The 57,671-nt window shown below is 64.8% G+C and carries 46 protein-coding genes and 1 tRNA gene (1 of these 47 running past the window's edge); 30 read left to right on the top strand and 17 right to left on the bottom strand.

Annotated elements, in window-relative coordinates; all coding sequences use genetic code 11:
• The 3 genes from OPIT5_03200 to OPIT5_03190 form a co-directional block, all read right to left on the bottom strand.
• Positions 1–592, bottom strand: partial view of a lysophospholipase gene (locus OPIT5_03200; GenBank protein AHF89421.1) — the start only. It extends 1,214 nt beyond the left edge of the window; 592 of the gene's 1,806 nt are visible here — the first part of the coding sequence; it begins with the start codon at positions 590–592; its stop codon lies off the left edge, out of view.
• A 72-nt stretch (positions 593–664) separates the two neighbouring features.
• Entirely contained in the window at positions 665–2,071 is a 1,407-nt protein-coding gene (locus OPIT5_03195; GenBank protein ID AHF89420.1) for a histidine kinase, read from the bottom strand.
• On the bottom strand, positions 2,068–2,787 hold the full coding sequence (locus tag OPIT5_03190; protein AHF89419.1) for a chemotaxis protein CheY: 720 nt from the start codon (positions 2,785–2,787) through the stop codon (positions 2,068–2,070). The genes OPIT5_03195 and OPIT5_03190 overlap by 4 nt, the downstream gene beginning before the upstream one ends.
• 240 nt (positions 2,788–3,027) lie before the next feature.
• On the opposite strand from OPIT5_03190, the gene OPIT5_03185 reads away from it, so the two are divergent.
• From OPIT5_03185 to OPIT5_03175, 3 genes are read left to right on the top strand one after another with little or no spacing between them, the layout of a single operon-like run.
• Complete coding sequence (locus OPIT5_03185; GenBank protein AHF89418.1) at positions 3,028–6,186, top strand: multidrug transporter; 3,159 nt, start codon at positions 3,028–3,030, stop codon at positions 6,184–6,186.
• Positions 6,186–6,377 (top strand): hypothetical protein, encoded by a 192-nt coding sequence (locus OPIT5_03180; protein AHF94002.1) that lies wholly within the window; start codon positions 6,186–6,188, stop codon positions 6,375–6,377. The genes OPIT5_03185 and OPIT5_03180 overlap by 1 nt, the downstream gene beginning before the upstream one ends.
• Complete coding sequence (locus OPIT5_03175) at positions 6,374–7,459, top strand: RND transporter (GenBank protein ID AHF89417.1); 1,086 nt, start codon at positions 6,374–6,376, stop codon at positions 7,457–7,459. Before OPIT5_03180 ends, OPIT5_03175 begins: the two co-directional genes overlap by 4 nt.
• A 49-nt stretch (positions 7,460–7,508) precedes the next feature.
• Here OPIT5_03175 and OPIT5_03170 read toward each other — a convergent pair whose 3' ends face one another.
• From OPIT5_03170 to OPIT5_03145, 4 genes are all read right to left on the bottom strand, one after another.
• The gene (locus OPIT5_03170; protein ID AHF89416.1) at positions 7,509–8,228 is read right to left on the bottom strand and encodes a membrane protein; all 720 of its coding nucleotides are present in this window, start codon (positions 8,226–8,228) and stop codon (positions 7,509–7,511) included.
• 98 nt (positions 8,229–8,326) lie between these two features.
• Positions 8,327–9,439, bottom strand: a complete 1,113-nt coding sequence (locus OPIT5_03165) for a ferrochelatase (protein ID AHF89415.1) — start codon at positions 9,437–9,439, stop codon at positions 8,327–8,329.
• Between the two features lie 1,209 nt (positions 9,440–10,648).
• Positions 10,649–13,102 (bottom strand): hypothetical protein, encoded by a 2,454-nt coding sequence (locus OPIT5_03150; protein ID AHF89414.1) that lies wholly within the window; start codon positions 13,100–13,102, stop codon positions 10,649–10,651.
• Positions 13,103–13,178: 76 nt separating this feature from the next.
• Entirely contained in the window at positions 13,179–14,408 is a 1,230-nt protein-coding gene (locus OPIT5_03145; protein ID AHF89413.1) for a dolichol-P-glucose synthetase, read from the bottom strand.
• 216 nt (positions 14,409–14,624) lie between these two features.
• Here OPIT5_03145 and OPIT5_03140 point away from each other — a divergent pair, with 216 nt between their 5' ends.
• From OPIT5_03140 to OPIT5_03130, 3 genes are all read left to right on the top strand, one after another.
• Positions 14,625–15,398: a hypothetical protein gene (locus tag OPIT5_03140; GenBank protein ID AHF89412.1), complete on the top strand. Its 774-nt coding sequence runs from the start codon at positions 14,625–14,627 to the stop codon at positions 15,396–15,398.
• A 130-nt stretch (positions 15,399–15,528) separates the two neighbouring features.
• Positions 15,529–16,068, top strand: a complete 540-nt coding sequence (locus OPIT5_03135; protein AHF89411.1) for a hypothetical protein — start codon at positions 15,529–15,531, stop codon at positions 16,066–16,068.
• Between the two features lie 231 nt (positions 16,069–16,299).
• On the top strand, positions 16,300–18,954 hold the full coding sequence (locus tag OPIT5_03130) for a helicase (GenBank protein ID AHF89410.1): 2,655 nt from the start codon (positions 16,300–16,302) through the stop codon (positions 18,952–18,954).
• Here the strand turns inward: OPIT5_03130 and OPIT5_03125 are convergent.
• Together OPIT5_03125 and OPIT5_03120 are read right to left on the bottom strand one after the other, a co-directional pair.
• A complete protein-coding gene (locus OPIT5_03125) occupies positions 18,902–19,381 on the bottom strand; it encodes a hypothetical protein (protein AHF89409.1) in 480 nt (159 codons plus the stop codon). The two genes, OPIT5_03130 and OPIT5_03125, sit on opposite strands and share 53 nt — an antisense overlap.
• Before the next feature lie 152 nt (positions 19,382–19,533).
• The gene (locus tag OPIT5_03120) at positions 19,534–20,523 is read right to left on the bottom strand and encodes a farnesyl-diphosphate synthase (protein AHF89408.1); all 990 of its coding nucleotides are present in this window, start codon (positions 20,521–20,523) and stop codon (positions 19,534–19,536) included.
• Between the two features lie 45 nt (positions 20,524–20,568).
• Between OPIT5_03120 and OPIT5_03115 the strand changes: the two genes are divergently transcribed.
• The 9 genes from OPIT5_03115 to OPIT5_03075 all read left to right on the top strand — a co-directional run bounded on the left by OPIT5_03115 (position 20,569) and on the right by OPIT5_03075 (position 29,473).
• Positions 20,569–21,225: a hypothetical protein gene (locus OPIT5_03115; protein ID AHF89407.1), complete on the top strand. Its 657-nt coding sequence runs from the start codon at positions 20,569–20,571 to the stop codon at positions 21,223–21,225.
• Between the two features lie 70 nt (positions 21,226–21,295).
• The gene (locus OPIT5_03110) at positions 21,296–22,099 is read left to right on the top strand and encodes a hypothetical protein (protein AHF89406.1); all 804 of its coding nucleotides are present in this window, start codon (positions 21,296–21,298) and stop codon (positions 22,097–22,099) included.
• Between the two features lie 13 nt (positions 22,100–22,112).
• On the top strand, positions 22,113–23,447 hold the full coding sequence (locus OPIT5_03105; protein AHF89405.1) for a hypothetical protein: 1,335 nt from the start codon (positions 22,113–22,115) through the stop codon (positions 23,445–23,447).
• 28 nt (positions 23,448–23,475) lie between these two features.
• On the top strand, positions 23,476–24,318 hold the full coding sequence (locus tag OPIT5_03100) for a hypothetical protein (GenBank protein AHF89404.1): 843 nt from the start codon (positions 23,476–23,478) through the stop codon (positions 24,316–24,318).
• A 138-nt stretch (positions 24,319–24,456) separates the two neighbouring features.
• Complete coding sequence (locus OPIT5_03095) at positions 24,457–25,032, top strand: hypothetical protein (GenBank protein ID AHF89403.1); 576 nt, start codon at positions 24,457–24,459, stop codon at positions 25,030–25,032.
• Between the two features lie 97 nt (positions 25,033–25,129).
• Positions 25,130–26,206 carry a dihydrouridine synthase gene (locus tag OPIT5_03090; protein ID AHF89402.1) on the top strand — a complete coding sequence of 359 codons (1,077 nt, stop codon included), beginning with the start codon at positions 25,130–25,132 and terminating at the stop codon, positions 26,204–26,206.
• A gap of 125 nt (positions 26,207–26,331) precedes the next feature.
• A complete protein-coding gene (locus tag OPIT5_03085; GenBank protein AHF89401.1) occupies positions 26,332–27,372 on the top strand; it encodes an ATPase in 1,041 nt (346 codons plus the stop codon).
• The gene (locus OPIT5_03080) at positions 27,372–28,022 is read left to right on the top strand and encodes a hypothetical protein (protein AHF89400.1); all 651 of its coding nucleotides are present in this window, start codon (positions 27,372–27,374) and stop codon (positions 28,020–28,022) included. Before OPIT5_03085 ends, OPIT5_03080 begins: the two co-directional genes overlap by 1 nt.
• Before the next feature lie 26 nt (positions 28,023–28,048).
• Positions 28,049–29,473 (top strand): hypothetical protein, encoded by a 1,425-nt coding sequence (locus OPIT5_03075; GenBank protein AHF89399.1) that lies wholly within the window; start codon positions 28,049–28,051, stop codon positions 29,471–29,473.
• A 167-nt stretch (positions 29,474–29,640) separates the two neighbouring features.
• Here OPIT5_03075 and OPIT5_03070 read toward each other — a convergent pair whose 3' ends face one another.
• Positions 29,641–30,879, bottom strand: a complete 1,239-nt coding sequence (locus OPIT5_03070) for a pyrophosphate--fructose-6-phosphate 1-phosphotransferase (protein ID AHF89398.1) — start codon at positions 30,877–30,879, stop codon at positions 29,641–29,643.
• A gap of 225 nt (positions 30,880–31,104) precedes the next feature.
• Between OPIT5_03070 and OPIT5_03065 the strand changes: the two genes are divergently transcribed.
• Positions 31,105–31,181 (top strand) — tRNA-Glu (locus OPIT5_03065).
• 1,226 nt (positions 31,182–32,407) lie between these two features.
• The gene (locus OPIT5_03050; protein ID AHF89397.1) at positions 32,408–33,310 is read left to right on the top strand and encodes an ATPase; all 903 of its coding nucleotides are present in this window, start codon (positions 32,408–32,410) and stop codon (positions 33,308–33,310) included.
• Between the two features lie 215 nt (positions 33,311–33,525).
• Here OPIT5_03050 and OPIT5_03045 read toward each other — a convergent pair whose 3' ends face one another.
• Complete coding sequence (locus OPIT5_03045; GenBank protein ID AHF89396.1) at positions 33,526–35,172, bottom strand: hypothetical protein; 1,647 nt, start codon at positions 35,170–35,172, stop codon at positions 33,526–33,528.
• Positions 35,173–35,372: 200 nt separating this feature from the next.
• Between OPIT5_03045 and OPIT5_03040 the strand changes: the two genes are divergently transcribed.
• From OPIT5_03040 to OPIT5_03025, 4 genes are all read left to right on the top strand, one after another.
• Positions 35,373–36,041, top strand: coding sequence for a hypothetical protein (locus tag OPIT5_03040; GenBank protein AHF89395.1), 669 nt, complete (start codon positions 35,373–35,375; stop codon positions 36,039–36,041).
• Between the two features lie 47 nt (positions 36,042–36,088).
• Complete coding sequence (locus OPIT5_03035; GenBank protein ID AHF89394.1) at positions 36,089–37,222, top strand: hypothetical protein; 1,134 nt, start codon at positions 36,089–36,091, stop codon at positions 37,220–37,222.
• 95 nt (positions 37,223–37,317) lie between these two features.
• On the top strand, positions 37,318–37,926 hold the full coding sequence (locus tag OPIT5_03030; protein ID AHF89393.1) for a sugar transporter: 609 nt from the start codon (positions 37,318–37,320) through the stop codon (positions 37,924–37,926).
• 7 nt (positions 37,927–37,933) lie between these two features.
• Positions 37,934–40,186 (top strand): sugar tyrosine-protein kinase, encoded by a 2,253-nt coding sequence (locus OPIT5_03025; GenBank protein ID AHF89392.1) that lies wholly within the window; start codon positions 37,934–37,936, stop codon positions 40,184–40,186.
• A 1-nt stretch (position 40,187) separates the two neighbouring features.
• On the opposite strand, the gene OPIT5_03020 is transcribed toward OPIT5_03025, so the two are convergent.
• Together OPIT5_03020 and OPIT5_03015 are read right to left on the bottom strand one after the other, a co-directional pair.
• Positions 40,188–41,348 carry a translation factor Sua5 gene (locus OPIT5_03020; protein ID AHF89391.1) on the bottom strand — a complete coding sequence of 387 codons (1,161 nt, stop codon included), beginning with the start codon at positions 41,346–41,348 and terminating at the stop codon, positions 40,188–40,190.
• A gap of 85 nt (positions 41,349–41,433) precedes the next feature.
• On the bottom strand, positions 41,434–41,562 hold the full coding sequence (locus tag OPIT5_03015) for a 30S ribosomal protein S18 (GenBank protein AHF89390.1): 129 nt from the start codon (positions 41,560–41,562) through the stop codon (positions 41,434–41,436).
• A 262-nt stretch (positions 41,563–41,824) separates the two neighbouring features.
• On the opposite strand from OPIT5_03015, the gene OPIT5_03010 reads away from it, so the two are divergent.
• From OPIT5_03010 to OPIT5_03000, 3 genes are read left to right on the top strand one after another with little or no spacing between them, the layout of a single operon-like run.
• A complete protein-coding gene (locus OPIT5_03010) occupies positions 41,825–43,171 on the top strand; it encodes a hypothetical protein (GenBank protein AHF89389.1) in 1,347 nt (448 codons plus the stop codon).
• Positions 43,172–43,226: 55 nt separating this feature from the next.
• Entirely contained in the window at positions 43,227–43,853 is a 627-nt protein-coding gene (locus OPIT5_03005) for a hypothetical protein (protein AHF89388.1), read from the top strand.
• A gap of 34 nt (positions 43,854–43,887) precedes the next feature.
• Positions 43,888–44,658 (top strand): endonuclease, encoded by a 771-nt coding sequence (locus tag OPIT5_03000; protein ID AHF89387.1) that lies wholly within the window; start codon positions 43,888–43,890, stop codon positions 44,656–44,658.
• Between the two features lie 163 nt (positions 44,659–44,821).
• On the opposite strand, the gene OPIT5_02995 is transcribed toward OPIT5_03000, so the two are convergent.
• Both OPIT5_02995 and OPIT5_02990 read right to left on the bottom strand, forming a co-directional pair.
• Positions 44,822–46,300 (bottom strand): sensor histidine kinase, encoded by a 1,479-nt coding sequence (locus OPIT5_02995; protein AHF89386.1) that lies wholly within the window; start codon positions 46,298–46,300, stop codon positions 44,822–44,824.
• Positions 46,301–46,344: 44 nt separating this feature from the next.
• On the bottom strand, positions 46,345–47,460 hold the full coding sequence (locus OPIT5_02990) for a LacI family transcriptional regulator (GenBank protein ID AHF89385.1): 1,116 nt from the start codon (positions 47,458–47,460) through the stop codon (positions 46,345–46,347).
• 82 nt (positions 47,461–47,542) lie between these two features.
• On the opposite strand from OPIT5_02990, the gene OPIT5_02985 reads away from it, so the two are divergent.
• The 5 genes from OPIT5_02985 to OPIT5_02965 all read left to right on the top strand — a co-directional run bounded on the left by OPIT5_02985 (position 47,543) and on the right by OPIT5_02965 (position 53,444).
• Positions 47,543–47,797, top strand: coding sequence for a hypothetical protein (locus tag OPIT5_02985; protein AHF94001.1), 255 nt, complete (start codon positions 47,543–47,545; stop codon positions 47,795–47,797).
• A 49-nt stretch (positions 47,798–47,846) separates the two neighbouring features.
• Entirely contained in the window at positions 47,847–48,662 is an 816-nt protein-coding gene (locus OPIT5_02980) for a hypothetical protein (GenBank protein AHF89384.1), read from the top strand.
• A 20-nt stretch (positions 48,663–48,682) separates the two neighbouring features.
• Positions 48,683–50,044 (top strand): glycosyl hydrolase family 2, encoded by a 1,362-nt coding sequence (locus OPIT5_02975; GenBank protein AHF89383.1) that lies wholly within the window; start codon positions 48,683–48,685, stop codon positions 50,042–50,044.
• 6 nt (positions 50,045–50,050) lie between these two features.
• Positions 50,051–50,809: an N-terminal cleavage protein gene (locus OPIT5_02970; protein ID AHF89382.1), complete on the top strand. Its 759-nt coding sequence runs from the start codon at positions 50,051–50,053 to the stop codon at positions 50,807–50,809.
• Between the two features lie 211 nt (positions 50,810–51,020).
• Positions 51,021–53,444, top strand: a complete 2,424-nt coding sequence (locus OPIT5_02965; protein ID AHF89381.1) for an alpha-mannosidase — start codon at positions 51,021–51,023, stop codon at positions 53,442–53,444.
• On the opposite strand, the gene OPIT5_02960 is transcribed toward OPIT5_02965, so the two are convergent.
• Positions 53,429–54,415, bottom strand: a complete 987-nt coding sequence (locus OPIT5_02960; GenBank protein ID AHF89380.1) for a hypothetical protein — start codon at positions 54,413–54,415, stop codon at positions 53,429–53,431. The two genes, OPIT5_02965 and OPIT5_02960, sit on opposite strands and share 16 nt — an antisense overlap.
• A 74-nt stretch (positions 54,416–54,489) precedes the next feature.
• Positions 54,490–55,236: a transcriptional regulator gene (locus OPIT5_02955; GenBank protein AHF89379.1), complete on the bottom strand. Its 747-nt coding sequence runs from the start codon at positions 55,234–55,236 to the stop codon at positions 54,490–54,492.
• A 232-nt stretch (positions 55,237–55,468) separates the two neighbouring features.
• On the opposite strand from OPIT5_02955, the gene OPIT5_02950 reads away from it, so the two are divergent.
• Positions 55,469–57,301 carry a phosphoenolpyruvate carboxykinase gene (locus OPIT5_02950; protein ID AHF89378.1) on the top strand — a complete coding sequence of 611 codons (1,833 nt, stop codon included), beginning with the start codon at positions 55,469–55,471 and terminating at the stop codon, positions 57,299–57,301.
• The last annotated feature ends 370 nt before the right edge of the window (positions 57,302–57,671 follow it).

Here is a 57,671-nt window from a genome sequence, read left to right as displayed (position 1 = left end):
TGCGGGGGGCGTCGGGGAAAAGATGCGTATCGACCGCGGCCTGCATGTCGATGTGGGCGAGGCCGTAGTGGCGGGCGACCTTGCGGTGGCGCTCGGCGTTGATGCCGTGTCGCGTGGCCGCTTCCACAATGACGATGGCGGGGGGGCGGGGGAGGGATTTGAGACGGACGATCAGCGTCTCCATGTAGCGCACGGCCTGCTCGTCGACGAGGCCGCCGTCGTTGACGCAGTATTCGATGGCCACGAGGTCGGGCTGGTGGGCAATGATGTCGCGTTCGGCCCGGAAAATCCCGAGCGAGCTGCCGGTGGCGCTCATGCCGGAGTTGATGATGGTCACGCGGCTTTCGGGAAACTGTTCGCGCAGCCACGGGCCGATCCAGCCTTCGCCGCTTGCCTGGGTGATGGAACCGCCGATGGCGACGTAGCGGAGCGGTTCGCCACGCGCCGCCCGGGTGAAGGCGGCGATGACATCACGGCCCGGAGCGGATGCCGGCGTGTCGCCGGAAGCGGGGACGAGGAGGAGCAGGATGCTCGCGACGAATAACGAAAACGGACGGAGGCAACGGCCGCCGGGCAGGGTGGAATGGCTCATGGGAAAGGGAAGCGCGAGCCTGACAATCCCCGACCGCTGATCGCAAGTCCCGTCTGCGCCGGCACCGCCCGCTCACTTCGCCACCGGCAGGCGGATCGTCACGCAGAGGCCGCCTTCGGGGCGGTTGGCGAGCACGATGTCGCCACCGTGGGCGCGGACGATGGAGCGTGCGATCGCGAGGCCGAGGCCGACGCCGCCCGTGGCGCGGTTGCGCGAGCTTTCGAGCCGGAAAAAGGGTGCGAACACGCGCTCGAACTCCTCCTCGGCGATGCCCGGTCCGTCGTCTTCGATGACGATGCCGAGGCATTCGGGCGCGAGGTCCAGGCGCACACGGGCGCGGTGGCCGTAGCGGACGGCGTTCTCGATGACGTTGGTGAGGGCGCGCTTGAGCCCGTCGGGGCGGCAACGGAAGGGGATGCGGTGGCCGTCGGCAAATTGCACCTCCTGGCCGATCCCGGCGAGGTCGTCGCAAAGGCTTTCGATGAGCGCGTCGATATCGACGGTGCGGGTGGTTTCCTCGGTCGCTTCCTCGCGGGCGAAGGCGAGCACGGCCTGGGTCATCGCCTGCATCCCGTCGAGCGTGGCGATCATTTTTTCCCGCATCTCGGCGTCCTCGACATACTCGGCGCGCAGGCGGAGCGAGGTGATGGGCGTGCGCAGGTCGTGGCTGATGGCGGCGATCATCTGCGTGCGGTCTTCCACGAACCGCCGGAGGCGCACCTGCATGCGGTTGAATGTGGCGACGGTGGCGCGGATGTCGTCGGGCCCGTTTTCGGGCAACAGCTCGGGATTTTCGCCGCGCCCCAGTTTTTCCGCCGAGCGGGTGAGCGTGTGCAACGGACCCGAGATGCGCCGCGCGATCAGCCAGGCGGCGAAGGCGAAGAGCAGCGCCGTGACGATGAGCGCCGCATAGTATTCGGTGGTGAGTCGGGTTTTGACGAGGTAGTCGGGCTTGGCGAAAACGGTGTTGAGCCAGTCGCCGTTGCCGAGCCGGAGCGCGAAGCCGAAACCGTTCCACGGAGCGAGGTCGAGCTGGCGGACGGGCAGGCCGACCAGCCAGGTGTCGGCCGGGAGTTCCTCCCACCCGGCGACGGAACGCCGGTCGAGCATCGGATCGAGCCGGAACAGGCTGGGCACCGGCTGCCCGTGATCGGCGGAGAGCGTGTCGCGCAGGAGCTGTTCGCGCGCGGTTTCCTGCCAGGCGGCGGAGGAACCGGGCGGGCCGGACGTGAGCCAGTAGCGCGTGAGCGGGGTGCTCACGGCGGCGAGCGTGGCGGCGCGCTGGTCCGGAGGCGTCACCTGGGCCAGGCGTATGGCGGAGGCGATACGGCCCAGGCACTCGTCGCGCAGGACGCCGCGCACGCTGCGCTCGTGTTCGCGATGAAACACACACAGCGACACGCCCTGCGAGAGCGCGATCGCGAGCAACATCACGCCGATGAGCTGGCTGCTGAGGGTGCGCAACCGGAAGCGTTTCATGCGGACTCCACTTCGGCGGTGAACTGGTATCCGTCGCCCCAGCACGTCTTGATGAGTGCAGGCCGGGCGGGATCGGCCTCGATCTTGCGGCGCAGGCGGCTCACCTGGTTGTCTACGCTGCGATCCCAGACGTCGGCGGTGCGGCCGAGCGTGAGGTCGAGGAGCTGGTCGCGGCTGAGGACCACGCCCGGATGTTCGAGAAACACGCCGAGGAGCCGGAACTCCGCCGTGCTCAGCGGCACGGCCACGCCGTCCGGCCCGAGCACCTCGCGGCGGCCGATGTCGAGCACCTTGTCGCCGAAACGGAGCTTGCCGACGCGCACGGCGCCGCGGTGGACGGGCAGACCGTGCGCGCGGCGGAGCACGGCCTTGATCCGGGCGAGCAGCTCGCGCGGATTGAAGGGCTTGGTGAGATAATCGTCGGCGCCCATTTCGAGGCCGACGATCCGGTCGGTATCCTCGGCCATCGCGGTGAGAAAGATGATCGGCACGGGGCTGGCGGCGCGCAGGTCGCGGCACAGGCCGAGGCCGTCCGTCCCGGGCATCATGATGTCGAGCACGACGAGATCGGGCGGGCTGTTTTCCTGCAACCGGCGAAACGCGGCCGCGTTTTCCGCCGCGCTCACCCGGTAACCATGCTCGCCGAGGTAACGCACCACCAGTTCGCGGATTTCCCTGTTATCGTCGACGACGGCGATGTGCGGCGCGGTTTCCATGTGGCATATTCAGGCGTGCAGTGAGTCCGCGCCACGGTAGCACAACTTTTCCGGAGCGCGGCCCGAAAAGTGTAACAAAGTGTGTCGCCCGTCCCGGCGTCGGCATGATTCGTTACAAAACAGGCGTCCGCCGGCATACATTCGGGGCGCGGTTTCTGCTAGAATGGGGACGCATCGTTCCGCCGGCCTGTCGCCGGTCGCACGACCCGGCCACGCCGCCTTTTCACTACCACCGCCACCATGTGGATCGTTCTCTTCGCGCTTCGTTACAAGTACACCATCGCCGTCCTCGCCATCCTGATCCTGCTTTTTGGCGTGATGTCGGGGCGGCGCATGTCCACCGACATCCTGCCGCGCGTGGACAGCCCGGAGATCATGGTCGTGTGGACCTACAACGGTCTCAATGCCGCCGAGATGGCGTCGAAGCTCACCTCGTTTTCCGAGATCGCCATCCTCAACAACGTGGACGATCTGCTCGAGGTCCGCTCCGAGTCCTCCAACGGCACCGCGCTCATCAAGCTGCGCTTCCAGCCCTACGTGGACATCAACACCGCGATGACGCAGACCACCGGCGTCTCGCAGACGATTCTCCGGCGCATGCCCACCGGCACCACGCCGCCGCTCGTCGTGCGCACGAGCCCCTCGAGCGTGCCGATCATCCAGCTCGTGATGTCGTCGGACACGATGTCGAGCGGACAGCTTTTCGACTACGCGCGCCTCGCCCTCCGCGCCCAGCTCCAGAGCGTGCCCGGCATGCGCATCTCGCTGCCCTACGGCGGCGCCTCGCGCCAGGTCATGGTCGATCTCGATCCCGATGCGCTCATTGCCTTCGGTCTCTCCGCCGCCGACGTCAGCGCCGCCATCGGCCGGCAAAACCTCACGCTTCCCTCCGGCTCCCTGCGCGAGGGCGAACGCGAACTGCCCGTGGAAATCAACGCCAGCCCGGAAAACGTGCAGGGATTTCTCGACCTGCCGCTGCGCTCCGTTGACGGGAAAATGATTCTCCTGCGCGACGTCGCCAACGTGCGCGACGGCGAGGCCGTCTCCACCAACATCGCCCGCCTCAACGGCCAGAACGCCGTCATGGTCTCCATCCTCAAGCTCGGCAACGCCTCCACGGTGGACATCATCGACGGCATCCTCGCGCGCCTCCCCGAAATCCGCGCCTCCGCGCCGGCGGGGATGAACATCGAGCCGATCTTCGACCAGTCCGTCTTCGTGCGGGCGGCGGTGGACGGGGTGCGGCACGAAATCCTGCTCGTCGGCGGCCTCGTCGCCGCCGTGGTGCTGCTCTTCCTCGGCTCGTGGCGCTCGACGCTGATCGTGCTCACCTCGATCCCGCTCGCGCTGCTTTGCTCCATCGTCGGGCTCAACCTCGTCGGCGCCACGTTCAACCTGATGACGCTCGGCGGCCTCGCGCTCGCCATCGGCATCCTCGTGGACAACTCGCTGGTCGAGATCGAGAACATCAAACGGCAAATCTCGCTCGGCAAGGACGTGCGCCAGGCGATCGTGGACGGCGCGAAGCAGGTGGCGTTTCCCGAATTCGTTTCGACGCTCTCTATCTGCATCGTCTTCCTGCCGATCTTCCTGCTCACGGGCACGGCGTCCTACGTCTTCCGTCCGCTCGCGCTCGCCGTCGTTTTCGCGATGCTCGCCAGCTACCTGCTCGCCCGCACGCTCGTCCCCACGCTGGCGTCGATCATCCTGCCCTCCGAGCTGCGCGCCGAAAAGCGCCGCGAGGGCCGGCCGCCGCGCGGCCTCGGCCGCATCCATCACGGCATCGAGCACGGCGTGGACCGCGCCGCCGGAGTCCAGGGCCGGTTCCTGCGCGCGATTCTCGGGCGGAAATACCTCGTGCTCATCCCGGTGGCGGTGGCCGTCTCGCTCGGCGTGTTTGCCGCGCTCAAGTCCGGCCGCGAGTTTTTCCCGAAAACCGACGCCGGCCTCATCCGGCTCTTCGTCCGGGTGCCGAGTGGTATCCGTGTCGAGGATACGGCGCGCATCATGGCCGACATGCAGCGCGAGATCCGCAGCCTGATCCCGCGGGATGAATTGCAGTTTGTCGTGGAAAACATCGGCACGCCCAGCGCCGTCAACCAGGCCTGGGTCGAGACGACCGCCATCAGCTCCGCCGACGGCGAGATCCTCGTGCAGCTCGCCGACAAGCACGGGCCGAGCGATGGCTACATCGAAAAAATCCGCGCCATGCTGGCGGAGAAGTTTCCCGATGCGCAGTCGTTTTTCCGTCCCGCCGACGCCACCAGCCAGACGCTGGCCTCGGGCGCGCCGACGACGTTCGAGGTGCGCTTCACCGGCCGCGATATCGCCGGCAACCTCGCTCTGGCGAAGGAGCTCCGGGAGCGTTTCGTCAAGGTGCCCGGGGCCGTTGACGTGACCCTGCGCGAGGTGCTCGACCAGCCGGGCTACGCGATCCGCGTGGACCGCGCCCGCGCCGCCACCTTCGGCATCACGCAGCAGGATGCGTCGAACGCGCTGCTCGCGGCGCTCGGCAGCGGCGGCTCGGTGGCGCCCAGTTTCTGGTCCGATCCCGGCACGGGAGCCGCCTACGACGTGCAGGTCATCGCGCCGCCGGCGATTCTCGACTCGGTCGAGCAACTGCTCAACCTGCCCATCCGTCCCTCGACCGGCGGCGGTGCGCCCGTGCCGTTGCGGGCCTTCGCCACGGTCAGCGAGAAACGGGCGCCCGCCAGCGTCTCGCGCACCACCATGCAGCCGACGTGGACCGTGGTGGCCAACGCGGCCGGCCGCGACCTCGGCAGCCTCACCGCCGACCTCGAAAAAATTATCGACGAACTTCGCCCGCGGCTGAAACCGGCCAACCGGATCGAGCTCGCCGGCCAGGCCGCGCTCATGCGTTCGGCCTACTCCGAACTGATCGGCGGACTCGGCCTGGCGGCGGTGCTCGTGTTCCTCGTCATGGTGGTGAATTTCCAGTCGTGGACGCTGCCTTTCGTGGCGATCAGCGGTCTGCCGGTGGCGGTGTCCGGCGCGCTCTTTTCGCTCTGGCTCACCGGCACTCCGCTAAGCGTGCCGGCGCTCATGGGCATCATCATGGTCGTGGGTGTATCCACGGCCAACAGCGTGCTCGTGAGCAGCTTTGCCCGCGACCTGACCAACGAGGGCATCGCGCCGTTCGAGGCCGCGATCAACGCCGCGACCACGCGCCTGCGTCCGGTCACGATGACGGCGCTGGCGATGATCCTCGGGGTCATCCCGATGGCGATCGGCCACGCGGAGGGCGGCGAGCAGAATGCGCCGCTCGGCCGCGCCGTCATCGGCGGCCTCGTCTTCGGCACCTGCGCCTCGCTGTTTCTGGTGCCGGTGGTCTTCGCCGCCGTGCGCGGGCGGTTCGGCGCGAAAAAAACCGCCTCCTGATGAAGACCCGATCCATTTTGAACAGAAGCGTGGAAACGAAGGCGCTCCAGCACCCGCCACCCGTCCCGCATCCGGAACTCTTTTTCTTCAAAACAAAGAACGTCTCTTTCGCCCGATCATCCTCCATCCACCAGCGAGCCTTCGTTTCCACGCTTCTGTGCAAATTTTCCGGACTTTTTTACGACTTATGAACTCTGCCACATCACTCCGTCTCCCTGTTGTCCTGTCGCTGCTCGCCGTCGTTCCGGCGCTGGTCGCGCAGGAAAACCGGACCCCTGTCCGCACGGTCGCGCCCTCCCTGGCGACGACTTCCCGCCTGTACGAAATCCCCGGTCGCACCGAGCCGTACGAGGCCGTCAGCGTCTACACGCGCGCCACCGGCATCGTGCGCGAGCGCAAGTTCGATATCGGCGACATGGTCAAGGCCGGCGACGTGCTCGCGGTCGTGGATGCGCCGGAAATCGACCGCGCCGTGGATTCCGCGCGCGCCGCCGTGGACCAGGCCATCGCCCGCGCGGAAAACGCCCGCGTGCTCGCCAAACGCTCCACCAGCCTGCTCGGCTCCAACGCGATCTCGCTGGAGGAATCCGAACAGCGCACGACGACCGCCACCGAAGCCGACGCCGCGGTCCGGGCCTCGAAGGCCGCGCTCGCCCGGCTGGAGGAGTTGCAACGGTTCGCGATCGTCCGCGCTCCGTTCGACGCCGTGATCTCCGCGCGCAATTTCGACCGCGGCGACCACGTGCGCGGCGATTCCGCGGCGACCGACGGCTGGCTCTACCGGATCGCGCGGATCGACAAGCTGCGCTTCGCGATCAACGCCACGCCCGATATCGCCCTGCGGCTCTCGATCGGCACGGAGGCCACGGTGCGTTTCAACGAATTGCCCGGACGCACCTTCCCCGCGCAGGTGGCGCGCTTCAGCCGTGTTTTCGACACGGCCTCCGGCACGATGCGCGCCGAGTTGCTGCTGGATAATCCGGATTTCATCCTGCCCGCCGGCCTGACGGGCACGGCGGCTTTCGAGCTGCCGCCGTCGCCGGGCACGTTTGTCGTGCCGACCAACACGTTGCTGGTCGAGAGCGGCAAGACCACGGTTGCGGTCGTGAGCGAGGGCAAGGTGGCCTTTCAGGAAGTCCGGCCGGGACGCAATTTCGGCCCGAGCGTCGAGGTGACCTCCGGCTCGCTGGCGGCGGACACGCCGGTGATCGTCAATCCCAATGCCATGCTGCGAGCCGGCGACGCGGTCGAGGCGCTGCCGATGGGGAAATAGAAGGCGGACGGGATGTGACGCGAGCGTCCCGCCCGCGCCCCTTTCATTTCTACGCCTTGCCGCGTTTCGACTGCCGGCGTTCGGCGATGAGTTTGCGTCGCGCCGCCCAGCGTTTCTTCTTTTCGCGGTCGAGGTGTTTTTTGAGCATGTAGAGTCCGCCGCAGGCGCCGCAGATGGCGGCGGGGACGAGCAGCGCGTTGTAGTGGACCAGCCGGTACAACAGCGCTCCGGCGATGCCGCCGAAGGTGAAGCCGGCGAGGAGCGAGGCCAGCAGGCGCACGCGGATCCACTCGACCGGCAGCCCGCGCAGGAACTGGCCGAGGGCGACGCCGAGATCGGTGACGATGCCCGTCATGTGCGAGGTGCGTACGATCGCGCCGCTGTAGGTGGTGGCCATGCCGTTCTGCATGCCGCAGGCGGTGGAGGCGAGGTAGTCGCCGACGATGCTGCCGCGGTTGAGAAACCAGACGGCGACAAAGAGCAGGCATGATTCGCCGGCGAGGATGAAGCCATAGCGGCGGCCGAGCTTCACGGTGCGGCCGCGGATGGTGAAACCGCTGATCGTGCAGCCGACGAAAAAGAAAAAGATCACGCACAGCGCGTTGAGCGCGCCGGGCATGTTGTCGTAGGCGAAGTTCGTGCCGAGAATCGTGATCGTGCCGGTGAGGTGGGTGATCGCCTGGTGCCCGAGCCCGAGAAGGCCGACGGCGTTGATGCAACCCGCGACCAGCGTGAGCAGGAAACCCCCGAGCGCGACCCAGGGCGGCAGATGCTTCGTGGTCGCGGCCGGGCGAGGCTCAGCGGAGGGAGGCGGCGGGGGCGGGGTGGCGGCGGATGGAGAGGAAAGGGCCTCGGCAGACATGGCTGTCAGGCAGAGACATCTTCCTGGGCGGACACGAGCTGGCGGGCGGCTTCCTTGACATGGGTTGCGGTGGGGGATTCGTGCGCGAGCCAGGCGCGCACGCGACCGGCGAGGAACCGGATGTAAGCGGGGGAATCGTTGAGGCAGGGCACGTGGAGGAACGCTTCGCCGCCGGCCTCGAGAAAGGTTTTCTCGCCGGTCATGGCGATTTCCTCGAGCGTCTCGAGGCAGTCGGCCACGAAGGCGGGGGTGAAGATGACGAGGCGTTTTTTGCCTTCGGCCGGCAGGCGTTCGAGCTCCTTGTCGGTGTACGGCGTGAGCCAGGGTTCGCCGGCGAGGCGTGACTGGAACGAGATCGACCACTTGCCGTCCGGGATGCCGGCGCGGCGCACGAAGGCTTGGGTGGTTTTGGTGATCTGGGCGCGGTAACAGGTTTCGTGGAGTGCGCTGCACGTGTTGCAGCAGTCGTTGACCGTCAGGCAATGGGCTTTTGAGGAATCGGCCTTGCGCAGGTGGCGCTCGGGGATGCCGTGATAGGAAAACAGCACATGGTCGTACGGGTCCTGCAAATACGGCTGCGAGACTGCGTTGAGCGCCTCGATGTAGTCGTGATCCTGGTAAAAGGGGCGCACGCATTCGATGCGCAGGCCGGGGGCGAGCCGGGCGGCTTCCTCGTAAACTTTTACGACCACGGTCTCCCACGAAGACATGGCGTAGTGCGGGTATTGGGGGAAGAGGAGCAGTTCATCGATGCCGGCCAGCGCGATGGTCTCGATGACCGAGGCGATGGACGGTTTGCCGTAGCGCATGGCGAGGAACACGAGCTGTTCGTCGCCGAAGTCGGCCTGGAGCTCCTTGACGAGTTTGCGCTGCACGCTTTCGGAGGTGACGACGAGCGGCGAGCCGGCCTTGGTCCAGACCTGGCGGTAGGCGTGGGCGGACTTGGGCGCGCGGAAGGGCGTGATGATGCCGTTGACGAGCAGCCAGCGGAAGGGTTTTGAGGGTTTGTCGATGACGCGTTCGTCACCGAGAAATTCACGCAGGTAACGGCGTACATCGCCGACCCGGGTGGAGTCGGGCGAACCAAGGTTGACGAGAAGAACAGCACGCCTGGACATAGAGCAAGGAATGAGCAGGCCGGACAATGCCCGGTCTGTCAACCGGGGGCGTGAGGTTTGGGGGCGGGAGGGTGTAACTCAAACGGATGCCATGACGTGGCACGGGCTTTTTCTGCCAAACGCCCGTGATTCCGGGGAGGGGGGAGACGCTTGCGGCGCGGAGCGCCGTCCACGGCCAGGATGGCCGTGCCACCCGGAGGCTCCCGGTTATTCCTTGTTGCCGGCGTCGCGGATCATTTCGGCAGCGGCGGCCTGGACCTTGGGCATGGCCTTCATCATGCGGGGCATCATGACTTCCTGCATGCGGGCGCCGAGTTCGGGCTGCTTGTCGATAAACGCCTGGCCGGTGGGCGTGGAATAAAACACGGAAAGGCCCTGCAACTGGTCTTTCGTGAAGAGATCCGAGTAGGCGGTGGCGATGTCGCCTTTCATGCCCTTGATGTCCATCTCGTCGAAGAGGATATTGACGAGCTTCATCTGCATGTCGGCCATCTTCTGCGCCTCGGCGTCTTTCATGCCCTGCTGTTGCAGCATCTGGAGGAACATTTTCCCGAGGACGGCGCGTTGCTGTTCGAGCGATTTGGCGATCATTTCCTCGAAGCGCATCTGGTCCATGAGCGCGGTGGCTTCGGCGAGGGTGGCCTTTTCACCGGAGCTGGCGGCGACCGTGGCGGATTCGAGCGAGACTTTTTTAGTGGCGCCGTCTTTGGTCAGCGTGAGCGTGCCGGAGGTGGCGTCCCAGGAGTCGAGCTTCCAGCCGTTGAAGGTCTTGCCGACGGCCACCCATTTGCTTTCGCCGTCGGTATCGGAAAGGGAGAAGAGCGGTTCGCCTCCGGTCATGAGGACGCCGCGCAGGGCTGGCGGGGGAGCGTCGGCGGCGGAAGCGAACGAGGCAGCGGCGAGGGTGGCAAGGAGAGCGAGGAGACGGAGCGTTTTTTTCATCGGGATCGGGTTGCGGGTGAACGGGGGAAGGAAGACCGGAAACCATGACCCCGAAGGGGGCCGCCAGCAAGGGGCAAGTGCGCGAGGGGCGATTTTCGGAGCTCTGGCTGCAAAAACCGCGAGGGCTGTGCCGGAACCGGAGGGAATGGCCACAAAAAACACAAAATGTCTTTTTGTCCGGCGGGAATCTTCCGCGCGCTTATAAGCGCGGTGGAGCGTTTCATGCGCGGCGTGTTTTTTTGTGTTTTTTGCGGCCAATCAATTCAGTCACCGGCTTTTTTCGGGGTCGGCGGCGGCCTGCATGGCGAGGTCGAGCAGGAGGTCGGCCTGAAGGGACGCGCCGCGGGACTGGAAGAGGCGCGAGGCGTCGATGTAGAGCTGTTCGCGGCTGGAGGGCGGGGAACGTTTGATACCCTCGGTCATGGCCATGAAAGCCGTCGCGGGGTCGTTGGCCGCGAGGCGCAGCTCGGCGAGGCGCAGCCAGGGTTGCGGCGAATCGGGCGCGGCGTCGCGGGCCTGGGCAAAGCGTCGCTCGGCCTCGCCGGGGCGTCCGGCAACGGCGGCGGCCAGTCCGGCGCGGTAACGCGCCTCGGCTTCGGTCTGGCTGAAGTCCACGGCGTAGAGCCGCACGAGCTCCTTGTCGGCCTGGTAGTAGACCGGCGGCGTGGCGTAGGGAATGGGGCGCAGCCAGACCGGCGTGTTGCCGGCGCCGAGTTCATCGCGCTTCGGCAACGGTTTGCCGGGGTAAAGCGCCTGCCAGTAGCCCGCGGTGTAGCCGCTGGTGGTGATCCAGGCCACGTGGGTAACACCCCGTTTGCGGACGAGGCGTTCGGCGCGGGCGAGGGCTTCGGGATCGCCGACACAGAGATCGGTCATCAGTTGCGCGGCGGCGCGAAGGCCGTCGCCGTTTTCCCAGTGAAAGGTGCCGAGGGTCGCAAAGCCGCCGAAATAACCGATGGCGACCGAGGCGTTGGGGTCGGTGAGCACGATGATTTTTTCCGGCGGCACATCCGGCCGGTCGTTGCGCAGCACCGCGGCGATGTCGCGGTAGAGGAGGAAGGGGGCTTCGCCTTTCAGGACCGTCCCCTCCGCCTCCGTGCGGATCGCCCCCGAAATGATCCGCGCCGGCATGGTCAGGAAAAGCGCGGCGGCAACGATGGCGACCGCGGTCAGGATCGCGCGGCGCCGGCGCGGCGTGAGCGCGGCTGCGTCGATCCATACGCACAGCATGACGACGGCGGCGATGGACTGCGGCACGCTGGCGGATTGCAGCCAGCGCGTCTGCCACCAGCCTTGCAGGGTCATCGGCAGCGCGATGGCGAGGCAGAACACCAGCGCCAGCCGCGCCGCCGGTCGCCGCCACGCCAGCCGGAGCGTGACGACTGCGAGCAGCAGTTGCGCGGGGCGCAGGAGGCCCTGGTCCACAAACTTGAAAAAGCCCGTCTTCCCGAACTGGTCGGGCAGCGAGCGCAATTCGAGGATGTGGTGATGCACCGTGGCCATGAACGGGTCGAACATCATGAACACCCGCTCGCGGCCCACGATGAAGAGGAGGGGCACCACCGCCACCGCTGCGCCGGCGAGGAACGCCCGTTTCCGGCGCCAGGGTTTTGTTGTCGGACCCGGACCCGAACCCTGCGGATTTTCCAGCCATTCGAGCAACAGCGCGACCAGTTCGCCGCCGCCGAGCCAGGCGAGTGCGTAGACCGGATGGTTGACCTCGAGCCGCCAGCCGAACAGCCGGTCGGGAAACTGCTCCAGCAGGAAAAACAAAAAACCCGTCGCCGCGCCGACCCGCCCCCATAGCCGCCAGAGGTCCGGCCGGCAGATCGCGCCGCGCGCGCGCAGGTCGCGCCCGGCGGCCCAGGCGGCGAGCACGCCGGCAAATCCCGTCATGCCGATCGCGAGCACGGTGGCCACGGCATTGATCCAGAGCGCCACCCCGCCGCCGAGGGCCGAGACGAGAAAGGCGCGGCGGGCGGCGCGATCGTCGGGCAACCGGAGGAAGCCGCCGGAGGACGGTGCGGGCGGTGTTTTGCTGTTGCTGCCGGCCCCGGCCTCACCCTGGCCGCGCACCCAGCCGCCGCCGCCGAGCAGCGCGCCGAGGATCAGCGCGAGCAGGCCGATGTTGGTGATGCCGTGGTGGTCGTTGTACGACGGATAGAACGCTTCGTAAAACGAGTGCGCCCCGGCCAGGGACAGAGCGAGCAGTCCGCCGGCCACGGCGCCCTGCCGTCGCGCGAGCCAGAACGAATAACCGGCGAGCGTGAGCAGGAGCGCGGGCAGGTTGATCCACGCCGCCGCCTTTTCCACGGCGACGGGCCACGACACGTCCGCCACGCTTCGGTAAACCCGCGCCCAGGCAATGTGCAGCCACGCCCAGCCGGAGTTCCAGTAAACGGGGCGGCCTTCCGGGGCGTTGTCGAGCCGCGTGGTCCGCAGGCGAAAGTCGCCGTGGTCGGCCATCTCGATGATCTCGTCGGTCCACGTCATGCCGTCGGCCGCATGGGACGGCACGATGCCGGGCAGCCGGAGGCGTTCGGTCGGCTCGGGCGACAACTGCAGCCCGGTGATGCGGTCGAGATAATGGCGGACCAGCAGCCAGTGCGTGGTGACGAGCATCGTCGCCAGCAGCAGCCCGGCGAGCCATGGCCACCCCTGGCGAAAAAAGCGGCGGGCGGCGGAAGGGCGGTCGGGGGATGCGGGCGAAGAGTCGGGCATGGCGCGGTGAACCGGTGTTCGTAAGGGCGGCTGACCGTCCGGGGCAAGCCGTAGCGGCAGGCGCGGAGACTCTCCGTTACGCATTCCGCCCGTTGTCCGGCTCCGCTGCCGGCAGGACGTTGAGGCCGAGGATGCCGAGGAAAAAGCTGCCGAGCACGATCTGGCAGCCGAGCGTGAGCAGCGTGCCGGACGGGATCACCCAGCGCAGCGTTTCCTGCGGGGACAGGTCGCCGAAGTGCCGGCTGCCCCACTGCAACACCGCCGTCACGCCCAGCGCGAGGCCGGCGAGAATGAAACACGCGCCGGTTACCAGCCCCGCCTCGAGCGAGAGCCGGCGCATGACGGTTTCGAACCCCCGGTCGCGCGGACGCAGCCCGCACCGGATGGCAAACGCCTTGGTGAAGACCGAAAACTGGATCGACTGGAACCCGGTGAGCACGGCGATCGCGCAAAACAGCAGCGTGTGCACGTCGAGCGTCAGGCGGCCGAGGTGCAGCGGGCCGGCGAGCAACCGCCCGCCGAGGAGCGCGCCGCAGGCAAACAGCAAACACCCGGGATACAGGAACAGCCAGCGCGGGCTGAACAGCAGCATGAAGCGCAGGTGCCGCCAGCCATCGCGCCAGGGCCGCAGGTGCGGCGGCCGGTCGCGTCCGTCGGGAGCCAGCGTGGCGGGGACTTCGGCGATGCGCAGCCCCAGCAGCGAGGCCCGGACGATCATTTCGGAGGCGAACTCCATGCCGCTCGTGCGCAGGTCCAGACGCAGCCACGCGCTCTTGCGCAGGGCGCGCAGCCCGCAGTGAAAATCCCGGCACGGACTCCGGAAAAACAGCCGGCCGCAGGCCGAGAGCAGCGGGTTGCCGATGTAACGATTTTTCCAGGGCATGGCTCCGGCCCGGATGCCGCCGGCAAAGCGGTTGCCCACGACGAGGTCGTTGCCGGCGCGCAGCGCGTCGAGAAACGGTTGCAGCGACGGGCCGGAAAAATCGTAGCTGCCGTCGGCATCGCCCATGACGACCAGCGGGCTGCGGGCGGCGTCGATGCCGGCGCGCAGGGCATGGCCGTAGCCCCGTTGCGCGACGGGCACGAGCCGGGCACCGCGCGCGCGCGCGATTTCCCGGGAGCCGTCGGTGCTGCCGTTGTCGGCGACGATGATCTCGCCCCGCAAGCCGGCCCTAGCCAGCGCCTCCGCAGCGGCGTCGATGCAGGCGCCGAGCGTGCGGGCCTCGTTCAGGCAGGGCAGGACGACGGAAACCTCCGGCTGGGGATCGCGAGGATGCGGAGGCGGTGTGTCGGGCGGGCAACTCATTGCGGATTGGAACCGTGAATTTTCGGGGAAAGGCAGGGCCGGGCAACGACAATCCCGGCCGCTGCCTGGCGGTGCCTGGCAGAAAAAACCCGCGCCGCGCCCTGCCTTGCCAAAACCGGGGGCCCACGAAACACACGAAAGGATACGAAAACCAAACCATCGGATTTCTGTCTTTCTTTTCGTGTGTTTTCGTGTGTTTCGTGGGCAAAATCCATCATGCCTTCGCCTCCGCTGCCACCGTCCGTCGAACCTCCGCCCCCCGCTCGCCTCGCTTCCCTGCGCACCGCGTTCCTTGCGGGGCTGTTCATGCTCGCCCCGCTGGCCATCACCTGGGTGGTGTTTTCCTGGTCGGTCACCCAGGTCGGCGGACGCTTTCGCGACACGTTTTTTTTCTACGTCCCGGAGGAGCTTCTTTACAACCCGCGGCTCGACCTGCTCTGGAACGTGCTCGCCACGCTCATCGTGGCCGTGCTCATCACGCTGCTCGGCTATTTTTCGCGCAACCTCCTCGGCCGCGTTTTCGTGCAGCTCGCCGAGCGCGCCATCCTCGGCATCCCGGGCGTGAGCGCCGTTTATAACGCGGCCCGGCAGATCATCACGACCTTCTCCGCGCAAAACCGGAATCTCTTCAGCAAGGTCGTGGTCGTGGAATACCCGCGCCGCGGTTCATGGACGATCGGTTTTGTCACCAACCGGACCCAAGGCGAACCGCAGATCCGCGCCGGCGGGGAGCACGACGGCGAGGCCGGCCAGCCGCTCGAACGCTGGACGGTGTTCGTGCCGACTTCGCCCAACCCGACCAGCGGTTTCCTGCTGCTGCTGCCGAAGGACGAGGTCACCGAACTCGACATGAGCGTCGGCGACGGCATGAAGTTCGTGATCTCGGGCGGCTCGTTCGTGCCGCCCTGGCCGCCGCCCGCGGCGATTGTGCCGGCGGCGATTGCATCGAATAATCCCGACGGCGCGGCAACGCACACAAACGCGGGTTGAACCGGGAGACCGTTTTGCCGTGGCCGGGCCGCTGATCCAGATCGAGGCGTTAATCCTGAGGCGGCTGCCGCCATCGGATGCTTTTCAGCGGCTCGTGCTGTTCGATGCGGCGCACGGGACGCTCACGGTGTTGCACCGGATGCCGCGCAAGCCGAACCCCGACCAGATCAACGCCGACCTTTTTGACGAGGTGGCCGGCGTGGTCGAGGGCGGCAGCGCTACGGCGGGCGGCTCCGGCGGCGCGGGCGGCCTCGGGTTCGTGAAGGAGTTGCGCGTGGTGGCGCGGCATGAGCGGATCGGGCGCGACTACGAGGTCCTGCAACGGGCGTCGGCCTTCGCCTCGCTGGTGGCGCGCAATCCGGTGCCGGAGGAAAGCCGGGCGGATGTGTTCGCGTTGCTGCGGACTGTTTTTTCGGCGTTTGCGAGCGGCGCGCCGCCGGCCGTGGTCTATCTGAAAGGGCTTTACAGCTTCGCGCGCGACGAGGGTTACCCGGTGCGCCAGCAATGGATGGGCACGCTTTCGCCCGAGTTGCGGGCCTCGGCCGGGTTGCTGTTGCAGACGCCGCTGGCGGAGATCGGCCGTTGCGGGCCGCAGTTGCGCGACGGCGACGTGCTCGTGCGCCGGCTGGCGGAGTACCTGCGCGGGCACACCGAACTGGAGGTGGAGTAGGGAATTCCTGATTTTCGATTCATAATGTGGCACGGGCATCTTGCCCGTGAGCGTTGCCTCTCCGCGCCGTCCACGGCCAGGATGGCCGTGCCACGCCGGAGGCGGGCGTTTGACAGAAAAAGCCCGCGCCACGACGCTCCGCGTCACATCAGATCGAAAATCGGGAATCGAAAATCCCTCCCCCCTCTCCGACTTGCATTTCGCCCCCGGTACGGACCTGTTTGACCGCTTATGGAATTCGATCTCGACCAACGCACCGCCTCGCTGGGTATCGGCGAGTTTTCCGCGTTTACGGTCGGGCCGCGTCCGGCGGGCAGCGGGCAACAGGGCGGCGTGTGGCGCGCGCAGCTCGGCACCCGCTGGCATCAGGAGCTGCGCGCGCAGATAGCGGCGGAGCGGGCGGACGCGACCTTCGAGGTGCCGGTGAGCGGCCGCGTGGCGCATGCGGGCTGGATGATCACGCTGACCGGCCGGATCGACCAGATCATCCCGCCGGCCGCACCGTTGCCGGCGGCCGGGGCGGGGAGGGCGGCGGCGCGGCCCCGCGAGGAGCCGCTCGTGCTGCGCGAGATCAAGACGACGATGCGCGCCATCCCGGCGGTCGAAGAGGAATTGCGCGCGGAGTATCCGGAGTATTTTGCACAACTGGCCACCTACGTGGCACTGCGACGGATCGCCGACCCGGCGCAGCGCGTGCGGGGCGAATTGTTATTCGTCGAGGCAGGCAGCGGCCTGAGCCAGACCATCGCCTGCACCGACAGGGACGAGGCGCTGTTTCGTTCGCAACTGGAGGCGGTGCGAGTGTTCCTCGACTTGCGGGCGCGTTCACGCGCGCGGCTGCGCGCGCTGGCGTTTTCCCCGCCGTTCGCGACGCCGCGTATCGGCCAGGAAACGACAGCGGCGGAGCTCGAGGCCGCGATGGTGCTGCACCGGAACGTGCTGTTCACTGCGCCGACAGGCTTCGGCAAGACGGGTGTGCTCCTCGAATGCGCGCTCGGGCAGATGCGCGCCGGGCGGTTCTCGCGGCTGATTTACCTGACAAGCAAGGCGACGGGGCAGTTGCAGGTGATGGAAACGCTCGGACGAATGCGCAGCGGGGATGTCCAGGAACCCGGAGCGGCGGCTTTTTCTGCCGAACCGCCGCCGGACGGGACGACAGTCCCGCCCGTGCGAACACCGGATGATGCAGAGGCGCGCTGTCGCGCGTCCGGCGGCGGGGACGCCGCCGCTCCGCCAAGCCGCCCGGACGAATCCGCCTTTGTCCAGGCGTGGCAGGTGCGGCCGAAGCGCGAGCATTGCGTCAACACCACGTTCCACTGCGTGCGCAGCGTGTGCGGTTATCTCGACGGGCTGGAGCGGCGCTGGGAGAGCGCGGGGCTGGCGCGGTTTTACCGGTTCGGGAACGAGGCGCGCGACATCGCGGCGTTGCGCGCGGCGGGGCGGCATGCGCGGGTGTGCCCGTACGAGATCACGCGCACGGCGCTGGCGTTTCAGGATGTATGGGTGGGCGATTACAACTACGTGTTCGCGCCGGCCAACCGGGGACTGTTTTTCGAGCAACCCGGCTTCGATCCGGCGGAAACGCTGCTGGTGATCGACGAGGCGCACAACCTGCCTTCGCGCGTGGCCGACGCATGGTCGCATGTGGCCGATGCCGGCACGGCGCGCGCGGTGCTGGCCGAGCTCGACCACCAGCGCGCGCCGGCGCCGCTGGTGCGCGCATGGGAGGCATGGGGTTTATTGCTCGCCCGGCTGCGCCCGTGCGAGGAACTCGGACTCGACCAGGAGGATGACGTGGCCGATGCGTTGCGCGCGCTGGCGGCGCGGATCACGCAGACGCCGCTCGACGCGGCCGACCTCGGGCCCTTCGTCAGCGAGGCGGTGTGGCAGATCCCGGCGCTGGCCGACTGGATGGGGTTGGACAATCTGCGGAAGCTGCTGTGGTGCCCGGCCGAGGGGAAACTCCATTTCACCTGCATTGATGCGGCGCAGGCGATCGGCGATGCGCTGGCGCCGTTTGGCGGCGTGGTGTTTGCCACGGCGACGCCGGGTCCGGCGAGCCTGTTCGCCGAGGCGTGCGGGCTCGCGCCGACGATGGCAGACGCGAGCGCGGGGAGCGGCGCGGCGGCGATGCAGACCGTGGACGAGACTCCGCACGAGATCGTGGCGCGCACACCGTGGCGCGACGGCGCGTACGACATCGCGTACGATGTGCGCGTGGACACGACGTACCGGGAGCGGGGGCGCCATGCAGGGATGACGGCCGCGACGGTGGCCGCGTTGCACGAGGCGGCGGCCGGATGCGTCGTGGTGTTTTTCCCGAGTTATGCCTACGCGGAAGCGATCACCCGCGAGCTGGACGCGGCGTTTCCGGCGATGCGCGTGGCGCTCCAGCCGCGCCTCAACGATCTGGCGGCGCAGACGGCCTGGGTGGAGGAGTCGCTGGCGTTGACCGACGCGGTGTTTCTGGTGCTGGGCAGCAGCTTTGCGGAAGGCATCGACGCGCTTGGCGGGCGGGTCAGCCATGCGATGGTGGTGGGGCCGGCGCTGCCCGAGGTGAACGCGGTGCAGAAGGCGCGCCTGGCGGCGTTGCGCGGGTTGCCGCGGGAGGAAGCGTTTCGCCGCGTGTACCAGGTGCCGGGTATGCAGAAGGTGAACCAGGCGCTGGGCCGGCTGGTGCGCGCCCCGGGGCAGCGGGCGCGGGTGCTGCTGCATTGCCGGCGGTTTGCCGAGTTGAGCTACGCGAGGCTGCTGGACCGCGATTACCAGTTTGGCGAGACGATCACCGGCGAGGCGGAGTTGTCCGCATGGCTGCAGGCGGAAGAAGCCGGCTTCAGGCGTGCCGGGGCTGCCGGTGAAGACGGTCGCGCTGCGGAAGGCGGATGAGCACCGGGTCCATGACGAATGGCGCGATGGTGCTATCGTGGGCCGGTTCGGGCGCGGTCACGCGGTCGGCGACCTTCGCCAGCCGGGAGTGGAGCGTGTGCCGCATCACCTGGCGAAAACGGCCGACAGAAATGCGGGCACCGAGCACACGCCGGAGAAAGCCGCTGTTTTTCGGATGGTGCCCGTATTCCCACGCTTCCATGGGAAAATCGCGCATCCGGCGCAGGCGGCCGGCGGCACGGACCAGGTCGTAGTCGGGAGCGAAAAAATCGCTGCCGATCCGTCGCAAGAGCGGATGCAGCAGGCGTCCGACCGGGTGCAGGGTCTCCCTGACCACGGATTCTTCAAAGTCGTCGGGACCGAGATGGTGGTCCTCGCAGTACAATTCGGCGAAGGTACGCCGTTGCGGGAGGGTATTGGTGCTCATGAGGGAAAAAAGCACAGGAAGCCCTATGCTCGTTTCCGGTCATTGGCGACAGTTTTTTGCCATAAAATGGCGTTTGTGTGGACAGCCGTCCAACCGTCCCTTTCGGGCTCGCGCCGGGATGGGCGGCGCGAGGGGCAAGGCCGGCTGGCCGACTATCTTGCGCGGGAGGCCATTGTTTCGGCCAGTCCGGCGAGAAACGCGGGGTCGCCCGGCAGGGAGCGGAAGGCGGCGACGGCTTCGCCCGTCAGGTCGCGGGCGAGGCGGCGGGCGGTATCGATGCCGTGGAGTTTCACGTAGGTCATCTTGCCGGCGGCGGCATCCTTGCCGGGGGTCTTGCCGAGCGTGGCGAGGTCGGCGGTGGCATCGAGGACATCGTCGACGATCTGGAAGGCGAGGCCGAGTTGGCGGCCGGCGCGGTCGAGCGTGGCGAGGTCGGAGTCGCCCGCGCCGCCGACCAGCCCGCCCATGACGAGCGAGGCGCGGATCATGGCGGCGGTCTTGTTGAGGTGGATGAATTCGAGGTCAGCGGCGGTGGCGCCGGCGTTTTTTTCGGCGAGCAGATCGGCCATCTGCCCGGCGATGAGCTGGTCCGGACCGGCGGCGGCGGCAAGGGTGCGGACGAGCGCGGTGGCGAGGCGCGGGTCGGACCCGTAGGCGTTGGCGAGGAGGGCGAAGGCGTGGGTAAGGAGCGCATCGCCGGCAAGGAGAGCGGTGGCCTCGTCAAAGGCGCGGTGGGCGGTGGGGCGGCCGCGGCGCAGGTCGTCGTTGTCCATGCAGGGCAGGTCGTCGTGGATCAGCGAGTAGGTATGGACGCATTCGATGGCCGCGGCGGCGGGGAGGGGCGAGAGCGGAGGGGGGGAGGGGGGGAGGGGGGGCGAGGCCATCGCCGATTCGGGATTCACCGCTGGCGGCGTCGGCGCGGCCGGCCGGATCGTCCGGGTCGTCTGGATCGTCTGAAAAAGCTCGGCGGCGGCGATGACGAGGACGGGGCGGAGGCGCTTGCCGCCGGCCTGGAGTGTGTAGCGCATGGCCTCGTGGAGGCGGGCGGGGCCGGGCTGCGGGCCGCTCCAGGGAGGGACCAGCGAGTCGAGCGCGGTTTCAAAGACGGCGGCAAGGCGGTTTAATTTGGTTGAGATGTCCATCGGCGCGTAAATACGTTGGCGACCCTGTTTACTGTCCTTCCCGCAATGCCTACCTTGGAGCAAGTCTGCAAACGCCTCTTTTCCGATTCGACGTGGTTTATCAAATGTCTGATCGGGGCTCTGCTTCTGGCGGTGCCGGGAGCTCATTTTTTCGCATTCGGTTATCTTTACGAGATCGTCGACCGCGCCCGGCGCGATGATCTGGACGTCCTGCCGGAGTGGGACGACTGGAAGCGGCTGTTCCTGAACGGCGTTTCCGCCTTCGTGATTTTCTGTATCCTCGGCCTGCTGCCGGTGGCGGTGGCGGCAGGGCTCGTTTCCCTGGTCAAACTGCTGCTTACGTGGGTGGGCCTGTTCACGTTGCAGTTGCCGCGGATGCTCGTGGGTTCGCTGATCTATCTGCCGGTGGCGGTGGCGATCGTGCTCGCGCTGCCGCTGACGGTGGCCGGGCTTTACCAGTACCAGCGCCGCGAGGAGTACGCCGATGCCTTCCGCCCGTGGGTGCTCATGGCGATGCTCCGCTCCACCCGCGCGCACTTCTATGTGCCGACCTTTGCCTTCGCCGGGTTTCTGGTGCTGGGCAGCCCGCTGATGACGTTCACCGCCTTTATCGCGCTCCTTGCCGGCTGGGCGTTTTATGCCATCTTCTTCCGCGAAGTGGAGCACGCCCGGCGCGCGGACAAATCAAAAGCCGAAAACTGAAACGGAAACCGACCCAATACCCGAACCCGATCCTTGCCCGAAACCGGAACCCTGAAAACACTTTCCCCCTATGGCCGACACACCTGACACACCTGATACGCCTACACCACCCTCCCGACCCGTCGCCGCGGCCAAAGCCGCTCCCGCCAAAAACAGGAAACGCAAGCCGCCCAAAAAGCAGGCGCCGCTCCCGCCCAAAGCGCCGACGTTTGCCGGCTGTATTTTCGGCACGGTGGTCGGGGCCGTCCTCGGCGGCCTGCTCGCCGTCCTCCATCTCGCCGCGGCGCCGGTGGAAAAGGTCAGCCAGTTCCCCGAAAAGCCCGAGCCAGGCAAGGCCTACTTTGTCCAGGGTTCGCGCGATGCGAAAAGCGCGAAGTTCTGGGAGCGGAAACAGATGCAGGTGACCGCAGGCCGGCCCGCCGGGACGATCCGGGTGAACGAGGCCGAGATCAATGCCTGGGTAAAATCCGCATTTGAAAAAACTCCCGCCGAAAGCCAGTGGCTGGCGTACGAACCCGGCCTGCCCGATTTCCGCATCGAGGGCGGCAGGATGCACGTCAGTTTCGATGGCCAGTTCTACGTCCTTGGCAGCGCCCGTCCGCTGGTCATCCAGACGGAGGGCACGATCGTCAAGGGAGGAGGAGACAAGTTTACCTACGTGGCCGACGAGATCTACGTCGGCGCCTTGCGCGCCGGCCTTCTGCCGGGGCTGGTGGAACGCCTGCGCACCCGGCTCGAGGCGGCGTTTCCCACGCCGGACAAGGATAGCCTCGGCAAACTCGCCGAAGGCTGGGCAAAGCTGACCGAGGTGAAACTCGACGGAAAGGCGCTCGTGCTCACCATTCCGAAGCCCGAACCGGAGGAGAAAAAGTAGGAGAGCGATCCGGATGCGGACGGAGCGCGGCAACGCGGGCCGGCAGGGCGCCGGCGTCTCCGGGATTTCCGGCGGCACCTTTCGCTGTCTGCTGGCCGGCGCGGTGCTGCTGTCGGCCGTTTCCGCGGCCCAGGCCAGCGGATGGGACTGGTGGAAACGCTCCTCGCGCAAAAAAAAGAAACCGGCCGCCGCAGAATCCGCCGAAAAACCCGCAGAGGCGGTCGAATCCCGGCCGGAATTGCCCGCGCTCCCGCCGATGCCCGCGGTTTACACGACGGCCCCCGGGCGGTTTGAAATCGTTTCGTACGACGCCGCCGCCGGTCATGCCGGCCTTGCGTGGGGGAATGCCGCCTGGGCTGCGCTCGCCCGTCCGCTCGGGTTGCCGCCCGCCTGGCGGGAACCCGTCCGCGTGTGGCTGGTGCCGGCGGAGCAGTGGACTGCGCCCGAGCCGATCCTCGTCACGACCGAGATCAACGGCCTCGTCCGGGCCCGCATTCGCCGGGCTCCGGAGGGAAACCATCTCGACCTCGACGTGCGCCGCGGTCTGGCGAGAGCGCTGCTTGTCCGCCAGGCCGTCTCCTGGCACGGGGCGGCCCGCCCGCTGACGATTCCGCTCTGGCTCGAATACGCCTGCGCGCAGCTCATCCTCGAAAGCGCCCGTCCTGCCATGTACGACGCCTGGCGGCAGGAGGCGGGCGAACTCGACCTGGCGCCGCGGCTCGAAGTGCTCCTGCGCCGTGGCGCGCCCGGCCAGCCCGCCGATGCCGCCAGCCTGCCGCCGTTTGCGGCCGCCGCGAAGCCGTTGATGGCATGGCTGGAAAGCAGCGTCGGCCGGCGCGACCGCTGGTTCGATTTCCTGCGCCGGCTCACGGCCGGTGACGATCCGGCAAAAACGCTCGCCGACTTTTGCGGCGAACGCTGGGCGGACAACCGCGAGCGCGAACTCGCCTGGCAGACCGGCTTCGAGATCGAGCGGGGCCGCAAGCAGCTCCCCCTGCACACGCCCGCCGAATCCCGCCTGTGGCTGCGCGACTATTACTGGCTGGCCGCCCGCAATAGGGATGCCGGACGCGACGTGCAACTGGCTCCTGATGACCTGTACGCCGTCCGGCAACAGCCCTGGGTGAGCGAGTCGGTGGCCCTGCGCCTCTCGTTGCTCGAACCGCAAATCCCCGCCATCCATCCCTTTTATCGCAACGCCGCTCTCTCGCTCGGTCGCATCTGGACGGCGGTGCGCGACGGCAAGGAAAAGGATTTTCACGCTGCCTGCGCCGCCTTTGTCGAAGACATGAATATCGCCCGCGATCTCGAGGACGAAACCGCCGACCTGCTCGACGCGGCCGAATAGAAGGCCGGAAATTCTGAATATTCCACCCGTGCTCTCCACCTTCCTCCCGCCCGATTTCGATGCCCGCCGGCCCGTTGCCCTGATTTCGGGCAAGGGCCTTTATCCGCAACTCGTGGCCCGGGCCGTGCGCGAGGCCGGCGTGCCGTTGCGCCTGGTGGCGTTTGACGAAGAGACGCCGCCCGAACTCCTCGCCACCTTTCCCGAGGCCGAGCGCCGCACGATTCTCGTCGGCCAGCTCGGCAAGATGTTAAAATCCCTGCGTGAACTCGGCGCCGGCTACGCCCTCATGGCCGGCCAGATCACGCCGCGCCGCCTCTTCCGCGGGCTGCATCCCGACCTGAAGGCGCTCGCCATCCTCTCGCGCCTCAAGCGCCGCAACGCCGAGACGATTTTCGGCGCCATCGCCGCCGAAATCGAGGCCATCGGCGTCCGCATGCTCGACGCCCGCTCCTTTATCGACGCCCACCTCGCCACGCCCGGCGTCATGACCAAAGGAAAATTTCCCGTGGCCCGCGAGAGCGTCGATCACGGCCTGCATATCGCCCGCGAGTGCGCCCGGCTCGACATCGGCCAGGGGTGCGTCGTGCGGAAAGGCACCGTCCTCGCCGTCGAGGCCTTCGAGGGCACCGATCCGATGTTGCGCCGGGCCGGCGAGTTCAAGACCGACGAGGCCGTGTTCGTCAAGGTCGTGAAAGCCGGGCAGGACTACCGTTTCGACGTGCCCTGTTTCGGCCTGCAAACCCTGGAAAACATGCACGCTTCCGGCATCAAGGCCGCCGCCATGGAGGCCGGCCGCGTCATCCTCCTCGACAAGCCCGCCGTCCTTGCCCGCGCCAACGAACTCGGCATCAGCCTGCTCGGCGTCGGGTGACTGTGGAAATGACGAATGACGGATTACGAATGACGAATGAAGCGGCGCACGCGGGAGTTCGGGGAAATTTGTAATCCGTCATTCGTCATTTATCCTGAAGCTTGCGCCCCGCGCCACACCTTCGCACGTTACGCCCCCATGCAAAAGGACATCCTTCCCGTAGCAATCAAAGGCGTCATGCCCACGGCCAACGGCTGCGCACTCTTTCTCGGTCCCGAAGAAAAAACCTTTGTCATCTACATCGACCACTTCGCGGGCAACGCCATCCAGATGACGCTCGAAGGCGCCAAAAAGGAACGTCCGCTCACCCACGACCTCATCGGCCACATCCTCACCGGCCTCGGCGCGCGGCTCGATCGCGTGATCATCAACGACGTGCAGGAAGGCACCTTTTTCGCCCGCATTCTCCTCGTGATGGAAAACGAGCTCGGCAAGAAAATCGTCGAGATCGACGCCCGCCCCAGCGACGCCACCGTCCTCGCCCTCCAGCAGCAACGCCCCGTCCTCGTGTCGCGCAAGGTCCTCGATGCCGTCGACGACATGACCGAAGTCCTCGAACGCGTCCGCGAGCAGCAGGCCGCCGCAGCCGCCGCTTCCGAAGGCGGAGACGAAGATGATGACGAGAGCGACGACGACGATGAGGACGAGGACGACGACGACAGCATCTTCGGCAACGAAGGCGAGGACGAGGACGACGACGACAAAACCAAATAACACCCGCCCTCTCCTCCGCATCCGCCCTCTCCATTCCCGTTCGTCCCATCCCTCTCATCTCTCCCATTCGTCCCATTCCCGCATCCTGCATTCCTGCATGCTACCCGCCCCCGTCATTCCCGGCCAGCCGCTGACGGCGCTGGCCCCGATGCAGGACGTGACCGATCACCCGTTCATGCACGTCATCGCGGGGACCGGTGCGCCCGATTATTTCTACACCGAGTTTTTCCGCGTCCACTCGCAATCGCGCCCGGAAAAACACATCCTGCGCTCGATCGACGAAAACGACACCGGCCGCCCGGTGTTCGCCCAACTCATCGGCGAGGACCTGCACCATCTTGCCCGCACCGCCGCCGAACTCCTTCGCCATCCCGTGGCCGGCATCGACCTCAACCTCGGTTGTCCCGCGCCCAAGGTTTACAAAAAAAACGTCGGCGGCGGCCTGTTGCGCGACCCCGGCCGCATCGACGAAATCCTCGGCCTCCTGCGCGCCACGGTCCCCGGCCTGTTCACCGTGAAGATGCGTATCGGGTTCGAAGATACAAAAAACTTCGACCGCGTGCTCGATCTCGTCAACGCCCACCGCGTGGACCTGCTCGCCGTCCATGGCCGCACGGTGAAGGAGATGTACCGCGGCGAGGTGCATTACGACTTCATCGCGCATGCCGTCCGCCGCGTGCGCTGCCCGGTCCTCGCCAACGGCAACATCACGTCCGCCGGCGCCGCCGTGCGCGTGGTGCGCGAGACCGGCGCCGCCGGGGTGATGATCGGCCGCCACGCCATCCGCAACCCGTGGATTTTCCGCCAATGCCGCGAGGCCTTCGCCGGCCGCGCTGTCACGCCGGTCACGCTCGGGGACGTGCGCCGCTACGTCACCGACCTGTATGCGGCGACCGACGCGCCCGGCATCCCCGAACGCGCACGCGTCAACAAGATGAAAAAGTACCTCAATTTCGTCGGCCAGAGCGTGGACCCGGCCGGCGCCTTTTTGTCCGATATGCGCCGCGCCCAGAGCGAGACGGAGCTTTTTGCCATCTGCGACCGCCATCTCCTCGCCGACCCCGCGCGCCTCTTCGCCGACGAGCCGTACCCCGGCGTCATCGCCCGCCCCAACTGTGAAACCCCCGATCCGGGAGCCGCCGACGGCTGTTCGCTCGAAACCGTGACCGGGTAGGGCGTTTCCACCGATTCTCCCGCCCGCGTGCCGGCAGGCGACCCCCCCCGGGGGTGGGTCGATGACGGGCAAGGTCACCTAAAGGCTGGCCTCGCCCGCTCCGCTTCGCCAACGTCGTTGCCACTGTGATCGCCTCCGTTGCTTTCCGTAACTTCAAGGCCCTGCGGTCCACGCAGATCGCCCTCTCGCCCTTCACCCTCATCATTGGCCCCAACGGCTCCGGGAAAACGAGCCTCATCCAGGCCGGCATGCGTCTGCGCACGCTCGCCCGCCTGCCGCTCCGCGAGCCCGCGTCCGCTCCGGCCGATCTGCGCGACGACGCGCCCGAAATCATTTTCCGCTTCGATCCGCCGCATTCCGGTCTCGAAGCCATTCTCACCTGCTCCACCGACAATGTCTGCGACCTGCTCGAGGTGCGTCCGCTCCTCACCGGCGAAGGCGCTGACGACTGGGCGGGCCTGCGCGAACGGCTGCTGGGCATGCGTTCGTACCTGTTCGATCACGCCGCGATGTCAGCGCCCGCGGCGGCGACCGATCATGGCGAACTGGCGGGCGACGGGCACAACCTCGCCGCGGTCCTCGCCCGCCGCGCGGCCGAACATCCCGCCGCCTGGACGGCGTTGCGCGGGGAATTTCTGAGAATTTTTACCGAGTACGAGGATATCGAAACCGCGGACAACGACGACGGCCACACGGTGCTCCTGCGCTTTCGCGTCCGCGACGAACCGGGGTGGATCACCGCCGAGGACGTCTCGCAAGGCACGCTCTACGCGCTCGGCATCCTCACGCTTGCCTGGAATCCGGAACCGCCGTCGCTCGTGTGTGTGGAGGAGCTCGATCGCGGCATCCACCCGCGGCTCCTGCGTGAACTGCGCGACGCGCTTTACCAGCTCAGCTATCCGCCGCCGCCCGTCGCGGGCGATGCGGGCTCCGTCGCCGGCCGGTCGCCGACGCAGGTCATCGCCACCACGCACTCGCCGTACCTCCTCGACCTGTTTCGCGAGCATCCCGAGGAGGTGGTCATTGCCGAAAAACACGGGCGCGCGGCCCATTTTTTCCGGTTGTCCGACCGCACCGATCTGGCGGAGCTCCTCACCGGAGCCTCGCTCGGCGACCTGTGGTATTCCGGCATTCTGGGAGGCGTACCCGAAGAACGCGAATCGTGATGCGCCCCCCGAAACTCGCCCTCCTCAGCGAGTCACCCGCCGACGAGGCGGCGCTGGCCGTGCTCGTCGAAGCCGCGCTCGGGCAACCGTTCACGCGCGTTTACCCGCCGCTGCGCGCACGCGGCTGGCCGTCGGTTGGCCAGGTGTTGCCCTCGATCATCCGGCACCTGCATTTCAACACCGATGCGGATGGCCTTGTCGTGGTCGTGGACAGCGACGACACCGTCGTCCATACCCCTGCGCACGACGAGCCCGGCCATCATCATCCCGGCTGCCGGATGTGCCAGCTTCGCGCCGTGTTTCGCCAGACGACCAAAAAACTCCCGCTGCGCGGGCGCCGCGCCGGCCTCCTGCGCGGCGTCGGCCTGGCGGTGCCCGCGATCGAGGCCTGGTATCTGTGCGGCCGTGACGCGGCCGTCACCGAAGCCGCTTGGGTGCTCGGGCAGGAAACCGGAGCGGCGCCCTGGACGCGGCGCGAACTGAAGGCCCGCGTCTACGGTACCGAACGTCCGTCGTTGCCATGGATGACGGAATGCGCGCTGCGCGAAGTCCGCCGCCATGCGAAAGACCTGCGCCGCATCGAGCACGATTTCCCCGGCTTCCACGCGCTCTCGCGGGACTTGCGGGAGTGGAAAGGAGGCGAAGCGTGAACGGATCCTTCCGCGTTTTTGCGGTCATGCTTTTTCCGGGGCTGGCCGCCTTGGCGCTCACCGCCCGCACCTGGACGGATACGCAGGGGCGTACCGTCGAGGCCGGGTTTGTGTCGGCGACAGAGACGACCGTCACCATCCGTCGCGATGACGGACAGTTGTTCCGCCTCGAACTCGAGCGACTTTCCTGGCCGGACCGCGACTGGGTGGCCGCGCAGGCGGCGCCGAAACCGGCCTGGGCCAAGGATCCGGGAGAAGGTATGCCGGGAAGAACAATCGACCCGGTCAGGGAGATCAATCCGCTGCTGGGCCTCGAACTGTTTGCCGATGACAACCTGTGGGACGACGAACCCGGCGCTGTCGCTGCGCGCCTGCGGTTGCCGGAAGAAGGGAGGACCAGGCTGTTCGAGAGTTACCGGGTGTATCCGTCGCGTCCGCTGACGATGTTGGGAGCGCAGGCTTACACGCTGAGCCTTCATGCCGGCGAGGGCCGCATCGCGGACGTCACGATCGTGTTTGCCAACCGCGGCGATTATCCGGCTTTTGTCGGGGAGCGGGCCGGGCTTGTGGTCGTTGGCAAGAGTTCGCGGCGTGAATTTGACCGGGCACTGAAGGCTGATTTCGAAAAAATCTCCGCCGCGCTTTCCGCCCGGCTCGGCGAATCGTCGCGCGAATTTTCAGGGAGTGCTTCCGATCGCGGGGGCAACAGACTGTCCTGGCTTTACGGGGACACATGTTTCCTTCTCGACTACAACGAGGAACAAATGGTGTCGCTGAAGATTGTTCCGGCCCTCCGCAGCGCGGAACCGCGTCTGGCCAGCGAGCAACTGCGCAAGCGGCTGGAAGCCGGCATCACCCGGCGCGCTAATGGCGACGTGATTCTGGACCAGGTGCCGATGGTCTCCCAAGACCCGAAGGGGTATTGCGTGCCGGCGACGTTCGAGCGGTATTTGCGTTACCTGGGCATTCCGGCCGACATGTACGAACTGGCGATGGTCGCCGATACGAGTTTCGGCGGCGGGACCACGTTTTCCGGCATGGCTTGGGGTATCAGCCGCTATATGCGTCGTCAGCGTCAGGGGCGCAGCTTGGAAAAAGCGCCGCTGAAGCGGCTCACGCCCGTCGCGCTTTCGAGCTACATCGACGACGGTTATCCGGTGATCTGGGGGCTGTTTTCGACGGAGGACTTCAACCGCGTATCCAACGAACACACACGCGCCCGCGCCGGAGCGACGGACTGGGCGGCATGGAAAAAGACGGTCGCTGCGACGGCGAAGGGATTCACCGGCACCCGGGCCAACGCGCATGCGTGCCTGCTCATCGGCTACAACCGGGCGACAGACGAAATCGCCTTCACCGATTCGTGGGGACCGGATTATGCGGAGCGCTGGGTGCCGGCCGAGGTCGCGCAAAAAATCTCGCAGGACGAATACTGGATGATCTCGCGGTGAGCCGGGGGGGGCGGGCGGATCGTACGACCCGGTGTTTCACTGCCGTCACGCATTCCGGAGGCAGGGGCGTCGCTTGCCGACGCCCGCGCCAGCCGGACGAACTCGCGAATGACCAAGGTATTCGCGGGCGTCGGCAAGCGACGCCCCTGCGGTCGATCCGTGTAACGTCAGTGTTTCACTTCGATCTTCGCGCCTTGCGGCTGGCCGATCTCCTGGAGGAGCGCGCCGAACCAGGGGGCGCCGGTGTCGAATGGCTTGCCGCCCTTGATGCGGGGGAACTCGATCGCGCGGAGCACGCCGCCCTGGTCCTCGTCGTGACCGATGACGCCGCTCTCGCGGCGCAGGGCGCATTCGACGGCGAGGTCGGTGCAGCTCTTGATGAGGCGCAGGTCGTCGATGTTGGCGGCGGCGGCGCGCGCGAAATAACCGCTCTTCTGCACGAGGGTTTTTTCGGCGCCGAGCATTTTGGCGAACTGGTCGCCGAACCATTTGCCCGGATTGATGGCGTCGAGCTTCACGTGGCCGAACGCATCGCGCGGCACCTCCTGGCCCTTGGCCTGCATTTCGGCGATGATCGACTCCACGCCGGCGCCTTCGGAGATGAAGATATTTACGTTGTCCGTTTCATCCATGACCTTCCGGAGGCGGGCGGCCTCGGAGGCGATATCGACGGCCATTTCCGGAATAAACACGGCGTGGACCTCGAGGTTGGCGCGCGAGAGGCCGAGGCCGGGAACGAATTCCTCGCGGTCGAGCAGCTTGCGGTATCCGGCGGCGGTGGCGGCGGTGAGCCAGCCGCAGTTGCGGCCCATGACCTCGTGGATGATGAGCATGCGCGGGTTGGCGTTGTGCTCGGCGACGACATTGCGGAAGTAGCGCGCGCCCTGTTCGGCGGCGGTCCAGGCGCCGAGGGACTGGCGGATGGGATAGACGTCGTTGTCGATGGTTTTGGGCAGGCCGATGACGATGAGGCCGTAGTTGTTTCGGGCGAGGAAGGCGGCGAGGTCGGCGGCCGCGGTGTTGGTGTCATCGCCGCCAATGGTGTGAAGGATATCGACGCCGTCCTTGATGAGCTGGTCGGCGGCGACCTTTTGCGGATCCTGGCCTTCCTTGACGAGGCCGCGTTTCACACAGTCCTTGACGTTGGTGAGTTTGACGCGGCTGTTGCCGATGGGGCTGCCGCCGTGGCGGTGGAGGATGGCGGCGTTGGCGCGTTCGGCGGGACCGATCTTGTAGCTGTCGCCGAGGAGGAGGCCTTTGTAGCCGCCGCGGTAGGCGATGATCTCGATATCGGGCGCGATTTCGGTGTAGCGCTCGACAAGTCCGCCGACGGCGGAGCTGAGGCAGGGCGCGAGGCCGCCGGCGGTGAGGAGCGCGACTTTCTTGGGACGGGTGGAGGTTGCCATACGTGAGGAAATCGCAAAACGGGGCCGATGCGTCGAGCGCGGAGACTGCGCAGTCCTTGCTCAGCACGAGTCGGTGAATGTTTTCGGCCGAAGGGCGGGCGGGCAGGGCCCCGAGGGGGGAGGGGATAATATTTGTTTTTTGGAAAAGTTTGTCTTGCACGAAGGGTGACGGGACCTAGGTTGCCCGGCTCTTTTCGTTCTTTTGGCCAGTCATTGATTTTCCGCGTCCCTATCGTCTAGCCCGGTCAGGACACCACCCTTTCACGGTGAGAACCGGGGTTCGAATCCCCGTGGGGACGCCACTTTGCAAAGCCCGCAATTTTCACGAGTTGCGGGCTTGTTTGTTTTTCAGGGGAGGGGGAGGTCGATTTTTCTGCGAATTCGGATAGCTGTGGAGAGCCGGATCGGTTACCGGTTTCCGGCGTATGCCTATCGTCCCCGGACTTCGCAGCCCCTTTCACAAAGTCGGCCGGCTGGTTTATTTCGCCCGCATGATCGACAAGATCCGTCTGCACGTCGCCGGTCGCCTGCCGGCGGATTATCTGGATAATCTCGGCGATGCGCGGCCGGGCCTGTTCGACGCGCGCTGCTGCCGCTTTCTCGGCGTGGCTTATGCGGATCTGCGCGCCCGGGCTCTGGAGGAACGCGACGACGAGGCGCTGCTGGCGTGGTGCCACGAGCGCGGCGCGAAGCGCAGCGACGAGGAATGCGAAATCTGGAACGCCTTCCTGTCGAAACGCGGCTGGCGCGACGAGGCTGCGGATATGGTCCGGCAGCGCGCGCGCGAGTCGGGACTGGAGGACCGGCCGATCGAGACGATGTTCGATTATCTGGATTTTGACGAGGGGCGCGACCCTGCGGTCTCGCGGGCGCTGGACCGGCCGGGCGCGATCCGGGTGATCGTCGTGATGGGCGTGGCGGGCAGCGGCAAGACGACGGTCGGTCGCGCCCTGGCGTCGGCCCTGTCGGCGGCGACGGGCGCGGCGGGTGGCTGGAGTTTTCTGGACGCCGATGATTTCCATCCCGAGGCCAACGTGAAAAAAATGGCATCCGGGCAACCGCTCACGGATGCGGACCGGGAGCCCTGGCTGGCGGCACTGCGGACGAGGCTGACGGAGATGGCTGGGCCGGCGACGCCGGCGGACCGCGCCGGCGCCGGAATCGTTGATTCCGGGAAGCACGCGGTGCTGGCCTGTTCGGCCTTGCGGCGGAGCTACCGGGACACGCTGGCGGCGGCGGGGCCGCGAGGCGCGGTGGCGTTTGTCTGGCTGAAGGCGACACCGGCGACCTTGCACACGCGTCTGGAGACACGGGCGGCCGGGGGACGGCATTTCATGAGGGCCGTGATGCTGGAAAGCCAGCTCGCGACGCTCGAATCGCCGGCGCGGGGTGAAGCGCTGGCGGTGGAAACGGAGGCGGCAACCGTACCGGAAATCGTGACGTCAATCCGGCATGGGCTGGGTCTCGAAGGTTACGCGGACCCGGCGGCAACAGCACAGGCATCAATCCTCAAACCAGGCGGCAACGCATGAAAATCGGTATCGATGGCGGTGGCACCAAGACGGAACTCATCCTGGTGGATGATGCGGGCGAGATCGTGGCGCGTCATGTGGCGGCAGGTTGCAATCCGAACGTGGTGGGCCCGGACCAGGCGCGCGCGATTCTCGACGAGGCGATCGACGCCTTGCTCGCGCAGGCAGATGGTCCGGGCGCCGACCAGCCGGTGCAGCACACCTTGCTCTGCATGGCGGGCGCGCCTGCATTCTGGCGCGAAGTGGCCACCGGGCTGGACGGACTGGGGCGCGTGGAAACGTGCGACGACTCGCGTCCGGTGCTGGAACTGGCGACGCAGGGCGGGCCCGGCCTGGTATTGCATGGCGGCACGGGCTCGTTCGTGGCCGCGCGGGGGCGGGATGGCGAGGTGCACTACGGCGGCGGGCTGGGCTGGCGGCTCGGCGATGCGGGGAGCGGCTACGATCTGGGCCGGCGGATGCTGTCGCGGGCGTTGCTGGAGTTGCAGGGCTGGATGGTGCCGACGCGATTGTCGCAATGCGTGCGGGATTTCACCCACCTGATGGAGGAACCGGCGATCAAGCGTTATTTTTATCAACATGCGGAGCCGAACCGGCAGATCGCGACGCTGGCGCCGGTGCTGCTGCGCCTCGCCACCGAAGGGGATGACACGGCGCGCTGGCTGGTGACGGAATCGTGCGGTGAGCTGCTGACGCTGGCGGTGACGGTGGCGGACCGGGTGTTTCCGGGCGAGGAGCGGGGAGCGCTGGTCTGTGGCGTGAGCGGCCCGGTGCTCACGCACCCGGTGGCGATGGAAGCGTTGCGCGTGCAGTCTCCGTTCACGCTGCGCGCCGTGGCCGGGCCACCGATCGAAGGCGTGCGGTTGTTGCTGGGCAGGCTGGGCGCAGGCGGACGCTGAAATACGCGGTGCGACCGTGTGGTGCGGGCGTCTCGCCCGCAATCGTCGCCGCTCCGCAACGTGGCACGGGCATCTTGCCCGTGTGCGTTGCCTCTCCGCCACGTACGGAAACAAACCGGCGGCGCTGCGCGCCGTCCACGGGCAGGATGCCCGTGCCACGCCGGAAGCGGGCGGGACGCCCGCGCCACTTTCCGGGCCTGCGTAATACCAGAGAGTCAGCTTTTCTGGCGGTCGGCGTTTTTGAGGTAGGTCGCGATTTCGTCGAGGATGGCGGCCTGATCGGGGGCGAAGAGGAAACGGTCGCCGCCCAGGGTGTCGTAGGCGGACTGGAGGACGGCCACAGGCGGTTTGCGCATCTTGAGGAGTTTCCGGATGCTGCCAGCGAGTTCGCCGGTCTGGCCGAGCTCGATGTCGAGCTTGACGAGGCCGGAGAGCGCGGCCTGGTTGAGCGGATCGCTCTGCACGGCGTGGACGAGGACTTCGCGGGCTTCGGATTTCGCGCCGACGGTCACCAGCCGGTTGGAGACGGCGACGAGATTTTCGGCGCGGACACTGGACTGGTTGAGAAAGTTCTTGAGGAAGGCGTAGGCCGGGCCGGTTTCCCCGATGCCATAATTGGCGATGGCCTGAAGACCGTTGAAAACGGAGGCGTAGCGGGTGCTCCACTCCGGATTGTCGGCAAGGAGCTTCTGGACGGTGGCGAGAGCTTGCCGGTATTCTTTCGCAACGACGTAGGCCTCGACCGTCATGAGGGCGGCGCCCTCCCAGTTGAGATTGCGGGCCCTGCAGTGATCGAGGACGCGCCTGGCGAGTTCGGGACGGCCGGTGTTGGCGGCAAAATCGGCGAGGGCGAGCAGGGTTTCGGTGTTTTCGGGAAAGTCGCGGAAAATGTCGTCGATGGTCGTCTGGACGCGCGTCTTGTCCTTTTCCTTGTCGTAGACGTAGAGCAGATCGATGCGGGGCCGGGGGCGGTCGGGATAGGCGAGTTGCCGCAGCAGGCTGGTCTGACGCAGTTCGGATTCCTGGCTGGCGTCGCGCAGGTAAGTGACAAGCTGGCCGTAAACCTCTTCATCCGTGGGGATCTGGCGGGAGAGTTCGCGGAGAATGGCGAGGGCCTGGTCGCGCTGGCCGCGTTCCCAGGCGATGCGGGCATTGAGGAGAATGCCGTCGCGCATGCGGGAGAGTTCGAAGGTAGTGAGGATGTCCTCGGCCTCGTCGTAGTTACCACGATAATACGCGGCGGTGGCGTGGGCCAGGGCGATGAGGCGATTGAGCGGGGTCGGCTCCGTCTGGCCGCGCAGCAGGCGCCCGGTGAGCGCGACAACGGCATCGTCCTGCTGTTGCTGGAAAAGGAAGGTGAAGAGCGTCTTGAGGTAATCGGTGTCGGCGTCGGTCACCTTTTCCGGGAGGCCTTCGACCAGGAGGTCGCGAGCCAGCTCGGGGCGGCGGGCGGCGAGATAGAACTGGGCGAGGAGCAACCGGCCTTCACGGTTGCCGGGAGCCTTGGCGACGCCGATGCGGAGGCTCGGCAGGGCCTTCCCCCATTCGCCTTCGCGGATATACTCTTTGGCTTTTTCCACCATGTAGTTCCCCCGGCCGACCTCGTAGGCCTTGCGCTGGGACGGCATGAAGATGAAAAGCATCTGGCGGTAACGGACCTCGGGGAAACCTTGCCGGTACTTGACGAAAAAATAGAGGCCGCCTGCGAGAGCGAACCAGCCGCCGACAAGGAGGACGGCGAGCAGCACCAGCAGGTTTTTCCAGATAATGCGCAGATGCCGGGTCCCGCCGGTGAGAGTGAGCCGGAAGGGCGCCCAGGAGCGCGGCCGTGAGCCTGACGAGGAGGAGGAGCGGGTCTTCATGCCGGTTATCGATGGAAAGCGAAGGCTGGGTTATGGTTGCAAGTGGTCCTTATCTGCCGGATACGGACGGTGTCAGTTAAAAGAAGAGTGATGGAAAAGGCAAAATATGCCTTGCGCCAGCAGATTGATTGCATTTGTCTCGAACTTGCAGGTCAGAACCACCATTCAGGATTAAAGTAAGTAACAAAGAAAACTACCACATGAAAGCACGGACGATAATGTTTGTTGCCGCGCTGGCGTTCACGCCGGTTGCGGGTTTTTCCCAGGCCGATACCACTTCTGTGACTGCGGATGCCACGATTGCCGACGCAGTCGCTGCTGCCTCGGCGGCTCTCGCAGCCGGTGATACCGCTGCCTTGCAGGCTGTCTTCGCCAGCAATCCCGACAACGCTGCCGCCATCGCCGCCGCTGTTGCCAGGGCCAATCCGGCCAGTGCCGCTGCCATTGCCGCCGCCGCCGCCGCCGCAGTGCCTCCCTCTCAGGCCGCGTCGATCGCAGCCGCGGTTGCTTCAACTCTTCCTCCCACTGCCGACATTTCGGCTTTCGTCAACATTGCCACTCAAGTGGGTAATGCCCAGCCGAGCGTTCGCGCAGATGTCGCCGGTGCCGTTGCTCTTATCGCCGGTGGAAAGGGCCTCAGCATCAGCGCAGTTGCCCAGGCTATCAGCACCGCCTCCGATGGTTCGTTGACCGTTGCCCAGGTCACGCAAGCGGCAAATTCTCCGGAAATCGCCGATATTGCTGCTAATTTGCAGGGAGAGAGCCAAGGAACCAGTCCGGGTTCACCGGGACGCGTTTTTGGGAGTCTGGACGGTCTTATTCCTCAACCCAATCCGAGTGCGACCGTACCGGTAAGTCCTGCTCTGTGAAGAGGACTTGACTGCCGATCATCTGCGACCTACACGTTCTCCCAGCTATGAATCAACTTTACAAATTAGCAGCCATCCCCGTCGTTCTTACCACCTCACTTGCAGCTGCCCCGTTTCTCTCCATTGGAGATAACGCCGAGCTTTTTGTCACTGCCAAGGCGGGTTTTCGCTACGAAGATAACATCTTCCTGACTGATAGTAACAAAGAGGATGATTTCTCATTCATCGTTGCTCCAGGGCTGGAGTTGGTTTTTGGCAAAAATTCTCTCTGGAAGGGTACTCTCAATGCTGCTCATACGTGGACGGAGTATTTCGATACCGATGATGTCGACTCCGACCTGACCACGGCCAGTTTTATCACCAGCTATGACGGGATTCGCTGGAAAATTAACGTCTCTGCCGGTTATCGGGAAATTTACCAGAATTCCCGTGATACACTGGACCCGCTCAATCCCAACCGCCTCGTCCGCCGCAATGTAACGACGGCGGCTGGCAATGCCGAATACCTCCTGACAGAGAAAAGCAAATTCTCACTCGGAGCAGGGTATTCGGATACTCACTACAAGACAAACGGTTACAGTGATTCAACTGATTATTCGGTCCCGGTTAATTATTATTATGGAGTTACCGAAAAGGTCGACTTGAGTGTTGGTGTCCGTTACCGCCACAGCGATGTAGATTCAGGGTCCAATACGGATAATTACTACTTCAACGTTGGTGCCCGTGGTGATTTCACTCCCAAGCTTTCGGGTCGTGCTTCGGTCGGTTATAATCTTCGTACCTACGATGCCAGCAATCTTGATGACACTTCGGCCCTCGGTGCTGCGGTTGGCCTGACTTATGCTTATTCACCCAAGACCAGCTTTACACTGGATCTCGATAATGATTTCGGCACAGCTTCCAATGGTGCTGGCACTGAAGTGTTTCACGTCGCATTGGGTGGCCAGACCCAGCTCACTACCGAGTTGATGACAGGTGCCTCGGTTTCCTATGATTCAATCGATTATTCGAGGACCTCTCGTTCGGATGATTTTTATATCTTTGCCATCTATGGTAATTATGTAATCAATCAATATTTCAACCTGACTGCCGCTTACAATTATCAGTGGAATGATTCCAATATCAATGTCTACGATTTCAAGGCGAATGTCGTTTCTCTCACCTTGTCCTTCCGTTACTGATATCGCTTCCTTAAAGCGGGTTAATATCCACTGATTTGTCTTCGAAACGGAGGAGGATTTTTTATCTTCTTCCGTTTTTTTTCTCTCTGAAAGCCATGTGCAATATTCTTAAAATAGTAACACTCATCGCTCTGGTGATGGCAGCGGTTTCCGGAAAAGCCCAGGAGGAATCGACTCCTCCGCCTCCGGAAAGTATCAAGGATTATGTGCTGATTCCTTCCGACCTCATCCAGGTCAAGGTCTTTCAGGAAGATGATTTGACCCGCGAGGTGAGCGTCAGCCGGAATTACACGGTCTCGTTGCCTCTGATCGGCGATGTCAATGTTCGGGACAAGACAGTACGCGAAATCGAAAAGGAAATTCGCGTTCTTTACGAGAAAGACTACCTGCAAAATCCGCAGATAACGATCATCATCCTCCGTTATGCCGAGCGAGTGGTGAATGTCATCGGATCGGTCAATCAGCCAGGCCCGGTTCCGTTTCCCCAGGAAAAATCACTTACCTTGGTCGAGGCCATTGCCAGAGCGGGAGGATTCAGTCGCTTGGGCAATCCCAAAAACGTCACCTTGACGCGGACCGATGATAATGGCCAGAGCCGCAATTACGTCATTGATGTCAGCAAGCTTATAACAACCAACAGTTCCAGCAATGCTTGGGTATTGCGACCCAACGATGTTATTTTTGTAAGAGAAAAAATTCTTTAATCTGCGCATGGACTCTCAAGCGAAACAACCCAACCCGTCCGATGGTCGGGCTGAATACGGTTATGGTGGCTATAACGAATATCCGGGTTACGGCAATGAAGCCTCCGGTCAGCGCACGCTTTCGGATTATCTGCTGATTCTGAGAGAGCGTATCTGGTATATCGTCGTCGTATTTCTCGTTATCTTCTCGTCGGCTCTTGTGTACACTTTCAGCCAGACGAAGATTTTCAGCGCTTCGGCCACTGTTCAGATCATGCGACGCACTGCGGTTACGCTGCCAACGCAGAATCCGATCGATAATAATGTTCTCTCAACCGAGGACATGAATACGATGGTCAAGATTTTCGAAAGTCCGACCATCATCCAGAAGGTCTCGGAGCGTATCACTGGCGATGAACTCAGGCGTTTTATGCAGCCTTATGAAAAAGGCCGCTTCGGCGATCCGCTTACCCCCTTGGAGGTCTTGGGTCAGAACCGCAGTATCATCCCGTTCCGGATGAGCTTGCTGGTTGCGATTGAATACAGGCATCCGGACCGTCTGATTGCAGCAAAGGTTGCCAACCTGTTCCTTGAGGAATTTGTCCAGTTCAATACCCGTCAACGTGTCGATGAGACATTCGGCATTCTGGAAGATCTCAAACTTCGGGCCGAATCACAAAAGAAGAAGGTCGAGGATCTCAACCGACAGATGCAGGCCTATCGGGAAAAGTATAATATGGGATCTTTGGACAAGACCAAAGACATCCAGACGCGCAAGCTGATGGAGCAAGGTTCCCTGGTGACGCAGTCCGGAGCTCGTCTCAGCGAGGCGACCGTACGTTGGCAACAAGTGGAGGATCGCATCAAGGCCAACGGTGATCTGCTTGAACTGCCTTTTATTGCCAACAATCAGCTGGTCGCTCAGCTTGCGTCGCAGGTCGCGATGCAAACAATCACGGTCAAACAGTTGCGGGAACGCTATAAGGAAAAACATCCCAGGATGATCGAGGCCAATAACGCCCTCACTCAGGCTCAGCTTGAGCTTCAGAAAGCGCTCAAGATTGCTGCAGAGTTGACCAAATCGGAGTATCAGACGGCTTTTAATGCAGACAAGGAAGCGCGTGGAGCTTTGGCCCAGATCGAGCGGGATTCCCTCAATATGGACAAGATCGGGGTCGATTATCAGATGCTGGAGCAAGACTTCCTGATCAACCGCGAGATCCTCGACCGGACAATCGGACGTATCCGTGAAATCGATCTCACCTCCACCATCGAAGGGCAAAATGTCCAGATCCGGCCTATTTCCCGTGCTGTGCCAGCGCGAGAAGACGAATATGTCGAGCCGCGCATCGTGTTGAATCTGGCCGGTGGCTTTATTCTCGGTATCGGCTTCGGCCTGGCGTTTGCCTTCGTCGTCGCGTTTATCGATGATCGTGTCAAAAGTTCGTTCGATATCGAGTCCGTCGTTGGTCTGCCACTGCTGGGTGTGATTCCCCAGATCAAAAAGATGGACCAGGCTGACAAGGCCCAGGTTGCCCTGAACAATGCGGACCGCCAGGTGGCGGAGGCATTTCTCACTTTGCATTCCAGTTTGCGTCTGCGTAATGACAGTAAAAATGCCCAGACTTTCCTCACGACGAGCACCGTGCCCGGCGAAGGCAAGTCGTTCACAACCACGAATCTGGCCCTCACCTTTGCCGCGCACGGAGACCGGGTGGTGGTGGTGGACTGCGACTTGCGCAAGCCGAATATCCACAAGTCATTCCGCCGCGAGAATCTGAAGGGCGTAATCGATGTTTGTGCAGGTTCGGCGACGATCGATGATGTGGTGATGCGGGATGTGCATCCCAATCTGGATGTCATTGCTACGGGAGGGCGCGCCAAAAATCCGACGCAAATCCTCAATAGCAAAAATTTCGAGATCATGATTGCGGAGCTGCGCAAGCGCTATGACCGTATCTTTATCGATACGCCTCCGCTGGCTGCGGTAAGCGATGCCCTGATTATCCTGCCTCTCGTCAGCGGATCGATCTTTACCATCTTCTTCAACAAGGTGCGACGCAAAGCCGCGCAGCATGCAGCCCGCAAGCTCCTCGAATCCAATGTACCGGTTTATGGTGCCGTCCTTAACGGACTGAATCTGGCTGTAGCGGGTTATTATTATGCCCAATACTACGACAAATCCTACAAGGATTATTATGTCATGACCGAGTCCGAAGAGGGCGAGGATACCGCAGAGGCGGACGACAAGGTCCCGGAAATGCCGACCTCCCGCTCCTGAATCAGTGTTTTGCCGCGGCTCGCGTCAGGCGATCAATGATTGCCGGCGCGAGCCCTTTTTTTTGTCGGGGCAAGTCGACATGAATGCATCGCCAGCGACCGTTGTCGAGTGAGCGAAGCCGGTTGAAAAGTTGCCGGGCGATTTCTTCCAGATCACCGCTTTCACTGCACCAGAAAACATTTTTGCTGCCGGAGTCGGGCGTGCGTGTTGCAACCGACGGCCGACGCAGGAAAAGCACGGCTTCGTTTTCCGGCAGCGTGTCCAGAATAGCCGACGTGATCCGGCGATAGAGGCGGATGGGGGTGCGAGGGCTATAGTGACGGGCGAGCATGCCGGGCGCAGATTGGGCGGCAGTGGCCTCTGTCAGGGGAATTTTTGCTGCGTGGTTCCGTGTGTCTGTACCGGGTTCAGGCTGAGGCGACCGGATTGCTGCGCTCCGGATTTTTCGATTCAATATACGGCTGATATGCTCGGCCGGCAGGCCACCGGCCCGGAGAAGAGTCGGGCGATCCGGATTCCGCAAATCGATGATCGTGGATTCGACACCGACCTCGCAGGTGCCGCCGTCGATGATATGCGCGATGCGTCCGTTCAGCCCCTGTTTGACGTGTTGCGCGGTCGTGGGGCTGATGTAGCCGAAAGGATTGGCACTGGGAGCGGCCAGCGGGCGACCGCTCAGCCGGATCAGCTTCCGAAAGACGGGGTGGGCAGGCATGCGGACAGCGACGCTGGGCAAGCCCGCGGTAACAATATCCGGTACGGCCGGGCGCTTCGGCAGCACCAGCGTCAGGGGGCCCGGCCAGAATGCCTTGGCCAACGCCAGGGCTGCGCTCGATGGCTCGGCGACCTGGTGGAGCTGACGCAGGCTGGCGATATGCACGATCAGGGGATCGTTGTGGGGACGGCCCTTGGCTTTGAAAATGGCTTCGCAGGCCTGGCTGTCGAGCGCATCGGCGGCCAGGCCGTAAACCGTTTCGGAAGGAACCGCCACGAGGCCGCCACGGGCGAGGACACCCGCCAGGTTTTTCAGATTCGTTTCCGTCGGCCGGTAAATGCGGGTGTGTGCAGGAGGGGGGGGGGCAATCCCGGCGGATTTATTCCGGGCTCCCGTGCTGCGGTTGCGAATCGGCCGGATGAACGTTGATGGATTTTTTTTCCCCATGGCAGGAAAACAGAGGGCAAGAAAAAAGCCGGAGGGAAAACCTCCGGCCTCTGAAAACCTGATCTCTTGGCGCCTCCGGCGGCTTTTACTGGGCGAGCAGCAGATTGCGCGAACGCTTCAGGGTCCGGGTGACGGCGCGCTGGTGCTTGGCCGAGAGACCGGTGTATTTACGGGGCAGGATCTTGCCCGTGTCGGTCACATAACGGCTCATCATCTGCGGAGCGGTGAAAGGAAACTCCGGCGGAGTGAGGCTGCGTTGGGTCTGTTCTTCAGTGGTGCTCATTTGAAAAAGAGGAGAACCAAACACGCATTTCCCGGCCATTGTCAACCGCACAACGCAGCCCTCTGCACAACGCATCCGGATCAAAACGGAGAGCAGGCTGCCGGTTGATTCCTGTGCCGGCCCGGAAGACGCGCATTGCCGGTCTTGTGCGCTTGCGCCCGGTCCGGCTTTTTGCGGGCATCGGAGCCAATCCATGCGCATCACTGGCCTCGCTCTCGTTCCGCCGCCTTCTGCCGCCGACCTGCCCAAGGTCACTCCCGAGCTGCTTGCCTCGGTGCTGGCCCGCTATTCCCGTTCGAACGAGGGGCTGGATACCATCCTTTCCAGGGTCGATCTGGCCAATCCGGATGCCTCGATCGATCGCATTCTGAAATTTGTGGATTACGGGCATGCCTCGATCGGAGGGCTGACCGGCGGCATCGCCATCGCGCTTGACGATGTATCGATGTGGCTTGCCTGGAAACTGTTCGAGATCGCCCAGATGGCGGATGGGCAGGAGTCGTCCACCCGGTATATCACGCTGGCTCCCTCCAGCCTGCCCGATCCCGCGGTAATCGGGATTCCGGCCGATCTGGTTTCTCGCTGGAGCGAGGTCATGGGGCGGGCCTTTGCCGCGTATCAGGCCGAGTATGCCCGGCTCGACGCTCTCGGCGAAACCGAACCGCACCGCGTGCGCGTCCCCGACGGGGCGAAGCCGGCGGTGGTCACACGCATCCGCAAAAACTACGCCCTCGATCGTTCCCGCTATTTTATCCCCTTCGCCACACGCACCAATCTTGCCCTGGTGCAGACCTCGCGCATGTGGGCCCAGACCGTCAAACAGCTCGCTTCGCTTCCGCATCCCGAGGCCCGCACGGCGGCCGACCTCCTCCGCGCCGAGCTGCAAAAACAGTCCCCCCGTCTCACGCGGCACAGCCAGGCGGATGCCTCGTACGAGGCCCAGGCTGCGCAGGAACTGGCGACCTCGCTGCGCCTCGGCCTCGACCGCCTCTCGACCGCGCCGCTGGCAGACGAGACCTGGGTGCATGTCGACCGCGCCACGCCGCCGTTCCTCGCCGAGGCGCAGCCGGTGGTCGAGGCACTCCGCTACCGCGCCAATCGCTATGGCGCGCAGGGCACGGCCACACGCCGCATGCGCGTGACCTTTGCCTGGAACAATCTCGCCATCGCCGAGCTGCGTGATCTCAACCGCCATCGCACCGGCTGCCGCTACACGCCGCTGATCCAGGCCGGATTTTACCTGCCGCCGGAAGTCGATCCCGCCCCGCATCGCGCACTGCTCGAGGACCAGGCCGCGCTTACCCGGGAGCTCTTGCAACGCGGTTCGCCGGCGTATGTCTATTCGTTGCTGCTCGGGGCCCAGACGCCGTTCGAACACAGCACGCATGCCGACAAGTTCATCTACGAAGCCGAATTGCGCACTGGCATGGGGGCCCATTTCCGCTACGCCGAACACCTCTCGGCCGCCCTCGCCGGTTTCTTCCGGGAAGTGCCGGAGGCGCGGGGCCAGGTCGTGGAAGGCACTGCGGAGCCGGAGTAATGATACGCAGCGTTACCCGGAGATTAGACTTGCTCCGGTCCGCGGCGGCCATGGCATGGGAGGCATGAAAGTCGTGTTGCCCCTTTTCATCGTCGCCGTCCTCGTCGGGGGAAGCGTGGCGGCGCATGCCCAGGGGACGAACACGTTCGATCCGACCAAGACCAACGAACGCCTTGCTCCCGGTTCCGCTGACACGACAGTCACCCCCGAGGTGAAGGACAAAAAGCAGGCCGACAACCTCCAGTCCCGCCGTTTTCGCACGCCCGACCAGCTCAAGGAGAAAACCGAAGCCGCCGTCGGCGACAAACGCGCCCCGATCGATGTGACGGAAACACGGGAAAAAAAGATTATCCCGCGCAAAACGTCACCCCTCGATACGAAACCCGTCGAGCGTGCAGTCGAGCAGACCAGCCGCCTCGATGGCCAGCGCGCCCGGATCCAGACCAACCAGCTTTTTGCAACCGATCGGCCCAACCGTTTCCAGGATAGTATCAAGAATGCCGCTCCTCTCATGAAACATCAGGAGCCGATCATCGAGAAACGGGCCTCGAACCGGACGATCAACCGCTTCGCGTTCCTCCGCAACGGCTCGGATTCAGACAGCGAGGGCATCAACGTGGTGCCCGTTGGCCGCCCCCCCGGCGTGTCCGGAGCAACTCCGGCCTCCACCGTTACTCGCTGAAAGCCCTTATTTTTGCAGTTGCATTGCTGTATTCATGAAATCGTTTCGACTTTTGCAATTCAATATCCAATACGGGCAGATGTGGCGGGACACCGACCCGGACAATGCGCCGTTCGACCTGGACCAGACGATCCGTGAGATCCGTCGACTGGAGCCCGATATTATTCATTTGCAGGAGGTTGAGCAAGCTCTTCCGGGAGGGGTTCAGTCCGAGCCACCGCCCAACTACACCCGGCTGCGCGCCGCCCTGGCCGGTTACGACAGTTGCTTCTCCTACCCGCGCGCCGACAAGCGCGAATTGCCGTTCGGCATCGGTCTGGCGATTTTTTCCCGTACGCAGCTCAAGGATTGTTTTCGCGAAGACATCCCGTCGCCGCCGGTCGAGTTTGTGTTCAACCACACGCCGACCACGCCGACCGACCGGCTGCTGATCGGCGCGACGACAAAAATCCACGGCCACACGCTGTCGCTGCTCAACACGCACCTGCTCGCGTTTTTCATGCTCAACACCTCCAGCATCGAACACCCGGAACAGCGCCGGCAGATCGCCATGCATCTGCGCGCCGCCCGCGGGCCGATGCTCCTGAGCGGGGATTTTAATGTGCGCCGCCACGAATCGTTGCTGACGGAATTTGGCCGGGAAGGTTTTGCCACCGTGCAGAGCAAGGAGATCACCTGGAGGCGGGAGCCTTACGTTCTCGATCACATTTTCTACAACAACTCGCTGCGCTGCGTGGCTCACCAGGTGCTGCCGACTCTGGCGAGCGATCACCACATGCTCGTCGGGGATTTTGTGTTCGCGTGAAAAGGAGTGGAGCGGCGGCATGGCGGGCTGTCGGCCTTCGGCCTCGGTACCTGCCGCTGCAGACGACGCGAAGTGTCGCCGGTTTGGGATATTTTGTGGCTTGCACCGGCAAGGGGCGAGGCGCGTCACGCCTCGTCGCAGCGGCAGGAATGCCGCCGCTCCGTCACTTCGCCAGGCGCAACGTCGCCCGGCAACCGCGGCGCTCGCCGTCCGGGCCGGCGAGGTTTTCCAAGGTGATATCGCCATCATGCAGATGCGCGACTTCGCGTACGAAACTGAGCCCGAGTCCGGTGCTCTTGGCGCCGTTGGCAGGGCGGGGGAGGGAATAAAAACGTTCGAACACCTGCGGCAGCGCGTACTCCGGAATGCCGGGGCCGGTATCCTCGATCACGATCGCGACGTGCCCGTTTGTATCTGAAATCATGATACGGATCGCGCCGCCGTCGGGAGTGAATTCGACGGCATTTTGCAGCAGGTTGGTGATGGCCTGCGCAAGAAGGAATTTTTCACCGCTGATCGTCGCTCCGGACGATCCTGGCGTTGGCCCGACGATTTCCAGATCGATCCGTCTGGAGAGTCGTGCAGGTTCGGCGGCGGACGCGACTTCCCGCACGAGCGCGTGCAGGTCCACCGGGGCGGGAGCGGCGAGATTGGCGCGGGCTTCGAGAGCGGCGAGCTGGAGGAGCTTTTCGACGATCTGCTGGATGCGGGCGGATTCGCGCCGGATGTTTTCCAGAAACCGCGCGCGCTGGTCCGCGGGCATCGCGCCGCGGTCATCCGCGAGGAGCTCGGCGGCGCCGCGGATGGCGGAGAGCGGCGCCTTGATTTCGTGGGCGAGCATCTGCGTGTAGCGTTCGACGTAGTGTTTGCCTTCGAGCGCGGTGCGCATCTCGTCAAACGCGCGGCGCAGGTCGCTGACTTCGCGGCCGGCGAGGCGTTTCGGAAGGCTGGCGGGGCGCCCGTCGCGGACGGCACGGGCGTAGGCGGCCAGGTGGCGAACGGGCGTGGTGATCCAGACGGAAAACGCGATGCCGACGGCAATCACGAGTCCGCCGCCGGCGAGCCCGGCGAGGAACACGCGGTTGCAGGCGGCGGTGACGAGTTCGTTGATGTTGCGTGTGGGTTTGCTGACGGAGAGGACGCCGATGGTCGTGCCGTCGGAATCGCGGACCGGCGCGGCGACATGGATGGCCAGCGAATAATCGTCTTCGGGATGTTCGCGGGTGGCGCGGGCGCCGTATTCGCCGCGCAGCGTGCGGGAAACGTCGAGCCAGCGTGAGTAGTCCTGACCCTCGTCGCGGCCGTGGTCGGAGTCGTAGCGGACGATGCCGTCGGCACCGGTGACGTAGATGCGCAGGTCGATGTCGTTTTTGAGAATGGTGTAGACCTGGGCATTGGGCGTGCGTTGCCAGGCCGTGTCGAGCAGCCGGTGGAGGGCGGGTCCGGAGAGGGGATCGGCGGCGGCGTCGCGGGGCTGGTTTTCGACGATGGTAGCGAGGATGTTGGCCGTATCCACGAGTGATTCCTCCATCGATTCGAGGTAGCGCGGCCGGACGCCGCCGAGTATCCAGAGGACCAGATACAGGTAACCGCCTCCGATGATGAGCAGGTAAACGAGAAAAATTCGGGTGCGGATGGTCACGGGAGAAGGAAGAGCAGGAGTAACGGGAATACGCGGACCCGGTTTCAGCGTCGAGCGTGTGTCGTGCGATGGGCAGGTCCGGAAAGACGGGCAGGCGAGGCGGGTGGATTTTGCGTGCGCAGCGTGCGGCCGGGACACCAGCGTCCCTCGATCAGGATGTGCATGGCTTCCGCGGGTACGCCGCGTTCGTGGCGATGGATGAGGCCGACGAGGGTGTCGACCGTGGTGGCGCCGATGGTGTCGAAACGCTCGTCGATGCCGGCGGTGGCGGACGGCGGGCGTTGGCCGGGTTTCCAGGATTCGGTCAGGAAGGCCACGCTGGCGACGCCGATGTCGCCGGGTACATGCAGACCCGCTGATTCGAGCAGGCGGAGCGTTTCGTCAGCGCGGCTGGAGACGATTACATCCGGTCGATGGCGCCGGCACCAGGCGAGCACGGAGGCTTTCCCGGCGGCGTCGAACGACTGCATGAGCGGTTCCAGCCGGTGGGTTCGCGGCAACGTCCGCTGGGCATCCAGAAAGGCCGCCTGCCAGTAGTGCTGGGTGCGTTCGTTGATCGTCCGGTCGAGCACGAAGGCCGGGCGCCGGTAGCCGAGCGCGCGCAGTTCGCGCATGAGAATCTGCATGTTATGGACGTGATGAGGCATCACCCGGTGCAGGCGCGGCGAGGTGAGGGTGATGCCCACCGTAATGACGGAAAACGCCGGCCAGTCCAGAGCGAGGGCGGCGCCTTCGCCCGGCATCGGCGCGACGAGCAGGCCGTCGATGCCGCGCGAGCGCAGCATCCTTGACAACCGTTCCGGAGACAGCCCCGAATGAGCGGTGCGAAATTCTTCCAGTTTCCAGCCGAGGCTTTCCGCCCGCTCCGTGGCCCCGGCCCAGAGCGCGGGATAGAGGCGGCGCCCGCCGACAAGGCCCTCCGGCCACATGTCCACCCAGGCGAGCACGCCGTGCATGGACGGTTTTTGTTGCTGCATGCGGTAGGCGACGAGCGACGCGAGCACGGGGTCGGGCCGGTAGCCCATCTCGCGTGCGAGCACCTGCAATCGCTCGCGCGTGGCGGCAGGGATGCTCGGATGGTTGTTGAGCGCGAGCGAGACGGTCGAGAAATGCACGCCGGCCCGGTTCGCGATCATCTTGAGGGTGATCCGCGGGGTCATGATGAATGATGGCGTCCATTCACTCGATAGTTTGAGTAACGTCAATCTTGTTGGACGTACCGCGCCCGGTAGCGTGTTTTCCATGACCCCCGGATTGCCCTTTCGGATATTCTCCCTTGTTTCCCTGGCCTGCCTGCTGGCGGCGTCCGGCGTGCGGCTGCCTGCGGACGAAATCCTGAAAACGGATTTCGCGGACGGCACAGTGCATTCCGGAGAAATCATCGGCGAAATGATTTCCCGGTTCGGCTCCGTGTACGCCGGCTCGGGCAACAACAACCCGAGGTTTGCCATCCGCGATGTACGGGTGAACCGCACAAGCGCCACCCCGGCACGCTGACACCCCTCTTTTCTCCCGCCGACAACCGAATCCCGATCAATCCCGCATTATGAAAACCAACCTCTGTATCCGCCTCCGCCCGTTCCTTGCCGGACTGTCCGTTTTTGCCTGCATTTCCGTCGCACAGGCGGTGACGCTGCTCGATGCCGATTTCGAAAACGGCACCCCCTCGGGGTGGACCAGTTATCTGGCCACCAATCCGGCCACGGTTACGGTCGCGACGGAACAGGACGGGGGTGGCAACACGGTCAACTCATATCTCCACGTTTCATCCAACGTTGCCTTCCGTGGCGTCTATCATCTGCTTTCCTCGCCGGTCACGCTTCCGGTCGGGGAGACCATCACCGTCTCGTTCAGGCTGATGTTCACGGCGACAACCAGCAACGTCCGCTTCGGCCTGTTCCAGTACGCGGGAGGGAATCAGGACGGGACATCCGACAACGGATATTTTTCCACGGTTGCGGCGGGGGGCAACAGCCTGAGCATCAGCCGTGATGGTGACACCTCCAACGACCCGGGCTCCGGATCGGCTAACGCCATCACTGCCACTTCCAGCACGACCGCTGCCGACGCCTTCGCCGCCAACGTCTGGTATGATGCCTCCCTTACCCTGACGCTGCTCTCCACGGGCATGGAGGTCACCGCCACTGTCGGCGATGCGTCTGTCACCGGTCTCAGGGCCAGCGGCAATTTCGACACCTTTGGCATGTTCTATATCGGTTCGGGAAACAACAACGCCCGCTTTGCCATCGACGACGTAGTGGTGACATCGACCGTTCCCGAGCCGGCCGCCGTCGCAACGCTTGCCGGCATCGGCGCGCTCGGGTGCGCCGCTCTGGCCATTCGCCTCCGTCGCCAAAACTGAGCACCGGACTATCACTTTCCATGTATCCCATGCGCTTTTATCGTCTGCTCCTCGCCGCCATTCTGGCGGTTGCAGGCAACCTCCTTGCCGGTGAGCCGGTTTCCTCGCCACCGGCGACGCAGCCTTCCCGTGTCGAACTGCGGCAGGCTGGCGATGGCCGCTGGCAGCTCCTGCGCAACGGCCAACCGTTTCAGGTCTTCGGCGTGGGTCGCCTGACCGACCAGGAACTGGCCGTGGCTTGCGGAGCCAACACTCTCCGCACCTACAGTTCGGGCAATCCTTCCGATCCCGCGGCGGTCGCCGAGATCCGCAAACAGATGGACGAAGCTTATGCCAGGGGACTGGTTTTCATCCGGGGGCTCAACCTCCACCGCGAAAGCGCCGGCTTCAGCTACGCCAACCCGGCCGACCTGCAACGCCAGCGCGACACCATCCGTGCCACGGTGCGCGCCTTCCGCGACCATCCGGCGCTCCTCATCTGGGGACTGGGCAACGAGGCCGAGGGGCCGCGCACGAAGGAAGTGCATCCCGAATTCTGGCGCGAACTCGACGTGCTCGCCCGCATCATAAAAGAGGAAGACCCGCACCATCCCGTGATGACGGTGATCGCCGGCTCGGGCGCCTGGAAAATCAAGGCCATCCACGACTATTATCCCGAGCTCGATATCCTTGGCGTGAATACCTACGGCGGGGCGGCCGCTCTTCCCGGAAGACTCGACGCGGCTGGCTGGATTCGTCCGTTCATCCTTACCGAGTTCGGTCCTCGCGGACACTGGGAAGTGCCGAAGACAAAATGGGGCGCGCCGGTCGAACCGGGCAGCGAAGCCAAGGCCGCAAACTACGCGCGGGGCTACCGTGGAGCGAGCGCCGATCCGAAAGGGCGTTTTCTCGGCGCGGTGTGTTTCGTCTGGGGATACAAACAGGAAATCACCGGAACGTGGTATGGCATGTTTCTGGAAACCGGCGAGAAAACCCCGGCGGTGGACCACATTTCGTATGTTTACCAAAACCGCTGGCCGGCCAATCGCAGCCCCCGCATCGAAGCGATGACATCGGAGCTCGCCATGAAAGCCGTGCCTCCGGGAGCGACATTTGCCGCCGGGGTCAAGGCCGGCGACCCCGAAAACGATCCACTTGCCTTCGAATGGAAGGTCATCCGCGAGAGCGGCGAGAAGTGGGCCGAGGGCAACCGCGAGAAAGTGCCGCCCACCATCGACGGCTGCATCGTCGGCGGTGCCGCCGCCGGGAGGACGGGGCCTTCCGTGAAGGTGCGCGCTCCCGACAAACCCGGAGCCTACCGCCTGTTCGTCTTCGTCCGTGACGGACGCGGCGGCGGAGCGACGCAGAATATTCCCTTCCTCGTCGAGGAATCAAAACCCTGAAATGTCATGAGCATAAACTACACGAAAAAACGGCGCGGAGCCTTTACCCTGGTCGAACTCCTCACGGTCATTGTCATTATCGGTATCCTGGCGGCGATCATCCTGCCGGTCGTCTCGAAGGTGCGGGAATCGGCAAAGATAGCCAAAGGCATCTCCAACCTCCGGCAAATCGGCGCGGCCCTCACCCTCTATGCCGCCAACAACCGGGACCAGTTGCCGTATTCCTATCTCTCGGGCGCGGGCGGACAAAACACCGTCTTCGCGCTTACCCTCTCCGGCTACCTCGACAACACCCGCCAAACCTACCACGGCAGCGACTCGTCGCTGAATCATTACAACGACGTTTTCAAAGACCCGTCGGCCACGGTGCCCGGCGGCAGTTTGCATTTCTCGGCGCATGGCGGGCTGATGCCTTCCACGAGCGGAAACCCTCCGGCAACGCCGCAAGTAAAGCTGGGTTCCATCACCGACCCCGCGCGCCTGGCCATCATCATGGACGGTTCCCAGGCCGACGGAGGCGGGGCGGGAGCCAGCATCGGCACGGTAGGCGGCGTTAAAATCAGCACGACCCGGCTGGCCGATTACAGCGGCAATCCCGACGACCCGGTCCCCGCCTCTGCCGGATTGACCAAAGACAACAACAAAACGGGCTACATCCGCTGGCGCGTGCGCGGCAACACCGCCGCCAAATTCCTCTTTGTCGACGGTCACGTGGCCGTGAAAAAAATCGGCGAACTGAAGTACAGCAATCTCCTCGTCGAATAACGATGGGGGCTGGCGCGCCGCTGTCGGCGCGCTACAGCCTGAAAACTCCGCCATTCCATCGGGTTGTCCGGCGGTTTTGCCCGGGAGGATCTCGACGATGTCCGCTGACGGTCACCCTGTCCCGACTGCCCTGGAATCGTGCGGGCTTCCGGATCGTACCTGCGAATTGTCCTGACAACTGCCGGGGAATTTGCACGAACAGACTGCTGCCATGCGCACGCTCCACCTGTTACCCACGTTTCATCACGACATCGCCTACCTGAGACGGTGCGACGAGTACCTGGCCGACTGCGAGAAGATCATCGACGAGGCCTTGCGCATCCTGACCGCGGAGCCGGACTACACGTTCATGATCGAGCAGGTTTACCTGCTCGACTGGTACTGGGAAAAACGCACTGACCGGCGGTTCGCCCTGAAACGGTTTTACGACGCGGGCCGGCTGACGGTCGCGCCGGGGATGTGGACGGTGCCCGATCTCAATCTGCCCGACGGCGAGTCACTGCTCCGGCAGGTGCGGATCGGCAAGGCATGGATCGCCGAAAAACTGGGCGGCGAACCGCGCGTGTGCTGGATCGCCGATTGCTGGGGACATCCTCCGCAGATGCCGCAACTGGCGCGGGAGTCCGGCTATTCCAGATACGTTTTCTGGCGCTGCATGCGGCCGGAGGTGCAGCAGGCGGATTTTGTCTGGCGCGGCCTCGACGGGAGCGAGGTGCCCGCCCGGTGGCTGGCGCGCGGCTATGCAAACTTGCGGTTTCCGACCGGGGCGGCCGCGATCAATGCGGAGGAACTCCGTTTTTCCAATACCAGCGCCGGCAGTCTGGCCGAGCTGGTGGCACAGCTCGACAGCTACTCGGCGCGCGGGGCGGAAAGTGACCAGCTCGTTTGCAACGGCGGGGACATGGCGTTTCCGCAGGCCAGCGGTCCGGCCGTGGCCGGAAAACTGCGTGAAGCCGGCCTGCCAGTGAAATTCAGTTCGCTCGAAGCGTTTTTCGAGGCGCGGGCGACGGCAGGCGAGGCGGCGTTGCCCGTCGTGGAGGGCGAGTTCAACAGCGCCCTCACCGGCGCCTTCACGAGCAACATCCGCCTGAAGCTCGCCAACCGCGCCTGCACGGAGCGCCTGCTGGCACTGGAAAAACTGGCGGCGCTGCGCGGCCGGAAGACCGATTTTGATCCGCTGTGGAAACTGCTCCTCAAACAGCAATTCCATGACACGATTTGCGGTACGATCGCCGACGGGGCCTTGCAGGATGCCCTCGACGAGTTTGCCGGACTGGAACGCGGCCTCGCCGGAATGGAGTCGCGTATCGGCGGAGTGGATGCGGAGGCGGCGGCAGGCGGAGGTGCCGCTGTCGCGGGCTGGTTCAACGGTTGCAGCTTTGCGCGCACGGCATGGATCGGGGACCGCTCCGGCGGCGGGGCACGGCCGGCGTTGCTGGAGTTGCCCGCGCATGGCGAAGCCGCGGCGGGCGCGGCAACGTCCCTGGCGGGCGGACCTGGCGGAAGGTTGCCGGAGGAATTCGTGACGCCGCATTACCGGGCGCGCTTCGACCCGCACGGATACATCGCCAGCCTGATCGAGGCGCAGTCGGGCGTGGAGTGCGTGTCTTCGCGGCCGGGGCCGTTCGGCAGCATCGCCATGGTGCCCGATAGTGGCGACCTGTGGCTCAACCACGAGGGGCCGTTGAACGGCGGCGGGTTCGAATCGTCGCTCACGCAGAACAAACCCGATCCGCTGGAGCGCGGGTCGCGCGACGACATCGTTACCTGCGGACCGTTCCGGCCTGCCATCACGGAGGTGCGGGTGTTGTTTGCCGGGCCGGAAGCGCTGGTGTTCGAGCAGCGCGGGCGGGTCGTTTTCTGGCGTCAGTCGGCGGAGTTTGTCACGACGGTGCGGCTGTGCGCGGCGTTGCCGCGGATCGAGTATCGGACGCGGCTCGTCCCGCGCGGGAAAAATTTCCGGCTGCGGGCGGTGTTCGGCACGCCGTTTACGGAGGGCGAGGCGCGTTTCGAGGTGCCGTTTGGCGTGGTGGGGCGCGGTCCGGGAGAACATGCGGCCCAGCGTTTCGTTGACCTGTGCATGCCCGGCGGCAACGGGGCCGGTCTGGCGGTGCTCAACCGGGGAACGGCCGGCCATGCGGTGGACGACGGTGCGATCCTCATGTCGCTTTTCCGTTCGGTGGCGATGGACTACAAGGCGCCGAGCGAACTGTCGTACGCGGACGGCGTGCCACACGAATTCCACTACGCCGTGCAGGCGCACGCCGGACCCGCCACGGCGGAGCTGGTGCGGGCCGGCGCGGATTTCAACTCGCCGCTTCTGCCGCTCGCCCGCGTGCAGGAAAACCGGGACGGTTTTGTGCCGGAGGGGGCCGACAGTGCTTCCGTGCAGGTCACGTCCCTGTGCCAGGCGGATGATCCGGCCGGATCTGTTGCCGTCCGTCTGGTGGAAATGGCAGGAACGGATGCCGGGGTGAGGCTCCGTCTCCCCGGAAAGATCGGGCAATGGGCGACTGCCGATGCCCTGGGCCGGCGCACGGGGGAATGGAAGGAAGTCGCCGGCGCATGGACCGGACGCGTATCGGGACACCGGATTCTGACATTGCTATTCCGGAGCACTCATCCGTCGGCCTGACGGTTGTCAGCGGCCTTTTCCGGCTCCCGGGACGTTTCCGCCGGTTCGTCGGCCTTCGTCCCCGTCCCGGCGGCCTCATCCGGCGGCCGGTAGCGCGTGAGCAGGCCGACTGCCGTGCCGACGGCCACCTTGACTTCGAAGCGCACCGGCAACCGCTGCTCGTCGCGTGCCAGCCATACGCGGATGCTCCCGCCGCGTTTGAAAATCCCGCGCGGATTGGTCTCCATTTTCGGGATCACCAGCAGGGCTTCCTGTTCGCCTGCTGTCGCGGTGGCGATTTTTTCGTAACCCATCGCATGCAGCGTCAGCGGATAAATGTGGTTGTCGAAAATCACGTTGATGACCCGCGTGTCTCCCGGTTGCGGATTCCAGCCGCGCGCCTGGATCAGCGCGGTGATGAACTCCATCGGCTGGCCTTCCGGCAGCGGGATATGCGTGCTGCGTTCCGGACGCACGTTGTCCGTGTAGTCGGCTTCGTTGGCCGCGTAGTCGAAAAAGAGGGTCATGCTCGTGTTCTGCTTGCGGGAGCGGGTCGTGGCTTTCGCCATGAGCAGGCGTCCGTCGCGCGGGTCGATCACCGATTCCGCTTCTCCGTCAAAGGCGTACAGGGTGCGCACCAGCCCGCGCGATGCGGTCACGACCTTGATCCGCGTTTGCGGCAATCCTTCCAGCACTTCGTCCTGCGCGGACACGGCCACATCGCCGGCTGTGCCCAGCGGACCCCATTTCACCTTGAAATAAAACTCCTCGCCGCTCCGGATGCGCTCCACCGGTGTCTCGCTGCTTCCGGCTGTGTTGTTTTCCGTGACGACCACGGTTCTTGCCGCGGCTGTGCCCGCGGGTTCAGGCTGCGCGCTTTTCCCGGCGCCGGACGGTTCCGGTTCCGCGGCCCGGGCAGACGGCGCAGCAACCTGGCCGAGTGTGACCAGAACCAGGGCAAATGAAACACAGCGTGGGAGGAAAAGGATCATGAAAGGCAACAACGGAAACGATAAGAGCATACCGCTTTGCCGCTTCCAGGCAAGGCGCACGGCTCACCTGTGCCCTAACCTCCCTCGCGCAACGAATAACCGAGACCGCGATGGGTCTGGATCGGGTCGGCGTCGGAACGGACGGCGCGGAGCTTGAAGCGCAGGGATTTTACGTGGGCGTCCACGGTGCGGTCGAGGCTGGCCTCGGGTTCGTCCCAGGCGGCGGCGAGAAGCTGCTCGCGCGAGAAAACGCGCCCCGGTTGCGAGAGCAGCACCTTCAGCAGCCGGAATTCGATCCGGGTCAGCTCCAGCGGAGTATTGTGGAAGCGGATACAGAAGCGCGTTTCGTCGACCGTGAACCCGGCCGGATGGTTTGAACCGGTTGCGGGCGCGGCCTGCGTTCCGGCATCACTGGCGGCAGCCGCCGGCGGAGAGGGCAGGGGGGGCGGGGGGAGGGTGACGCTTCGCCGGAGGATCGCCTTCACCCGCGCCGCGACCTCGCGCGGGCTGAACGGCTTGGTCACGTAGTCGTCGCCCCCGATTTCCAGGCCGACCACCCGGTCGATTTCGCCGTTGCGGGCGGTGAGGAAGAGGATCGGCACGGAGGACGTCTGGCGGATCTGTTTGCACAGCTCGAAGCCGCTGATGTCCGGCAGGCCCACATCGAGAATGACGAGGGCGAACGGCTCGCGGACGAGGCGGGCGCGCGCGTCCTGGCCCGTGGCCGCCCAGTGGGGCCGGAAACCTTCCGCAGAAAGCGCGTAGAGCAAGGTGTCGGCGATGGCGGGCTCGTCTTCGATGATCAGAATGGGTGGCGCCATGAAAGCCCGACGTTCATGCCACCAAATACCCGGCATCCAATCAAAAAACAGCGGCCCCGCCCCGCCCGGACGGAATACCTGTCAAAACAGTCCGGCTAATGCTCCGGCGGCATTCCATTCATACTCCAGGCCTACTTCACAAATTCTGCGCAGGGATGGTTAAATAACAGGAAGTCGGGGGGACCTGCTTTCCGGTTTACTCATAACTCCTATGTCACACACTGCGACAGTCATGACCACACGCGACCCATCTGTGCCCCTCAGCACCAATCCTGCCCTGCTCGACTGGGTGAAAAAGATGGCTGACCTGACTCAGCCCGCCGCGATCCACTGGGTCGACGGTTCTCAGGAAGAAAACGACGCCCTTTGCGGTGCCCTCGTCAAGGCCGGCACCTTCATCAAGCTCAACGAAAAACTCTGGCCCGGTTGCTACTATGCCCGTTCGGATGCCGGTGACGTTGCCCGCGTCGAGGAGCGGACTTTCATCTGCTCGAAGTCCAAGGACGATGCCGGACCGACCAACAACTGGGCCGATCCCGTCGAGATGCGCACCAAGCTGGAGGGCCTCTTCAAGGGTTCCATGAAGGGCCGCACCATGTACGTGCTCCCCTACAGCATGGGCCCGATCGGCTCCCCGATCGCCCAGGTGGGCGTCGAGCTGACCGACTCGGCCTACGTCGTCACCAACATGCGCATCATGGCCCGCATCGGCCAGGCCGTGTTCAAGGAGATCGACAAGAACGAAAAGCCCTTCGTCCCCTGCCTGCATTCCGTCGGCGCTCCGCTCGCGGCCGGCCAGAAAGACGTTCTCTGGCCCTGCAACAAGGAGAAGTACATCGTTCACTTCCCCGAGACCCGCGAGATCTGGTCCTTCGGTTCCGGATACGGAGGCAACGCCCTCCTCGGCAAGAAGTGTTTCGCGCTCCGCATCGCCTCCAACATGGCCCGCGACGAAGGCTGGATGGCCGAGCACATGCTCATCCTCGGTGTCGAAAGCCCGAAGGGTGACCGCACCTACGTCAGCGCCGCCTTCCCGTCGGCCTGCGGCAAGACCAACTTTGCCATGCTCATCCCGCCCGATGCCCTGCTCAAGAAGGGCTGGAAGGTGTGGACCGTCGGCGACGACATCGCCTGGATCAAGCCCGACAAGGAGGGCGTGCTCCGCGCCATCAATCCCGAGGCCGGCTTCTTCGGCGTGGCTCCCGGCACCTCCGTCAAGACCAACCCCAATGCGATGGCCTCGCTGGCGAAGAACACCATCTTCACCAACGTCGCGCTCACACCCGAAGGCGGCGTGTGGTGGGAAGGCATGACCGACACGCCCCCGGCCGAGCTCATCGACTGGAAGGGCAACAAGTGGACGCCCGCGATCGCCAAGGAGACCGGCGCCAAGGCCGCTCACCCGAACGCCCGCTTCACCGCGCCCGCCTCGCAGTGCCCGACGATCGACCCCGCCTGGGAAGATCCCGCCGGCGTGCCGATCAGCGCCTTCATCTTCGGCGGCCGCCGTCCCGATACGATGCCGCTCATCTATCAGGCCAAGAGCTGGCCGCAGGGCGTCTACATCGCCGCGACGATGGGCTCCGAGATGACCGCCGCCGCCGCCGGCACCGTCGGCCAGGTGCGCCGCGACCCGATGGCCATGCTGCCCTTCTGCGGCTACCACATCGGCGACTACTTCCAGCACTGGCTCAACATGGCGAAGAAAGCGAAGATGCCCGCCGTGTTCCACGTCAACTGGTTCCGCAAGGACGCCAACGGCAAGTTCATGTGGCCCGGCTTCGGCGAGAACGCTCGCGTCCTCAAGTGGATCGTCGGTCGCGCCAACGGCTGCGACTGCGCGAAGGCCACCGAGAGCGCCATCGGCTTCCAGCCCACCTACGACGACATCGACTGGGACGGCGCGGACTTCCCGAAAGCGAAGTTCGACGAGCTCCAGGCCGTTGACGTCGCCAAGTGGAAGGCCGAGGTCGAGGACCAGGCCGGCTTCTTTGCCAAGGTCGGAACCAAGCTCCCGGCCGAACTCAAGGCAGAGCGCGAGGCTCTCAAGGCCCGTCTCGGCTGACCGATTTCCCCTGCAAGTTGATTCATAGCGCAGCGGACCGGAGTTTTTCCGGTCCGCTTTTTTTGTGGTGGAGGGAATGCGGAGAATGCAGGGGAAACGCGACCCACGATGGCATCCTGCTGAAAGTGGTGCGGGCGTCCCGCCCGCTCCCACTCTTACTCTTTCTCGTTCTCTCACTCTTTCTCCGGATCGTACTCTTTCTCGTACTCCTTCTCTTTCTCGCACTCGTGCTGCGGCGCGCCGTGCGTGCGTCGTGCGAGTGCCGGAGCAGGAGAACGATCAGGAGAAAGAGAAGGAGAACGAACCCGGACCGGAGAAAGAGAACGAGAAAGAGTACGAGAACGATTCCGGCGTGGCGCGGGCGTCCCGC

Source organism: Opitutaceae bacterium TAV5 (assembly GCA_000242935.3).
Lineage (GTDB): Bacteria > Verrucomicrobiota > Verrucomicrobiia > Opitutales > Opitutaceae > Geminisphaera.
Note: the sequence above shows the minus strand (reverse complement) of the source record. Positions and strands in the feature narration are given on the sequence as shown.

Coding starts and splice junctions, on each gene's coding strand:
- OPIT5_03140 (AHF89412.1), top strand. CDS start 14,625: ATGCCTTCGCCTCCGCTGCCACCGTCCGTCGAACCTCCGCCCCCCGCT.
- OPIT5_03080 (AHF89400.1), top strand. CDS start 27,372: ATGCGCCCCCCGAAACTCGCCCTCCTCAGCGAGTCACCCGCCGACGAG.
- OPIT5_02960 (AHF89380.1), bottom strand. CDS start 54,415: ATGATCCTTTTCCTCCCACGCTGTGTTTCATTTGCCCTGGTTCTGGTC.
- OPIT5_03130 (AHF89410.1), top strand. CDS start 16,300: ATGGAATTCGATCTCGACCAACGCACCGCCTCGCTGGGTATCGGCGAG.
- OPIT5_02950 (AHF89378.1), top strand. CDS start 55,469: ATGACCACACGCGACCCATCTGTGCCCCTCAGCACCAATCCTGCCCTG.
- OPIT5_02955 (AHF89379.1), bottom strand. CDS start 55,236: ATGGCGCCACCCATTCTGATCATCGAAGACGAGCCCGCCATCGCCGAC.
- OPIT5_03020 (AHF89391.1), bottom strand. CDS start 41,348: ATGGGGAAAAAAAATCCATCAACGTTCATCCGGCCGATTCGCAACCGC.
- OPIT5_03075 (AHF89399.1), top strand. CDS start 28,049: ATGCTTTTTCCGGGGCTGGCCGCCTTGGCGCTCACCGCCCGCACCTGG.
- OPIT5_03040 (AHF89395.1), top strand. CDS start 35,373: ATGAAAGCACGGACGATAATGTTTGTTGCCGCGCTGGCGTTCACGCCG.
- OPIT5_03005 (AHF89388.1), top strand. CDS start 43,227: ATGGGAGGCATGAAAGTCGTGTTGCCCCTTTTCATCGTCGCCGTCCTC.
- OPIT5_02985 (AHF94001.1), top strand. CDS start 47,543: ATGACCCCCGGATTGCCCTTTCGGATATTCTCCCTTGTTTCCCTGGCC.
- OPIT5_02980 (AHF89384.1), top strand. CDS start 47,847: ATGAAAACCAACCTCTGTATCCGCCTCCGCCCGTTCCTTGCCGGACTG.
- OPIT5_02975 (AHF89383.1), top strand. CDS start 48,683: ATGTATCCCATGCGCTTTTATCGTCTGCTCCTCGCCGCCATTCTGGCG.
- OPIT5_03115 (AHF89407.1), top strand. CDS start 20,569: ATGCCTACCTTGGAGCAAGTCTGCAAACGCCTCTTTTCCGATTCGACG.
- OPIT5_03125 (AHF89409.1), bottom strand. CDS start 19,381: ATGAGCACCAATACCCTCCCGCAACGGCGTACCTTCGCCGAATTGTAC.
- OPIT5_03110 (AHF89406.1), top strand. CDS start 21,296: ATGGCCGACACACCTGACACACCTGATACGCCTACACCACCCTCCCGA.
- OPIT5_03120 (AHF89408.1), bottom strand. CDS start 20,523: ATGGACATCTCAACCAAATTAAACCGCCTTGCCGCCGTCTTTGAAACC.
- OPIT5_03185 (AHF89418.1), top strand. CDS start 3,028: ATGTGGATCGTTCTCTTCGCGCTTCGTTACAAGTACACCATCGCCGTC.
- OPIT5_02970 (AHF89382.1), top strand. CDS start 50,051: ATGAGCATAAACTACACGAAAAAACGGCGCGGAGCCTTTACCCTGGTC.
- OPIT5_03150 (AHF89414.1), bottom strand. CDS start 13,102: ATGCCCGACTCTTCGCCCGCATCCCCCGACCGCCCTTCCGCCGCCCGC.
- OPIT5_03015 (AHF89390.1), bottom strand. CDS start 41,562: ATGATGAGCCGTTATGTGACCGACACGGGCAAGATCCTGCCCCGTAAA.
- OPIT5_03105 (AHF89405.1), top strand. CDS start 22,113: ATGCGGACGGAGCGCGGCAACGCGGGCCGGCAGGGCGCCGGCGTCTCC.
- OPIT5_02990 (AHF89385.1), bottom strand. CDS start 47,460: ATGACCCCGCGGATCACCCTCAAGATGATCGCGAACCGGGCCGGCGTG.
- OPIT5_03050 (AHF89397.1), top strand. CDS start 32,408: ATGAAAATCGGTATCGATGGCGGTGGCACCAAGACGGAACTCATCCTG.
- OPIT5_03095 (AHF89403.1), top strand. CDS start 24,457: ATGCAAAAGGACATCCTTCCCGTAGCAATCAAAGGCGTCATGCCCACG.
- OPIT5_03010 (AHF89389.1), top strand. CDS start 41,825: ATGCGCATCACTGGCCTCGCTCTCGTTCCGCCGCCTTCTGCCGCCGAC.
- OPIT5_03045 (AHF89396.1), bottom strand. CDS start 35,172: ATGAAGACCCGCTCCTCCTCCTCGTCAGGCTCACGGCCGCGCTCCTGG.
- OPIT5_03165 (AHF89415.1), bottom strand. CDS start 9,439: ATGTCCAGGCGTGCTGTTCTTCTCGTCAACCTTGGTTCGCCCGACTCC.
- OPIT5_03030 (AHF89393.1), top strand. CDS start 37,318: ATGTGCAATATTCTTAAAATAGTAACACTCATCGCTCTGGTGATGGCA.
- OPIT5_03070 (AHF89398.1), bottom strand. CDS start 30,879: ATGGCAACCTCCACCCGTCCCAAGAAAGTCGCGCTCCTCACCGCCGGC.
- OPIT5_03035 (AHF89394.1), top strand. CDS start 36,089: ATGAATCAACTTTACAAATTAGCAGCCATCCCCGTCGTTCTTACCACC.
- OPIT5_02965 (AHF89381.1), top strand. CDS start 51,021: ATGCGCACGCTCCACCTGTTACCCACGTTTCATCACGACATCGCCTAC.
- OPIT5_03145 (AHF89413.1), bottom strand. CDS start 14,408: ATGAGTTGCCCGCCCGACACACCGCCTCCGCATCCTCGCGATCCCCAG.
- OPIT5_03090 (AHF89402.1), top strand. CDS start 25,130: ATGCTACCCGCCCCCGTCATTCCCGGCCAGCCGCTGACGGCGCTGGCC.
- OPIT5_03000 (AHF89387.1), top strand. CDS start 43,888: ATGAAATCGTTTCGACTTTTGCAATTCAATATCCAATACGGGCAGATG.
- OPIT5_03180 (AHF94002.1), top strand. CDS start 6,186: ATGAAGACCCGATCCATTTTGAACAGAAGCGTGGAAACGAAGGCGCTC.
- OPIT5_03190 (AHF89419.1), bottom strand. CDS start 2,787: ATGGAAACCGCGCCGCACATCGCCGTCGTCGACGATAACAGGGAAATC.
- OPIT5_03175 (AHF89417.1), top strand. CDS start 6,374: ATGAACTCTGCCACATCACTCCGTCTCCCTGTTGTCCTGTCGCTGCTC.
- OPIT5_03195 (AHF89420.1), bottom strand. CDS start 2,071: ATGAAACGCTTCCGGTTGCGCACCCTCAGCAGCCAGCTCATCGGCGTG.
- OPIT5_03025 (AHF89392.1), top strand. CDS start 37,934: ATGGACTCTCAAGCGAAACAACCCAACCCGTCCGATGGTCGGGCTGAA.